Source organism: Streptomyces sparsogenes (assembly GCF_001704635.1).
Lineage (GTDB): Bacteria > Actinomycetota > Actinomycetes > Streptomycetales > Streptomycetaceae > Streptomyces > Streptomyces sparsogenes.
The window spans coordinates 1-44,107 of sequence record NZ_MAXF01000104.1 but is presented as its reverse complement, the minus strand read 5'-3'; the positions used below and the strand labels follow the sequence as shown (position 1 = coordinate 44,107).

The window sequence follows — 44,107 nt, the reverse complement described above, 5'->3', positions numbered from 1 at the left end:
TTCCCCCGCCCCGCCGATGCCGCGCCCGCCGATGCCACCCCCACCGGCGGCGCCCCGGTCACCGGCACCCCCACCGCGACGCCCGGCCCGCAGCCCGGGCACGGCGCGCCCGGCCAGGGCCCGGCGGGCCCGCAGGCCGGGTACGGCTATCCGCAGCAGAGCCCGGGCGGGCAGCCGGCCCAGCCGGGCGCGGACCACCGCGGTTATGGATATCCGCAGCCCGGGGCGCCCGGCCCGATCCCGGCCCAGCCCTCCCCCGGGGCCCCCGGCCAGGGACCGGCGGCGCCACAGGGCGGTTACGGCTTCCCGCAGCAGGCCGCGGGACCGGGCAACCCCCAGCCCCAGCCCGGCCAGGGACCGGCCACGCCCGGCGCCCCCGGCCACCAGGGCGGCTACGGCTTCCCCCGCCCCGCCGACGCCGCGCCCGCCGACGCCACACCCACCGGCGGCGCCCCGGTCACCGGCACCCCCGCCGCCACGCCCGGCCCGCAGCCCGGGCACGGCGCGCCCGGCCAGGGCCCGGCGGGCCCGCAGGCCGGTTACGGCTATCCGCAGCAGAGCCCGCAGGACGGCTACGGCTACCCGCGTCCCGGCGAGGGCGCGAGCAGCCCCGGCACCAACAACGACTCCCCCCTCGACCCGCGGACCGGCGGCTGGCCCGTCATCAGCCCGGAACAGCGGCAGCGTCCGGCGGGTCAGGGCGCGGGTGCCCCGCTCGGCTACACCGCCGCGGTCGAGCTGTCCTCGGACCGACTGATCCGCGGCAAGCAGAAGCCGAAGAAGAACAACAACAGCGGGCCTTCGCGGTTCAAGATCGGGGGCCGGAAGGAGGAGGCCGAGCGGCAGCGCAAGCTCGAGCTGATCCGTACGCCCGTCCTGTCCTGCTACCGCATCGCGGTGATCAGCCTCAAGGGCGGCGTCGGCAAGACCACCACGACCACCGCCCTCGGCTCCACCCTCGCCAGCGAGCGGCAGGACAAGGTCATCGCCATCGACGCCAACCCGGACGCGGGCACGCTCGGCCGCCGGGTGCGCCGCGAGACGGGCGCGACGATCCGCGACCTGGTGACCGCGATCCCGTACCTCAACAGCTACATGGACATCCGGCGGTTCACCTCGCAGGCGCCCTCCGGCCTGGAGATCCTCGCCAACGACGTGGACCCGGCGGTCTCGACGACCTTCAACGACGAGGACTACCGGCGCGTCATCGACGTGCTGGGCAGGCAGTACCCGATCATCCTCACCGACTCGGGCACCGGCCTGCTGTACAGCGCCATGCGCGGGGTCCTCGACCTCGCCGACCAGCTCATCATCATCTCCACCCCCTCCGTGGACGGCGCCAGCAGCGCCAGCACGACGCTCGACTGGCTCTCCGCCCACGGCTACGCCGATCTGGTCTCGCGCAGCATCACGGTCATCTCCGGGGTGCGGGAGACCGGCAAGATGATCAAGGTCGAGGACATCGTGTCGCACTTCGAGACCCGGTGCCGCGGCGTGATCGTCGTGCCGTTCGACGAGCATCTGGCGGCGGGTGCCGAGGTGGACCTGGACATGATGCGTCCGAAGACCCGGGAGGCGTACTTCAACCTCTCCGCCATGGTCGCCGAGGACTTCTCCCGCGCCCAGCAGGCGCAGGGGCTGTGGACGGCGGACGGCAACCAACAGCCGCCGCAGATGGCGCCGCCGCTGCCGGGGCAGCAGCACGGCGCGGCGTACGGGCAGCAGCCCCAGCAGCCGCAGCCGTCGCCGTACCCGCAGCAGCAACAGCCGCAGTACCCGGGCCAGCCGGGGCAGCCGGGCCAGCCGGGTTACCCGCAGCCGGCCCAGCCGGGCTATCCGCAACCCGGACAGCCCGCCCGGACAGCCCGGACAGCCCGGCTATCCGGGGGCGCAGCAGCAGGGGTGGCAGCAGCCCCCGCCGGGCCAGCAGGCCCAGGCAGGGCAGCCGCAGCCCGGTCAGCAGGGTTATCCGCAGCAGGGCCGGCCTGGGCAGCCGTGGCAGGCCGCGCAGCAGGGCCAGGCCTGGCAGCAGCCCGGGGGTTCCCGGGGCTGAGCGCGGCCCGGGCGCCCAGCGCCCGGGCCCCGAACCACAGACGCCGGACGGGTTGGTTCCAGCCCGTCCGGCGTCTTCGTCTCTCTGCTGCCCGCTACCCGCTGGGAGGGTTCAGCGGCCGTCGTCCGCCCGGAAGGCGGCCTCCGGGGAGCCCGCCGCCTCGACCAGCTCGCGGGCGCGCTTCACATCGTCCGCCATGCGCTCCAGCAGGGCCTCGATGGAGGAGAAGGTCTCCTGGCCGCGCAGGTAGGCGAGGAAGTCCACCTCGACGTGCAGTCCGTACAGGTCCAGGCCCACGCGGTCGATCGCGTACGCCTCGACCGTGCGCTCGGTGCCGTCGAACTGCGGGTTGGTGCCGACCGAGATCGCCGCCGGCATGGCCTCGCCCTCGGCGGTCAGCCAGCCGGCGTACACGCCGTCGGCCGGGATCGCGGTGTGCGGCAGGGTCTCCAGGTTGGCCGTCGGAAAGCCCAGTTCACGGCCGCGCTGGGCGCCGCGCACCACGACGCCCTCGACGCGGTGCGGCCGGCCGAGGACCTCCGTGGCGCCCGTGACGTCCCCCTCGGCGACCAGCCGGCGCACCAGGGTGGACGAGAACGGCTCGCCGCCCCCCGCCGCCCCGCGCTGGTACAGGTCGACGACCTCGACCTCGTAGTCGTAGGTGGTGCCGAGCTCCTTGAGGAAGTCGACGTTTCCGGCGGCCTTGTGGCCGAAGCGGAAGTTCGGGCCCTCCACGACGAGGCGCGCGTGCAACTTGTCGACCAGCACCTTCACCACGAAGTCCCCGGGCGACAGCCGGGAGAACTCCGCCGTGAACGGCAGGATCAGCACCGCGTCCACGCCCAGCCCGGCCATCAGCTCGGCCCGCCGGTGGTGCGGGGCGAGCAGCGGCGGGTGGCTGCCGGGCCGTACGACCTCGCTGGGGTGCGGGTCGAAGGTGACCACGACCGCCGGTACGCCCAGCTCACGCGCGCGCGCCACCGTACGGCTGATGATCACCTGGTGTCCCCGGTGCACCCCGTCATAGGAGCCGATGGTGACGACGCTGCGCCCCCAGTCCTCGGGGATGTCCTCCAAGCCACGCCAGCGCTGCACTGTGCCCGCTCCTCGCCCGAACTCATGTGTGTCGACTTCGCAGGTCTAAGACTGCCATGTCGTCGTCGTCCGCTTCGCATCGGTGGGCGTCCCGGCCGCCCGCGCCGGTGGCCTCAGGCGAACACGGCCAGGCTCTTCGCCTTGCCCTTGTGCTCCTCCACCAGGGCCAGGAAGCGCCCGTCCGGGCCGAAGACCGCGACCGGACCGGCCTCCTCACGGGCCGGCATGGCGATCCGTACGCCGTTGCCCAGCAGCCGGGCCCGCTCCGCGTCGATCTCCCAGCGCGGGAAGGCGGCGGCCGCGGCCTCGGCGATGGGCATGATCCGGAGGGACTCCTCGAGCTGGGGCAGCGTCCTGGCGGCGGCCAGCCCGTACGGGCCCACCCTGGTGCGCCGCAGCGCGGTCAGATGGCCGCCGACGCCGAGTCCGGCGCCCAGGTCGCGGGCGAGCGCCCGGATGTAGGTGCCCGAGGAGCACACCACGGTGACGTCCAGGTCGAGGACGGGCGTGCCGTCCTCCGCCTTGGTCTCGCGGTGGGCGTGCAGGGCGAAGGACGACACGGTCACCGGGCGCGCCGGGATCTCGAAGTCCTCGCCCTGCCGGGCCCGGGCGTAGGAGCGCTTGCCGTCGATCTTGATGGCGCTGACCTTGGAGGGCACCTGGAGGATGTCCCCGGTGAGCACGGCGATGCCGCTCTCGACGGCGCTCAGGGCCGTCCCGGTCGCGCCGGTGGCGGAGGTGATCTCCCCCTCCGCGTCGTCGGTGACGGTGGTCTGGCCGAGCCGGATCGTCGCCTCGTACTCCTTCTCGGTCAGCGCCAGGTGGCCGAGCAGCCGGGTGGCCTTCTCCACGCCGACCACGAGCACGCCCGTGGCCATGGGGTCCAGCGTCCCGGCGTGGCCGACCCGCCGGGTCCCGGCGAGTCGGCGCATTCTGGCCACGACGTCGTGCGAGGTGAAGCCGGCCGGCTTGTCGACGACGACGAGGCCGTCCTGGGCCGCGGAGCGGGCCCGTGCGGTGTCGCGCGTCATGCGTCCGGGGTGCCCTTGCCGTCGGTGCTGCCGGCCGCGCCGGGGCCCTCGGCGGCCTCCTCGGCCTCCTGGTCCTCCTCGGAGGCCTCGCCGGGCTTGCGGTACGGGTCGGCGTCGCCGGCGTACGTCGCGCCCGAGGACGCCTGCCGCACCTGGGCGTCCGCCGCCTTGGCCTTGGCCAGCAGGTCGTCGATCGTCCGGGCGTTGTCCGGCAGGGCGTCCGGGACGAACGTCAGGGACGGGGTGAAGCGCACCCCGGTCTGCCGGCCGACCTCGGACCGCAGCACGCCCTTGGCGCTCTCCAGGGCCGCCGCGGAGGCCGCCCGCTCCTCGTCGTCGCCGAAAACCGTGTAGAAGACGGTCGCCTCCCGCAGGTCACCGGTGACCCGGGTGTCGGTGATCGTGACGTAGCCGAGCCGCGGGTCCTTGATCCGCCGCTGCAGGGTCTCCGCGACCACGACCCGGATGCGGTCAGCCAGCTTGCGTGCCCGCGCGGTGTCGGTCATGCGTCTTCTTCTCTCTTCTTCGGTTCGTCAATCGGTCATCGGGGACGCTCGGCCCGTCATGCGCTCACGCACTCACACGCTCGCGCGCTCTGACGCTCACGCGCTTACTCATCGTGCGCGCCGTGGAACCGGCGCCGTACCGACAGCAGCTCCACCTCGGGCCGGGCGGCGACCCAGCGCTCACAGCGGTCGAGTACGTCCGTGAGGTGGCTCGCGTCCCCGGAGACCGCCGCGAGGCCGATCTCGGCCCTGCGGTACAGGTCCTGGTCGCCGACCTCCGCCACGCTCACCGCGTAGCGGCGGTGCAGCTCGGCGACGATCGGGCGGACGATGGAGCGTTTCTCCTTCAGCGACCGTACGTCGCCGAGGAGGAGGTCGAAGGACAGCGTCCCTACATACATGCGGTCCGGGTCAAGCCACCCGTGGGGCCTTCGGTGTACGTGCTCGGCCGTCGTGCATCGCTGTGCAGACTCCGAAACCGTACACGCAATGGCCGGGGCCGATCGACGGAAATTTCTCCGCCGACCGGCCCCGGATGAGCAGCAGCGCGTCAGCCGCGCGGCTTCTCGCGCATCTCGTAGGTGGCGATGACGTCGTCGACCTTGATGTCGTTGTAGCTGCCGAGGTTGATACCGCCCTCGAAGCCCTCGCGAATCTCGGTGACGTCGTCCTTGAAGCGGCGCAGGCCCTCGATGTTGAGGTTCTCCGCGATGACCTTGCCGTCGCGGATGAGGCGCGCCTTGGTGTTCCGCCGGACCTCGCCGGAGCGGATGAGGACACCCGCGATGTTGCCCAGCTTGGACGAGCGGAAGACCTCGCGGATCTCCGCCGTACCGAGCTCGACCTCTTCGTACTCCGGCTTCAGCATGCCCTTGAGGGCCGCCTCGATCTCCTCGATCACCTGGTAGATGACCGAGTAGTAGCGGACGTCCACGCCCTCGCGCTCGGCCATCTGCGTGGCACGCCCCTCGGCGCGCACGTTGAAGCCGATGACGATGGCGTCGGAGCCGGTCGCCAGGTCGATGTCGGTCTCGGTGACCGCACCGACACCGCGGTGCAGCACCCGCAGGTCCACCTCGTCGCCGACGTCGAGCTGGAGCAGCGAGGACTCCAGCGCCTCGACCGAACCGGACGCGTCGCCCTTGATGATGAGGTTGAGCTGCTGCACCTCGCCGGCCTTGAGCACCTTGTCCAGGTCCTCGAGCGAGACCCGGCGGGTCCGCTTGGCGAAGGCCGCGTTGCGCTCGCGCGCCGCGCGCTTCTCGGCGATCTGGCGGGCGGTGCGGTCCTCGTCGACGACGAGGAAGTTGTCGCCCGCGCCCGGGACGTTGGTGAGACCGAGCACCAGGACCGGGGTCGAGGGGCCCGCCTCGTCCAGGGCGTTGCCGTTGTCGTCGAGCATCGCGCGGACGCGGCCGTACGCGTCGCCGGCCACCATCGTGTCGCCGACCCGCAGGGTGCCGCGCTGGACCAGCACGGTCGCCACGGCGCCGCGGCCGCGGTCGAGGTGGGCCTCGATCGCGATGCCCTGCGCGTCCTGGACGGGGTTGGCCCGCAGGTCGAGCGAGGCGTCGGCGGTGAGGACGACGGCCTCCAGGAGCTCGTCGATGTGCAGCCCCTGCTTGGCGGAGATGTCGACGAACATGGTGTCGCCGCCGTACTCCTCGGCCACCAGGCCGTACTCGGTCAGCTGACCGCGCACCTTGGTCGGGTCCGCGCCCTCGACGTCGATCTTGTTGACCGCGACCACGATCGGCACGTCGGCCGCCTTGGCGTGGTTCAGCGCCTCGACCGTCTGGGGCATCACACCGTCGTTGGCCGCCACCACGAGGATCGCGATGTCGGTCGACTTGGCACCGCGGGCACGCATGGCGGTGAACGCCTCGTGACCCGGGGTGTCAATGAAGGTGATCTTCCGGTCCTCGCCGTTGACCTCGGTGGCGACCTGGTAGGCACCGATGTGCTGGGTGATGCCGCCGGCCTCGCCCGCGACCACGTTGGTCTTGCGGATCGCGTCCAGCAGTCGGGTCTTACCGTGGTCGACGTGACCCATGACGGTCACGACCGGCGGACGGGAGACGAGCGCTTCCTCGCCGCCCTCGTTCTCGCCGAACTCGATGTCGAAGGACTCGAGAAGCTCGCGGTCCTCCTCCTCCGGGCTGACGATCTCGATGTTGTAGTTCATCTCCTCGGCGAGGAGCTGCAGCGTGTCGTCGGAGACGGACTGCGTCGCGGTGACCATCTCGCCCAGGTTGAACATCACCTGGACCAGGGACGCCGGGTTGGCGTTGATCTTCTCCGCGAAGTCGGTGAGCGAGGCACCCCGCGACAGCCGGACCGTCTGGCCGTTGCCGCGCGGCAGCATCACGCCGCCGATGGACGGGGCCTGCATGGCCTCGTACTCCTGGCGCCGCTGCCGCTTCGACTTGCGGCCACGACGCGCCGGGCCGCCGGGACGGCCGAAGGCGCCCTGCGTGCCACCACGGCCACCGGGACCACCCGGACGGCCGCCGAAGCCGGGACGGCCACCGCCGCCACCGAAGCCGCCGCCACCGCCGCCGCCGGGACCACCCGGACGGCCGGCGAAGCCGGGACGGCCGCCACCGCCGCCGCCACCGGGACGGCCGGCGAAGCCGCCGCCCGGACGGCCCGCGCCGCCGGGACGACCGGCACCGCCGGGACCGCGGCCACCACCGCCGGGACCCGGACGCGGGCCCGCGGCGGGACGCTGCGGCATCATGCCCGGGTTCGGGCGCGGACCGCCGGGACCGCCGCCGGGACGGGGACCGCCCGCGGCGCCCTGCGGACGCGGCATCGCGCCCGGGGTCGGCCGGGGGCCGCCGGGACCGCCGCCGGGCCGCGGGCCACCGCCCTGGCCGCCCTGCGGGCGCGGACCGGCGCCGCCCTGGCCACCGGGGCGCGGGGCACCGCCCGGACGGGGCGCCTGCGGGCGCGCCATGCCGGTGGAGCCGCCGGAGGTGAAGGGGTTGTTGCCCGGACGCGGACCGGCCGGCCGGGGCGCGCCCGGACGCGGGGCCCGCTCGCCACCGGGGCGCGGAGCGCCGCCGGGACGGCCGCCCTGACCCTGGTCACGGCCCTGTCCGGGGCCGCCGGGGCGGGCGCCGGGACGCGGGCCGGGGGCGCCGCCGGGCTTGGCCGGGCCACCCGGCTTGGCGCCGGTGGGCCGCGGGGCCGCCGGCGACGGCGGGGCGGTGAACTCGGGCTGGGCCGGGGTCACGGGCTGGGCCGGACCCGGCTTGGGGCCGGGGGTCGGCCGGGCGCCCGGGGCACCGGGGGTGGGCCGCGGGCCCGGAGCGGGCGCCGACGGCGTGCTCTTGGGACCCTCCGCCACGGCCGGCTTGGGGCCGGGCGTCGGGGGCTTGGGGGCGGCGGGACGTGCCGCCGACGCCGGGGTGGGCGCGGACGGCTTGGCGGGCGCCGCCTTGCGCGGCGCCGAGGGCTTCCCCGCGGATCGGCCGGAGCCGCCCTGCTGGAAAGCGTCAGTCAACTTGCGAACAACCGGCGCTTCGATCGTCGAAGACGCCGAACGGACGAATTCGCCAAGTTCTTGGAGCTTGGCCATGACGACCTTGCTCTCGACTCCGAACTCCTTGGCGAGTTCGTATACCCGGACCTTAGCCACATCGCTCCTTCTGGTCCGGGGTGGTCGTCCGCCGGACCGTCGCTACTTCATGGGCGTACTCATCGCGTACTCATCGAGTGCTCATCGCAATCTCGACCTACTTCCGACTCGCGAGGTACCTGACCGCACGGTGACCCGTGCCGTTCTTCCAACTTCTTACGTCGCCGATGCCTGATCGGCGTGCTCGACGTAGCGGCGCAGTGCCGTCGTGTCGAGCGGCCCCGGCCCCCTGAAGGCCCGGGGAAGAGCCCGGCGGCGAACCGCCAGCTCGAGGCAGACCCGTGTGGGGTGCACATAAGCACCCCGGCCGGGCAGCGTACCGCGCCGGTCGGGGACGCAAACGCCCTCGGCCGCCACGATCCGCAGCAGATCGTCCTTGGCCGCCCGCTCCCGGCATCCCACACAGGTTCTCTCAGGGCAGGCGCGAGCACGCGTGCGGCCAGACACTGCTTAAGTCTACCTCCCTGAGCCGACCTCACCCCTCGGGGGATGTGATCGAACAGTCAGATGTTTTCGGCCGAAGTCTCGGGAGACCCCGGCTTGAATCAGCCTTGATCGGCGGGCTGTTCCGTGTCGGGGCGGATATCGATGCGCCAGCCGGTCAGCCGGGCCGCCAGCCGGGCGTTCTGCCCTTCCTTCCCGATCGCGAGGGAGAGCTGGTAGTCCGGCACGGTGACGCGCGCCGAGCGCGCCCCCAGGTCCACCACCTCCACCTTGCTCACCCGGGCCGGTGACAGCGCGTTGGCCACCAGCTCCGCCGGGTCGTCGGACCAGTCCACAATGTCGATCTTCTCGCCGTGCAGCTCGGCCATCACGCTGCGCACCCGTCCGCCCATCGGGCCGATGCACGCGCCCTTGGCGTTCAGGCCCGAACGGGTGGACCGGACGGCGATCTTGGTGCGGTGGCCGGCCTCGCGGGCGATCGCCGCGATCTCCACCGAGCCGTCCGCGATCTCCGGCACCTCGAGCGCGAAGAGCTTCTTCACCAGGTTCGGGTGGGTGCGCGACAGGGTGACGGACGGGCCGCGCACCCCCTTGACCACCCGGACGACATACGAGCGCAGGCGGGTGCCGTGCGCGTAGTTCTCGCCGGGGACCTGCTCCTGCACCGGCAGGATCGCCTCGAGCCGGCCGATGTCCACCAGCACGTTCTTCGGGTCCTTGCCCTGCTGGACGACGCCGGTGACGACATCGCCCTCCCGCCCCGCGTACTCGCCGAAGGTGATCTCCTCCTCGGCGTCCCGCAGCCGCTGCAGGATGACCTGCTTGGCGGTCATCGCGGCGATCCGGCCGAAGCCGGAGGGGGTGTCGTCGAACTCCCTGGGCTCCTCGCCCTCCGCCAGGTCCTCGGCGTCCTCCCGGGCCCACACCGTCACATGGCCGGTGGCCCGGTCCAGCTCCACACGGGCGCGGCGGCGGCTGCCCTCCGTGCGGTGGTACGCGATGAGGAGGGCCGACTCGATCGCCTCGACCAGCAGGTCGAACGAGATCTCCTTCTCCCGAACCAGACCCCGCAGGGCACTCATGTCGATGTCCACGGCTACGCCTCCTCCTTGCTCTCGTCGCTCTCGCCCGCGGCCTTCTCGGCGGGCTTGCGGTTGAACTCGATCTCCACTCGTGCCTTGGAGATCTCGTCGAAGGCCAGCCGCCGGGCAGTGGGTCTGCGCCCCTTCACGCCCGGCACCTCCACGTCGAGCCCCTCGTCGTCCACCGCGGTGATCCGCGCGACCAGCTCACCGCCCTCGGCCAGCCGGGCCTTGATCAGGCGGCCGGCGGCCCGGCGGTAGTGGCGCGGCTCGGTCAGGGGCCGGTCGGCGCCGGGAGAGGTGACTTCCAGGACGTACGGGTGCTGACCCATCACATCGGTGTCGTCGAGCGTCTGCGAGATCGCCCGGCTCAGCTCCGCACACGCGTCCAGCTGCACGCCGTCGTCGGAATCCACCACGATACGGAGCACGCGCCGCTTCCCGGCCGGTGTCACCTCGACCTCTTCCAGATCCAGGTCCCGCGCGCTGACGAGCGGTTCCAGCAGCCCGCGCAGCCGCTCGCTCTGGGTGGTGCTCATCCGGGTGACTCCTCGGCCGCGTGTGCTGTTGTGGGAAGGTCGCGTGTCAGGTCAAAGCCTATCCGTTCCGGCGGGCGGCTGACGATTCGGTGGCTGGTGCCCGGCGGTGGGCCCGTACGCGGGTACGCTCGCCTGCTGTGATCACCAACGGCGGCCGGGAGCGGCCGCAGCCCGGAAAGAGGAACGTGCCGATCACGACTCCCCCACCGCCCCCGCGCCCCTCCCGCGCCACGCTGTCCTCCTCCCTGCCCTCGGCCCTGCCCTCCTCCGCCGCGCCCCCGTCCTCTCCGGGGCCGGCCTCGCCGGGCCGGCGGGGTTTCCTGCTGGCCGGGGGCGCGGTGGGGGCCGTCGCGCTGCTGGGCGGCTGCTCCGACGGCTCGACGGCCCGGCACGACGCGGCCGGGCCCGGCCCGGGCGAGGAGCGGCTGCTCGCCCGGGGCGCGCGTGACTCCGCCGAGCTCCTGGCGCGCTACGACGCGACCGCCGACGCGCATCCGGGGCTGGCGGACCGGCTTCGGCCGCTGCGGGAGGAGACGGCCCGGCACCTGGAGGCGTTCCGCGCGCCCGACCGGGGCGCGACCTCGGCGGGCTCCTCGGCGTCCGCGTCGTCCCCGGCCTCCGCGCCCGCCGCGCCGTCCGCCTCCGCGTCCTCGGGCAAGCCGCCCGCGCCGAAGGTGCCGGGGGACGAGAAGGAGGCCCTGGCGGCGCTCGCCCGCGCCGAGCGCCGCACCGCCGACACCCGCACCGCCGCGCTCCGCGACGCCCCGCCCGAACTCGCCCGTCTGCTGGCCTCCGTCGCGGCCTGCGGGGCCGCGCACGCGTACCTGCTCACCGCGCAGGGCTCATGACGCCCTCATGACGCCGGACGCACCCGGGTGCCCTCGCTCGGGGCGCCACGACCACCGATGGGCGGCACGCGCCGCCGCGGAAGGGGACTGACATGACCGCCTCCACGGCCCCCGCGCCGGGCACGCTCAAGGCCACCCAGGCGGCGCTGGCCGCCGAACACGCCGCCGTCTACGGCTACGGCGTGGTCGGCGGGCGGATCGGCGACGACCGGCTCCAGGAGGCCCGCGACGGGTACGCCGCGCACCGGGCCCGGCGCGACGCGCTCGCCCGCACGGTGCGCGCCCTGGGCGGGACGCCCGAGGGCGCGGCCCCCGCGTACACGCTGCCCTTCGCGGTGCCGGACGCGGCGGCCGCGGTGCGGCTGGCGGCGGAGCTGGAGAGCAGGGTGGCCGCCGTCTACGCGGACCTGGTCCGGGCCTCCGAGGGCGCCCTGCGCCGCGAGGCGGCCGGCGCGCTGCGCGAGGCGGCGGTCCGGTCGGTGCGGTGGCGGGGCAGCGGCGTAGCCTTCCCTGGGCTCGCCGAACGCGCCGCCGCGCCCACTCCGTCGGCGTCGGCCAGCGCGTCCGCGGGCGAGCTGTGACGGCCGGCCGCGCGTGGTGGATCATGGCGTGCCGGCGCCGTCGGGGACCTCGGCGGAGCGGTGGGCGACGGACGGGGAGCGGCGGCGACGGACGCGCGTGACGCGGCCGCGACAACAGACGGAGCGGGCGAACGACCGCGGACGAAGGGGACAGCTCGGCGATGGCATCGGCACCGCAGCCCGGAGGCCCTGAGGCGGCCCCCATCACCCTGCCTCAGCGGCTGCTGGACGCGCTGAGCGCCGACCCCGAGAGCCCCGCCCGCGCCTGGCTGGCCGAGCTGCCGGAGCTGGTCCGCCGGCGGCTGCGGGACTGGGAGCTGACGCTGGAGCGGGTGCCGAGCCCGGGCGGCCGGAGCAGCCTGATCGTGCTCGTACGGCAGGCCGACGGCACCCCCGCGACGCTGAAGCTCCCCGCGCCGGGCGCGGACGCGCGGCGCGAGGGGGCGGCGCTCGCGCACTGGAACGGCTGGGGCGCGGCGCGGCTGCTGCGCGCCGACCCCGACGGCGGGGCGCTGCTGCTGGAGCGCCTGCACAGCGCGGTGTCGCTGCGCTCACTGCCGGAGGCCAAGGCGCTGCTGGAGGCGGCGGGCACGGTGCGCAGGCTGTGGGTGCCGCCCGCGGAGGAGCACCCGTTCACCACGGTCGGGGCCCGGACCGGCGAGGGGGTCGAACCCCTCCGGCTGATCGCCGCGGGCCCCTGGGCGGCGGACGCGCGGCCGCTGGTCGACGAGGCGCTGGAGCGGCGCGCGGAGCTGGCCGGGGAGTCGCCTGAGCAGCTTCTGCTGCACGGCGACTTCCGGCAGGGCAAGGTGCTCGCCGGGGACCGCGCCCCCTGGCTGGCCGTGGGACCCTCGCCCCTGGTCGGCGAGCGCGCCTACGACCTGGCCCAGCTGGTCCTCGACCGCTGCGAGGACCTGGCCGCCGGCTCGGGCCCGGCGGCGGCCGCGCGGCGCCGGATCGCCAAGCTGGCGGATTCCCTGGAGGTCGACCGCGACCGGCTGCGCGGATGGACCCTCTTCCGTGCCGTCGAGACCGCCCTGCGCCACGCCGCGACCGGCGACCGTCGGCGGGGCGAACTGCTGCTGGAGTTCGCGGGCTGGCTGTAGGCCGCCCCGGGGCCGCCCACGCGGGCCCGGACGGCCCACGCGGGCCGGGCGACCCACGGCGCGGCACCGCGGATGCCTCGCCACTCCGCCCGACCGCCCCTCGGCCTGCGCCTCCGGCGGGGCGCCGGGGCTGCTTCCCCAAGGAGTCGGTGGGCGGCCCCGCCCCGACGCCTGTCCGCGTCGGCGGCATGGACGTGTGGACGTGCGCCGACGCGAGGGACGGAAGCCGGTGGGCCGCACCGCCGGCCAGCGTCGAGCGAGCCGGGGTCGCACGCCGGGTGCGGGAGGCCGGTCGGGGGCCGCCGGCGCGCGATCGACCGTCACGACCCTCGCCCGCGCCGCCTCCGTGCCTGTCCCGGCCCACGTCCGGCGGCATCAGCCCGCCGCCCGCCCGCCGGGCGGGCAGGGCGGGCGGGCCGGGCCGTCGGCTGGTCAGGCGGTGAGGCGGGCGAGGGCCTCGTCGGTGGGGAGTTCTTCGCGCTCGCCGGTGCGGCGGTCCTTGAGTTCGACCAGGCCGTCCTTCGCGCCGCGGCCGACGACCAGGATCGTCGGGACGCCGATCAGCTCGGCGTCGGTGAACTTCACGCCCGGGGAGACGCCGGCGCGGTCGTCGACCATGACGCGTACGCCCGCCGCGCCGAGCTTGTCCGCGAGGTCGAGGGCCAGCTCGGTCTGGAGCGCCTTGCCCGCGGCGACGATGTGGACGTCGGCCGGGGCGACCTCGCGGGGCCAGCAGAGGCCGGACTCGTCGTGGGTCTGCTCGGCGAGCGCGGCCACGGCGCGGGAGACGCCGATGCCGTAGGAGCCCATGGTGACGCGGACGGGCTTGCCGTTCTGGCCGAGCACGTCGAGCTGGAAGGTGTCGGCGTACTTGCGGCCGAGCTGGAAGATGTGGCCGATCTCGATGGCCCGGTCGAGCTCGATGCCCGCGCCGCAGCGGGGGCAGGGGTCGCCGGGCTCGACGACCACGACGTCCAGGTACTGGTCGACCTCGAAGTCCCGCCCGCAGACGACGTTGCGCGCGTGCTTGCCGGGCTTGTTGGCGCCGGTCACCCAGGCGGTGCCGGGGGCGACGCGCGGGTCGGCGAGGTAGCGGAAGGACTCGCCGGCCAGGCCCTGGGGGCCGATGTAGCCGCGCACCAGGTCGGGGCGGTCGGCGAAGTCCTCGGCGGTGACGACCTCGACCTGGGCGGGGGCGAGGTGCTCGGCGAGCTTGCCGAGGTCCACCTCGCGGTCGCCGGGGACGCCGACCGCGGTGATCTCGCCGTCGACCTTGACGAGGAGGTTCTTCAGGGTGGCGGAGGCCGGGATGTCGAGGTGCCGGGCGAGGGTCTCGATGGTGGGGGTGTCGGGGGTGTCCAGCTCCTCGACGGGGCCGTGCGCCGACCCGTCGACGGGGGTGACGGCCACCGTGACGGCCTCGGTGTTGGCCGCGTACTCGCAGTTCGGGCAGTCCACGAAGGTGTCCTCGCCGGCCGCGGCCGGGGCCAGGAACTCCTCGGAGGCCGAGCCGCCCATCGCGCCGGAGATCGCGGAGACGATGCGGTAGTCGAGGCCGAGACGCTCGAAGATCCGCTGGTAGGCCTGGCGGTGCAGCCGGTAGGACTCGGCCAGGCCCTCGTCGGTGGTGTCGAAGGAGTACGAGTCCTTCATCTGGAACTCGCGGCCGCGCAGCACTCCGGAGCGCGGGCGGGCCTCGTCCCGGTACTTGGTCTGGATCTGGTAGAGGATCACGGGCAGGTCCTTGTAGGACGTGCACTGGTCCTTGACCGTCTGGGTGAAGATCTCCTCGTGGGTGGGGCCGAGGAGGTAGTCGGCGCCCTTGCGGTCCTTGATCCGGAACAGCAGGTCGCCGTACTCGTCCCAGCGGCCGCTGGCCTCGTAGGGCTCGCGGGGCAGCAGGGCGGGCAGGAGGACCTCCTGGCCGCCGATGGCGTCCATCTCCTCGCGGATGATCCGCGTCACGTTCTCCAGGACCTTCTTGCCGATGGGCAGCCAGGTCCAGACGCCCGCGGAGGTGCGGCGGACGTAGCCGGCGCGGACGAGCAGCTTGTGGCTGGCGGTCTCGGCATCGGCCGGGTCCTCGCGCAGCGTCTTCAACATCAACGTGGACATGCGCTGGACGTGGGCCATGGTTCTTCTCCTGCGTACGGGATGGGATGACCAGGAGATTAGCCGCTGCCGCCGCGCGCCGGGAAATGCACCGGGGGACGCCGGGGGGCGCAGGGGGACGCCGCGCTCCGGGGAGGTCAGCGGCGCAGCGGGAGCGGGGCGCCCATGACCGCGTAGGGGGTCGGCGCGCTGGGGAAGAGCACCGGGCGGGCGAGGTCGCGGTAGCCGAGGGCGTGGTAGAGGTGGCGGGCCGGGCTGTCGACGTCGATCGCGGAGAGGATGGAGCGCGGCTGGGCCGCCCCGTCGGTGATGGCGGTGATCAGCGTGCGGCCGATGCCGCGCTGCTGGTAGTCGGGGTGGACGTGGAGTTCGGTGATGACGAAGGAGTCGTCCAGCCAGTCCTCGTGGCCGCGGTCGCGCAGATACGGCTCGACGATGGTGGACCACCAGTGGGTGCGGTCGTTGGGCATGCCGTAGACGAAGCCGACGAGCCGTCCGGCGCGGGTGGTGGCGCCCAGCGCGCGGGCGCCGGGGTTGGTGAGGTGGCGCAGCACGATGTGGCGCCGTACGCCCGCTTCCTCGTCGGTGAGGCCGAAGGCGATCGCCTGGACGGCGAGGGCCTCGTCCACGCGCGCGGCCAGATCCAGCGGTCCGACGACGACGCCCCGCGGGTCGGGTGGTCCTTCGCCCGGTAGATGCACCATGGGCGGCACCCTACTGGGCCGTCGATCAGAACAGCACACTCATGAAGGCGCCGACCTCCTGGAAGCCGACGCGGCGGTAGGCGGCGCGGGCGGCGGTGTTGAAGTCGTTGACGTACAGGCTGGCGACGGGCGCGACCTCGCCGAGCGCGTAGCGCAGTACGGCGGCCATGCCGGTCTCCGAGAGTCCGCGGCCGCGGAATTCGGGGGCGACCCAGACGCCCTGGATCTGGCAGGCGTGGCGGGTGGCGGCGCCGATCTCGGCCTTGAAGACCACCCGGCCGTTCTCGACGCGGGCGAAGGACCGTCCGGCGCCGACCAGTTCGGCGACCCGGGCCTGGTAGAGCAGCCCGCCGTCGCCGGCGAGCGGCGAGACACCGACCTCCTCGGTGAACATCGCCACGCACGCGGGCATGATCACGTCCATTTCGTCCTTGTGGACGCGGCGGACGTGCGGGTCGGGCGCTATGTCGGCGGGCATGGAGGTGGTGGCCATGAGCGGCTGGTGGGCGCGGACCTCGCGGGCCGGTCCCCAGCTGGGTTCGAGCAGGGACCACAGTTCGGCGGTGGTGTCGGCGGGGCCGACGATGGAGGAGCAGCGGCGGCCGGCCCTCAGGGCGCGTTCGGCGAAGCCTCGTACGGCCTCGGGGGTGGCGCAGATGGGGACGAGGTTGGCTCCGGCGTAGCAGAGCGATTCGAGCCGGCCACCGGTGTACCAGCCCCACATCTCGCCGCCGAGCCGCCAGGGGTCCAGGCCGGCGACCTGGACGCGGGCGGCGACGAAGGCGTTGGAGATCGGGTCGCGGTCGAGGACCGCGAGGGCCGCGTCGAGCTCGTGGGGCTCGAGCACCCTGGTGGTGGACGTCGTCAGCACGTGTCGGTATGCCTCACCGGTTGCGGCCGAGGGCCAGAAGATTCGATTCTCCGCACTGTACCTCGGGGGCCGTCCCGGTCACCGCCCGCGCTCCCCGGCGGGGCCGTGGCCGGGGCGCGGGCGGTGGGGTGGGCGGTGTCAGCCGGTGACGGAGACCTCGGGTTCGCCGGAGGCGATGCCGTCCTTCTCCATCTGTTCGGCGATCTTCATGGCCTCGTCGATCAGGGTCTCCACGATCTTCGACTCGGGCACGGTCTTGATCACCTCACCCTTCACGAAGATCTGCCCCTTCCCATTGCCCGAGGCCACCCCCAGATCCGCCTCTCGCGCCTCACCAGGACCATTGACCACACACCCCATCACCGCGACCCGCAACGGCACCTCCATGCCCTGCAGACCCGCCGTCACCTCATCCGCCAGCTTGTACACATCCACCTGCGCCCGACCACACGACGGACACGACACGATCTCCAACCGCCGCTGCCGCAGATTCAACGACTCCAGAATCTGGATACCGACCTTCACCTCCTCCACCGGAGGCGCCGACAACGACACCCGGATCGTGTCCCCGATCCCCTCACTGAGCAGCGCACCGAACGCCACCGCCGACTTGATCGTCCCCTGGAACGCCGGCCCCGCCTCCGTCACCCCCAGATGCAACGGATAGTCACACCGGGCCGCCAACTGCCGGTACGCGTTGATCATCACCACCGGGTCGTTGTGCTTCACCGAGATCTTGATGTCCCGGAACCCGTGCTCCTCGAACAGCGAGCACTCCCACAACGCCGACTCCACCAGCGCCTCCGGAGTCGCCTTCCCGTACTTCGCCAGAAGCCGCTTGTCCAGCGACCCCGCGTTCACCCCGATCCGGATCGGCACCCCCGCCTCGGAAGCCGCCTTCGCGATCTCCTTGACCTTGTCGTCGAACTGCCGGATGTTCCCCGGATTCACCCGCACCGCCGCACACCCGGCGTCGATCGCCGCGAACACATACTTCGGCTGGAAATGAATATCCGCGATCACCGGAATCTGCGACTTCCGCGCGATCACCGGCAACGCGTCCGCGTCGTCCTGCGACGGACACGCCACCCGCACGATCTCGCACCCCGAAGCCGTCAGCTCCGCGATCTGCTGCAGCGTCGCACCCACATCCGCCGTCACCGTCGTCGTCATCGACTGCACCGACACCGGCGCGTCCCCACCCACCGCCACCGACCCGACCTGGATCTTGCGGCTGACCCTGCGGTCGGCGAGCTTGAGGGGAACGGACGGAATTCCAAGCGAAATCGCGGTCATCTGGCGAGCAACCCCAACGTCATGAATGAAGGTCCCGAGATCGGCGGGCTCCGGAGTCCGAGGTTACGGCACCGTACGGGACCTGGGCACACCGCGGTTCCGAAGTGCACCCAAAGGTGCACTTCGGAACATTTCGCAGCATCAGGAGATTTTCACCGGATTCACCACATCGGCCACCAGCACCAGCAGGGTGAAGCAGATGAACACCCCGGCGATCACATAGGCGACCGGCATCATCTTGGCCACGTCGAACGGCCCGGGGTCGGGCCGGCGGACCAGCCGGGCGGTGTGCCGCCGGATCGCCTCCCACACCGCGCCCGCGATGTGCCCGCCGTCCAGCGGCAGCAGCGGCAGCATGTTGAACAGGAAGAGGGAGAGGTTGAAGCCGGCCACCAGGAACAGCATGGTGGCGACCCGCTGCGAGGCCGGGATGTCGAGATTGGCCACCTCTCCGCCGACCCGGGCCGCGCCGACCACACCCATCGGGGAGTCCGCCTTGCGCTCACCGTCGCCGAACGCCGCGTTCCACAAGTCGGGGATCTTCGAGGGCAGGGCGATCAGCGAGTCGATGCCGTCCTCGACCATGTTGCCCATGCGGTCCACCGACTGCCCGAAGGACTGCTTGACCACGCCGCTGGCCGGGGTGAAGCCGAGGAAGCCCGCGGTGACGTACTTCCCCTCCACATAGCCGCCCCGCCCGTCCGACTTGGCGACCTGGTGCTTTATGAGGACCGCGTGCAGATCCTTGCGGACGCCGTTCCGCTCGACGGTGATCGTCGCGGGGCCGACCGTCCTGCGGATGCTCTGCTGGAGGGTGGACCAGTCCGAGGTCGGCTCGCCGTTGAAGGCGACGATCTTGTCGCGGGGCCGCAGCCCGGCGGTGTTGGCCGGAGTGTCCTTGGCGTCCTTGGGGCACGTGTCGGTGTTGGCCGAGGCCGGGACCACGCACTTCTGGACGGTGCCCACGGTGGTGGTCTGGGTGTTGACGCCGAAGCTCATCATCACCCCGAGGAAGATCACCACGGCGAGGACCAGGTTCATGAACGGCCCGGCGAACATCACGATCACGCGCTTCCACGGCTTGCGCGTGTAGAACATCCGGGTCTCGTCGCCGGGCTGGAGCTCCTCGTAGGCCGCCGACCGGGCGTCCTCGATCATGCTGCGCCACGGCGAGGTGGAACGAGCCGTTATCTTCCCGTCGTCTCCGGGCGGGAACATCCCGATCATGCGGATGTACCCGCCGAGCGGGACGGCCTTGACGCCGTACTCCGTCTCGCCCTTCTTGCGGGAGAAGATCGTCGGGCCGAAGCCGACCATGTACTGCGGCACCCGGATGCCGAAGAGCTTGGCCGTGGAGAGGTGGCCGAGCTCGTGCCAGGCGATCGAGAAGAGCAGTCCCACGACGAATACGACTATGCCGAGGACCGTCATCATCAGTGTCGTCATGCGCGAGCCTCCGGTGTCGCGTTCGCCGCGCGGGCGGCCAGTTCACGGGCGCGGGCGCGGGCCCAGGCCTCGGCCTGGAGGACGTCCTCGACCGTCAGCCGGGTTCCCGCGGCGGGGGTGCCGTGTTCCGACACCACCTGGGCGACCGTATCGACGATTCCGTTGAACGGCAGCTTCCGGGCCAGGAAGGCGTCCACGCACTCCTCGTTCGCCGCGTTGAAGACGGCGGGCACGGTGCCGCCGAGGGCGCCGACGTGGCGGGAGAGGCCGATCGAGGGGAACGCGTCATTGTCCAGCGGGAAGAACTCCCAGGTGTGCGCCTTGGTCCAGTCGCAGCCGGGCGCGGCGTCCGGCACCCGGTCCGGCCAGCCGAGGCCGAGCGCGATCGGCATCCGCATGTCGGGCGGGCTCGCCTGCGCCAGGGTGGAGCCGTCAATGAACTCGACCATCGAGTGGATGTACGACTGAGGGTGGACCACGACCTCGATCCGGTCGAAGGGGATGTCGTACAGCAGGTGCGCCTCGATGACCTCCAGCCCCTTGTTGACCAGGGTCGCGGAGTTGATCGTGATCACCGGGCCCATGTCCCAGGTGGGGTGGGCCAGCGCCTGCTCGGGCGTGACCTCGGTCAGCTCCTGCCGGGTACGCCCCCGGAACGGCCCGCCGGACGCGGTGACCACCAGCCTGCGGACCTCCTGCCGGGTGCCGCCGAGCAGCGCCTGGAAGAGGGCGGAGTGCTCGGAGTCCACGGGCACGATCTGACCCGGCTTGGCCAGGGCCTTGACCAGCGGCCCGCCGACGATCAGCGACTCCTTGTTGGCCAGCGCGAGCACCCGGCCGGCCTCCAGGGCGGCGAGGGTGGGCGCCAGGCCGATGGAGCCGGTGATGCCGTTGAGCACGGTGTCGCACTCGGAGCGGGCCAGCTCGGTGGCCGCATCGGGCCCCGCGATGATCTCCGGCAGCGGCTCCCCCGCCCCGTACCGCGCGGCCAGCGCCTCGCGCAGCTCGGACACGGCCTCGGGGCGCGCCACCGCGACCGTCGCCACGCCCAGCCGCCACGCCTGCTCGGCCAGCAGCCCGGCCCGCCCGCCGGCGGCGGACAGCCCGGTGACGCGGAAGCGGTCGGGGTTGCGCAGCACCACGTCGATGGCCTGGGTGCCGATCGATCCGGTGGAGCCCAGGATCACGATGTCGCGCGGCCCTCCGGTGGCGGCGGTGGCCGCCGGGAAGCGGAGGTGGGGGTCAGCCAGGGAATCGGTCATTGCCCCATTGTTGCCCTTCGCGCACGGCTCGGGTGACCGGGTCCGGCAGCGGCATGGTGAACTCGGGGCTCAACCTCGCCCCGGGTCCACCGCAACCATCAATTGAGCAACCCCTACGGCGACCGGCCAGGTCCGCGAGAGCGGCGCCGGTTTAGGCGCAAGGCCTGATGCGCCGGTGGACGTTGTCCTTCGTGGCCGGGCCCGGCGTGGCGTCGGCGATCCAGGGGCCGTCGCCGCTGGGGTCGAGCACGCCGTCCTCCAGCCAGCTGTACGAGCCCGCCAGGACGCCGGAGACGACCTTGCGGTCGAGGTCGTCGGTGTTGGTCCACAGCCTTTCGAACAGCTCCTCGGCGCGGATCCTCGCCTGCCGGCAGAACACGTCGGCGAGCTGGTAGGCCTCGACGCCGTGGTCGCCCGTGGTGCGCAGCATCTCCGCCCGTACGCAGGCGGCGCTCATGGCGAACAGCTCCGCGCCGATGTCCACGATCCGGCCGAGGAAGCCCTGCTTGGTCTCCATCCGGCCCTGCCAGCGGGACATGGCGTAGAAGGTGGAGCGGGCCAGCTTGCGCGCCGAGCGCTCGACGTAGCGCAGGTGCGGGGAGAGGTCACGGTGGCCGGGGGGCCGGAATTCGGCGTAGGCGCGCGGGAGCTGGCCGGGGCCGGTGACCAGGCCGGGCAGCCAGCGGGCGTAGAAGCCGCCGGCCTTGGCGGCCGCCCTGCCCTTGTCGGACAGGGACTTGTCCGGGTCGATGAGGTCGCCCGCCACGGACAGGTGGGCGTCCACGGCCTCGCGGGCGATCAGCAGGTGCATGATCTCCGTCGAGCCCTCGAAGATGCGGTTGATGCGCAGGTCGCGGAGCATCTGCTCGGCCGGGACCGCGCGCTCGCCCCGGGCGGCGAGCGAGGCGGCGGTCTCGAAGCCGCGGCCGCCGCGGATCTGCACCAGCTCGTCGGCCATCCGCCAGGCCATCTCGCTGCCGTAGAGCTTGGCCAGCGCCGCCTCGATCCGGATGTCGTTGCGGTCCTCGTCGGCCATCTGGGAGGCGAGGTCGATGACGGCCTCCAGGGCGAAGGTGGTGGCCGCGATGAAGGAGATCTTGGCGCCGACGGCCTCGTGGCGGGCGATCGGCTTGCCCCACTGCTCGCGGGCCGCGGACCACTCGCGGGCGATCTTCAGGCACCACTTCCCGGCGCCCGCGCACATCGCGGGCAGCGAGAGCCGGCCGGTGTTGAGGGTGGTCAGGGCGATCTTCAGGCCGGCGCCCTCGGGGCCGATGCGGTTGGCGGCGGGGACGCGGACCCGGTGGAAGCGGGTCACTCCGTTCTCCAGGCCGCGCAGGCCCATGAAGGCGTTGCGGTGCTCGACGGTGACGCCCTCGGAGGCCGTCTCGACGACGAAGGCCGTGATGCCGCCCTTGTGGCCCTCGGAGGCGGGGACGCGGGCCATGACCACGAGGAGGTCGGCGACCACGCCGTTGGTCGTCCACAGCTTCACCCCGTCGAGGATGTAGTCGTCCCCGTCGGGCACGGCGGTGGTGGCGAGCCGGGCCGGGTCGGAGCCCACGTCCGGCTCGGTGAGCAGGAAGGCCGAGATGTCGGTGCGGGCGCAGCGGGGCAGGAAGGTGCCCTTCTGCTCCTGAGTGCCGAAGAGCTTGAGCGGCTGCGGCACGCCGATGGACTGGTGGGCGGAGAGCAGCGCGCCGATGGCCGGGCTGACCGAGCCGGCGAGGGCCAGGGCCTTGTTGTAGTAGACCTGGGTGAGGCCGGCGCCGCCGTACTTGGGGTCGATCTTCATGCCGAGGGCGCCGATCTCCTTGAGGCCCTGGACGGTCTCGTCGGGGATCTTCGCCTCGCGCTCGATGCGGGCGGCGTCCACGCGGGTCTCGCAGAACTCGCGCAGCTTCTCCAGGAACTTCTCACCGCGCCGCACGTCGTCCGGGGCGGGAGCGGGGTGGGGGTGGATCAGATCGAGCCGGAAGCGGCCGAGGAACAGTTCCTTCGCGAAGCTCGGCTTGTGCCATACCTGTTCGCGGGCTGCCTCGGCGACCTGGCGCGCTTCGCGCTCGGACACCGGCCTGACGGATGATGCGGTCATGGGTGCTCCCTTGCCGCGAATCGACGGTCTCGTGACATTACCGGCACGTACGGTGCCAGTGTGCCTCCGGGTCGACGGGGCGGCAAAGCGGGTGGCCCGAGGCGGTGGAAAAAGCCAGTTGAAGCGCTTCGACTATCTGGACAGCGAACCCGTACAGGATTACTGTCGATACGGTGCAGCCAGCCAGGAGTCGCCCGGCAGCCCTGTCGAAGCGCTTCACTGACTGCCCCTCTCCGGTGGAGTCCTGCGTGGGTCCGCCGAAGAGTCCCCTGTCGCGGTCCACGTCGGATGGAGTCCCCGCATGGTCACCCTCGCCGAGGTCGCCCGGCACGCCGGGGTCTCCGCCAGCACGGTGAGTTACGTCCTCAGCGGCAAGCGCTCGATCTCGGCCCCCACCCGCGAGCGGGTCGAGCAGAGCATCAAGGAGCTCGGCTACCACCCGAACGCGGGAGCCCGCGCCCTCGCCAGCAGCCGCTCCAACATCATCGCCCTGATGGTGCCACTGCGGACCGACATGTACGTGCCGGTGATGATGGAGGTCGCCATCGCGGTGGCCACCACCGCCCGCGCCCACGGCTACGACGTGCTGCTGCTGACCGGCGAGGAGGGCCCGGCGGCCGTGCGCCGGGTGACCGGCAGCGGGCTGGCCGACGCCATGATCCTGATGGACGTGGAGCTGGAGGACGAGCGGCTGCCGCTGCTGCGGGACGCCCGGCAGCCCACCGTGCTGATCGGACTGCCCGCCGACACCGTCGGACTGACCTGCGTCGACCTCGACTTCACGGCGACCGGCGCGCTGTGCGCCGAGCACCTGGCCCAGCTCGGCCACCGCGAGATCGCCGTGGTCGGCGAGGCGCCGGCGGTCTACGAGCGCCACACCGGCTTCGCCGTGCGCACGCTGGAGGGGCTGCGCGGCCGGGCCCGGGAGCTGGGCCTGCGCCTGCTGCACCGGCCCTGCGAGGGCAGCTACGAGTCCATGGCCGGGGCGCTGGCCCGGATCTTCGACGAGCGCCCCGGCACCACCGGCTTCGTGGTGCAGAACGAGGCCGCCATCGACCCGCTGCTGAGCCTGCTCCGCCGGCAGGGCCGCGCGGTCCCGGAGGACATCTCGGTGGTGGCGGTCTGCCCCGACCAGGTGGCCGCCCAGGCCTCGGTACGGCTGACCTCCGTCGCCATCCCCGCGGAGGAGATGGGCCGGCGCGCGGTGGAGCTGGTGGTGGCCAAGCTGGAGGGGCGCGGCGCGGACGAGGTGACCCTGCTGGCGCCCGAGCTGACGGTGCGGGCGAGCTCGGGCCCGGCGCCGCACACCGCGCCCTGACCCGGCCCCCTGAAGCCCGCCCTCGCGGGGCAGTCCCGCCCTCGTAGTGCCCCTGAGCCGTACGTCCCCGAAGCGATACGCCCGTAGAGCTCTCAGCCCCGTACGTCCACCGCCGCATCCCGAGGAGCGCCCCGTGAAACCGTCACCGCCGGCCACCGCATCGGCGTCGCTCGCCCAGTCCTCCCCCACCGTCGGCAGCTTCGGCGAGCGCGACGGCGCGCTGGAGTGGACCGGGCGGCAGGAGACCGTGCGTCTGGAACCGTGGGGGCCCGACGCGATCCGGGTCCGGGCCCGGCTCGGCGGGCCGCTGCTGGAGGACCTGCCCGGCGCGCTCCTCGACGCCCCGCCACCGGCGGCCGCGAGTGTCCGGATCGAGGCCGGGCAGGCGTCGCTGACCTGCGGCGCGATCACCGCCCGGATCGGCGCGGACGGCATGATCCGGTTCGAGACCACCGAGGGCGGCCGGGAACTGCTCGCCGAGCAGCGCGCCCACTTCTGGTGGCCGGGGCCGCGGCTGCGCACCGCCACGGGCAACGGCTACCACCGCATCGAGCAGCGCTTCAAGGCGTACGAGGGCGAGCGCCTCTACGGCCTCGGCCAGCACCAGCACGGGCTGCTGGACCAGAAGGGCGCCGTGATCGACCTGGTGCAGCGCAACTCCGAGGTGGCGATCCCGGTCCTCACCTCCAGCCGCGGCTACACCCTGCTGTGGAACAACCCGGCCATCGGGCGGGTGGAGCTGGCCGCGACCGGCACCCGCTGGGTCGCCGACAGCGCGCGCCAGATCGACTACTGGATCACCGCCGGGGACCCGGCGGCCGCGCAGCGCCGCTACACGGCGGTGACCGGCCGTGCGCCGATGCTGCCCGAGTGGGCGGCCGGCTTCTGGCAGTGCAAGCTGCGCTACCGCACCCAGGAGGAGCTGCTGGCGGTGGCCCGCGAGCACAAGCGGCGCGGGCTGCCGATCGACGCGATCGTCTGCGACTTCTTCCACTGGACGCACCTGGGCGACTGGAAGTTCGACCCGGTCGCCTGGCCCGACCCGGCGGCGATGACGCGGGAGCTGGAGCGGCTCGGCATCAAGCTGGTGGTGTCGGTGTGGCCGTCGGTCTCCCCGCTGAGCGAGAACCACGACACCATGGAGCAGCGGGGCCTCCTGGTCGGCACCGAGTACGGGCCCACGGCGCACGCCGACTGGCCCGATGTGCGCGAGGGCGAGCGGATCCACGTCGCCTTCTACGACGCGACGAACCCCCGGGCGCGGGAGTTCGTGTGGTCGCGGGTACGGGAGAACTACCTGGAGCCGTACGGGATCCGCGCCTTCTGGCTGGACGCCTGCGAGCCGGAGCTCAAGCCCGGCTTCCCCGCGAACCTGCGCTACCACGCGGGGCCCGGCCTGGAGGTCGGCAATCTGTACCCGCGCGAGAACGCCCGCGCCATCCACGAGGGCATGCGGGCGGCGGGTGAGGAGGAGGTGGTGACCCTCAACCGCTCGGCGTGGGCGGGGAGCCAGCGCTACGGCGCGGCCCTGTGGTCCGGCGACATCGGCACGGACTTCGCGACGCTGCGCCGGCAGATCGCCGCCGGGCTCAACGTGGCGCTGTCCGGCATCCCGTGGTGGAACACCGACATCGGCGGCTTCCACGGCGGCGACCCGGACGATCCGGCCTACCGCGAGGTGCTGATCCGCTGGTTCCAGTTCGGCGCGCTGTCCCCGATCATGCGGCTGCACGGCTTCCGCGACCCGGGGCTGCCGCTCGGGCCCGGCATGACCGGCGGCCCCAACGAGGTGTGGTCGTACGGCGAGGAGGCCGAGCGCATCCTCGGCTCCTACCTGCGGCTGCGCGAGCGCCTCAAGCCGTACGTGCTGGCGCAGATGCGCGCCGCCCACGAGGAGGGGCTGCCGCCGCTGCGCCCCCTGTTCCTGGAGTTCCCCGGCGACGAGGCGGCCTGGGGCGTCGCGGACGCCTATCTGCTGGGGCCGGATCTGCTGGTCGCCCCGGTCCTGGAGGCGGGCGCGACGGAGCGGAGCGCGTATCTCCCGGCCGGGGCGCGCTGGACGGACGCCTGGACCGGGGACAGCTGGGAGGGCGGCAGGACGGTGACCGTGCCCGCGCCGCTGGACCGGATCCCGCTGTTCCTGCGCGACGACGCGCGGCTGCCGGTGCGCGAGCCCTGAGGGGCGGGGAACCGGGCCGGCGCGCGCCCTGACGGGCCGGGACCGCCGGAGCCGAGCCGCCACCCGCGGCGGTCGGCGCGCCCGCCTCAGCCGGAACCCGGCTCCGGCCCGCCTCGGCCGGCGTCCGGCCGCTCCAGCGCCACCTTCGGCAGCCGGCGCGCGAGGGGGGCGGGCAGCCACCAGGCGCGGGCGCCCAGCAGCCGCATGACGGCCGGGACGATCAGACAGCGGATCACCACCGCGTCCAGCAGGACGGCCACCGCCAGGCCCAGCCCGAACTGCTGGAGCATCCGGTCCGGACTGAGCACGAAGGCGGCGAACACCACGATCATGATGGCGGCGGCCGCGGTGATCACCTTGCCGGTGGCCGCGAGGCCCTCGCGGACCGCGTGGGAGGGGTCCCGGGTCCGCTCCCACTCCTCGTGGATGCGGGAGACGAGGAACACCTCGTAGTCCATGGAGAGGCCGAAGACGATCGCGAAGATCATGACCGGGATGAAGGCCTCGATCGGGCCGGGCTGCGCCCCGAACCAGCCCTCCTGGAAGACGAGCGTGATCACGCCCAGCGCGGCCGCGATGGACAGCAGGTTGAGCAGCGCGGCCTTCAGCGGGATCAGCAGGGAGCGGAACACGACCATCAGGAGCAGCGCGGACAGGCCGACGACCACGGCGACGAACAGCGGCATCCGGTCCGCGACGGAGTCGGCGAAGTCCTGGGCGGCGGCGGTGGGCCCGCCCACCAGGTACTCGGCGCCGGTGCGCCCGGCGAGCGGGGGCAGGACGCGGTCGCGCAGGGTGTGGACGAGGTCGGTGGTGCCCTCGTCCTGCGGGGAGGTGGCGGGGAAGGCGAGGACGGTGGAGACGGCGCCGTCCTCGGAGGGCAGCGGCGGCGTGGTGGCGACGATGCCGTCGGTGTGGGCGAGCGCGGTCCGCAGCTCCCGGGCGGCCGCCGCGTCGCCCCGGCTCACCACGACCAGCGGGCCGTTGAATCCGGGGCCGAAGCCCTCGGCGAGCAGGTCGTAGGCCCGGCGGCTGGTGGACGTGGTCGGCTCGTTGCCCGCGTCGGCGAAGCCCAGGCGCAGGCTCAGGGCCGGGGCGGACAGCGCGAGCAGCGCCACGACGGCGGCCAGCAGCGCGGGCAGCGGGCGCCGCTGCACGGCACCGGCCAGGGCCCGCCAGCGCCGGCCCTCCTCCCTCCCCTTGGCCCGGGCCCGCTCGGCGCGCCGCAGCACCTGGCGCCGGACGCGCCCGCCGAGGACGGCCAGCAGCGCGGGCAGCAGGACCAGGGAGGCCGCCATGGTGACGAGCACGGTCAGCGCGACGGCGAGCGCCACGCCCTGCAGCGCGCCCAGGCCCAGGGCGACCAGGCCGAGCAGCGCGATGATGACGGTGCAGCCGGCGAAGAAGACCGTGCGTCCGGCGGCGTCCAGGGCGGTGCGGGTGGCGGTGTGCCGGTCGGCGCCGCGGATGAGTTCGTGCCGGTAGCGGTAGAAGATCAGGAGCGCGTAGTCCACGCCCACGCCGAGCCCGACGAGCATCATGACGGGCGGGGTGAAGTCGGCGACCGTGAACACATGGGAGGCCAGGGCGATGAGCCCGATGGCCCCGCCCACCGCGAACACCGCGGTGACCAGCGGCAGCGCCGCCGCCACCAGCGAGCCGAACAGCATGACGAGGATGACCAGCGCCGCGAGCATCCCCGCGCCCTCCGCGACGCCGCCTCCGCCCTCCTCGGCGCCGCGCACGGCGTCGCCGCCGAGCGCGACCTCCAGGCCGTGGCCCTCGGCGGCCCGGGCGGTGTCGATGACGCGGGTGACGTCCTCCTTCGGCACCTGCTCCGCCTTGCCGTCGAGGGTGACGGTCGCGTAGCCGACGGTGCCGTCCCGGGAGATCGCGGAGGCGTCGGCGTAGGGGCCGCGCACCTCGACGACGGAGGGCAGGCCGCGGACCCGGTCGAGGGTCCTGCCGACGGTCCCGCGCTCGGCGCGCAGCCCGCCCTCGTCCCTGAAGACGATCTGCACGCTGTCGCCCGCCTGGCGGGAGCCGTGTTCGGCCAGCAGGTCGGTGGCGGTCTGGGAGTCGGTGCCGGGCAGGGTGAAGTCGTTGCGGTAGGCGCTGCCGGCCGCCTGTGATCCGGCGGTGACGGCGGCCACCGCGAGGACCCACAGGAGCAGTGCGCCCCAGCGGTGGGTCTGGGACCAGGCGGCGAGGCGCCCGAAGACGCCCGGGGCCGCGGACGTGGCGGAGTGGGGAGGTGCGCTCATGGCCCGGAAGCATCCGGGCCGGGCGGGCCCCGGGGCATCGTCCCGGGGCGGACACCCGCCGTACCCCACGGGTGGGCGGGTGCCGGGCCGGCGTACCCCTCCGGTCGTGGGGGGCTATCCCGCCAGCCAGCCGGGGCTGACCATGCCGGACTCGTAGGCCAGCACCACGAGTTGGGAGCGGTCCCGGACGTCCAGCTTGCTCATGATCCGGCTGACGTGGGTCTTGGCGGTGGCCGGGCTGAGCACCAGCCGGGCGGCGATCTCGTCGTTCGTCAGCCCGGCGGCGACCAGCTCCATCACCTCGCGTTCGCGGCCGGTGAGGGCACGCAGCCTGGGGCCCGGCTCGGGGGCCCTGACCCGTCCGGCGAACTCGGCGATCAACCGCCGGGTCACCGAGGGGCTGATCAGCGCGTCCCCGCGGTGGGCCACCCGTACGGCGTGGATCAGCTCCTCGGGTTCGGTGTCCTTGACCAGGAAGCCGGTGGCACCGGCGCGCAGCGCGCCGTACACGTAGTCGTCCAGGTCGAAGGTGGTCAGGATGACGACCCTGACGCCCTCGAGGCGGGGGTCGGCGGTGATCCGCCGAGCCGCCTCCAGGCCGTCGGTGCCGGGCATCCGGATGTCCAGCAGCGCCACATCGGGGCGCAGTTCGCGGCAGGCCGAGACGGCCGCGTCGCCGTCGCCCGCCTCCGCGACCACCGTGATGTCGTCCTCGTCCTCCAGGATGGAGCGGAATCCGGCGCGCACCAGCCGCTGGTCGTCCGCCAGCAAGACCTTGATCATGCCTGCCATGATGCTCCGTCACGGTGCGGCAGGCGGGCGCGGACGGCGAAGCCGCCGTCGGGCCCGGGGCCGGCGGTCAGCTCGCCGCCCAGCGCGCGGGCGCGCTCGCGCATGCCGCTGATGCCGCTGCCGGGGGCGGTCCGGTCCGGGCCGCGCCCGTTGTCCGCGACCTCGATCCGCACCTCGCGGGGCGCGTGGCCGACGTGGACGGTGACGGCGGTGGCCCGGGAGTGCCGGGCCACGTTGGTGAGCGCCTCCTGGACGATGCGGTAGGCGGCCAGCTCGACTTCGGTGGGCAGCGGCACCGGCTCGCCGGTGGTGTGCGCGCGCACCTCGAACCCGGCCGTCCGGGCCGACTCGACGAGTTCGCCGATCCTGGCCAGGCCGGGCGGCGGCGCGGTGGGCGCCTCCTCGTCGACCTGCCGCAGCAGGCCGAGGGTCGTCCGCAGCTCGCGCAGGGCCTCACGGCTGGACTTCTTGATCGCGGCGAGGGCCGTCTCGGCCTGCCCGGGGTCCTTCCTGATGCGGTGCAGCGCGGCCGAGGACTGGACGCTGATGAGGGAGATGTGGTGTCCGATGACGTCGTGCAGCTCCCGGGCGATGCGCAGCCGCTCCTCGCCGGCCGCGCGCTGCTCCACCTCGTGGACGTAGGCCAGGCGGGTGTGGCGCGCCCGGCCGAGCGCGATCACCGCGACAAGCCAGCCGGCGAGCATGAACAGGCCGACTCCGTTGACGTCGTCGTTGCCCTCCAGGGTGCCGGCGCCGACGGCGAGGACACTCAGCGCGGCGAGGGCGACGGCCGCCCATGTCCGTCCCCGGGCCGCGACCGTGTACAGGGCGACGACGAACGCGACCAGGAGCGGCCCGTCGTAGGCGCTGGTGAGGTAGTAGGCGGCGGTGGCGGCCAGCACGCCGAGGGCGACGGCCACCGGATGGCGGCGGCGGAACCAGAGCGCCCCGCAGGCGGCGGCGATCATCGCCCAGCCGAAGGCGGTGACCGGCCAGGGTTGCTGGCGCTCACCGATGAGCGACCTCAGGCCGCCCGCGGCCGCCAGGATGAAGACCCCGCCGGCCGGCATCGCGTCCGCCCACCGGCCGCGGGGCGGCCACAGACGGGCGAGGGAGCCGTGAGAGACCATGCGCCCACCCTAGATTCGGCTCGCGTGCGGGCCCCTCCCCCGTACGGCGGCAACCAGGCTTCTCCCGCCGCGACCCGGGGAGTACGCGGCGCGCCGGGGCCGCAACCGGTGGGGTACGGCGGGTGCCGTCCGCACGCCGATGCCCGGCCGCGGGCCGGCGGAGTTCCGCGGACCGGCAGTGTTCCGCAGGCCGCCGCCCCAGGGAGCGGCGGCACGCGGCCGGCGGGGCGGGAATCAGCTGAAGGACACGCCGAAGCTGTTGGTCCTGAAGTCCAGGCCGCCGGACGAGGAGGTGATCCCGTAGCCGAAGACGAGTCGCGGGGACCGGGCTCGCCCGAGTGCTGTTCGGCTACGTCACCCGTGCGACGGGGACGAGGTGGTGCGGATCTACGGCAGCGCCCCGGGCGCGCGTGCCGCGGCCGCGCCGCAAGCCGGCCGCCCACCGCCGGATCCATCTGCCCGTCTCGGCTTCTCCGGTCGAGGGTCCGGAGCGGCCGAGGACGGGCCCGGCCCGACATCGCGGGCCACGCGCCCACGCGGAGGACCTACGTCACCCTCCGCGTGGGCGCCCTACGTCCGAGCGTCGTCCGGCTCAGAGGTCGAGGCCGGTGAGCACCAGGACCCGCTCGTAGGTGTAGTCCTCCATCGCGTAGCGCACCCCCTCGCGGCCCACGCCGGACCGCTTGGTGCCGCCGTAGGGCATCTGGTCGGCGCGGTACGACGGGACGTCACCCACGATCACGCCGCCGACCTCCAGCGCGCGGTGGGCGCGGAAGGCGGTCTGCAGGTCGTGGGTGAAGACGCCGGCCTGCAGCCCGTACTTCGAGTCGTTGACCGCCTCGAACGCCTCCTCCTCACCCGCCACCTCGCGGACGATGAGCACCGGGCCGAAGATCTCCTCGCAGGAGACCAGGGCGTCGGCGGGCACATCGGCGAGGACCGTCGGGGCGTAGGACGCGCCCTCGCGCTTGCCGCCCGTCAGCACCTTCGCCCCGCCCTGGACGGCCTCCTCCACCCAGGCCTCGACGCGCTTGGCGGCGTCCTCGCTGACCAGCGGGCCGACGTCGGTCGCCTCGTCGGACGGGTCGCCGGTGACCTGGGCCTCGACGGCCGCGACGATCTTCGGTACGAGCCGCTCGTAGACGGACGTGTCCGCGATCACCCGCTGGACGGAGATGCAGGACTGCCCGGCCTGGTAGTTGGAGAAGGTCCCGATGCGGCCCGCCGCCCACTCCAGGCCGACCTCGGAGGTGTAGTCGCCCAGCACGACCGCGGCGCCGTTGCCGCCGAGCTCCAGCGTGCAGTGCTTGAGCGGCACGGACTCCTTGATGGCGTAGCCGACCTTGTCGGAGCCGGTGAAGGAGATGACCGGCAGCCGCTCGTCCTGGACGAGGGCGGGCATCCGGTCGTTGGGCACCGGCAGCACGCTCCAGGACCCCGCCGGAAGGTCGGTCTCGGCCAGCAGCGCGCCGAGGAGCAGCGCCGAGAGCGGGGTCGCGGGGGCCGGCTTGAGGATGATCGGCGCACCGACGGCGATCGCCGGGGCGACCTTGTGGGCGCACAGGTTCAGCGGGAAGTTGAACGGCGCGATGCCCAGCACGGCCCCGCGCGGGAAGCGGCGGGTCAGCGCCAGCCGCCCGGTGCCGCCCTGGTCGGTGTCCAGCCGCTGGGCGTCCCCACCGTTGAACCGGCGGGCCTCCTCGGCCGCGAACCGGAACACGGAGACGGCCCGGCCCACTTCGCCGCGCGCCCACTTGATGGGCTTGCCGTTCTCGGCGGAGATGAGCCGCGCGATCTCCTCGGCGCGCTCGCCCAGCCGCCGCGAGACATGGTCGAGGGCGGCGGCCCGTACGTACGCGGGGGTCGCGGCGAAGTCCTCCGCGACGGCGGCGGCGGCCGCGACGGCCTCCTCGACCTGGGCCTCGGTGGGAATGCTCACCGCGCCGACGAGGCGCCCGTCCCAGGGGGACGTGACCTCGAAGGTGCTCTCGCCCGTGGCCTCGCGGCCGGCGAGCCAGAACGCGTGGGTGACGGCTTCGTTCGTGTCTGGCACAGCGGATCCCGACCCTTCCGGAAAGTGGTGGGGTGATGGTGCGGATGTCTCTCAACCTCCACCGTAGGCGCGACCGGGCCGGAAACGGTTTGTCCGCTGCGTAGCAGTCGGAGGGTGGCGCGCTACGCATTGGCGTGGGGCGCCAGGCATCGGCGCGCCAGGCATTGGCGTGGGGCCCCACTCATCGGCGTGGGGCGGGCCAGCCCTGCTAGGTGCCCTGCGCGGTCGCCTTGAGGGCCAGCCACAACTCCATGCGCACATCGGGGTCGTCCAGCGACCGGCCCAGGATCTCCTCGACCCGGCGCATCCGGTAGCGGAGGGTGTGCCGGTGGACCCCGAGGTCGGCGGCCGCCGCGTCCCACTGGCCGTGCCGGGACAGCCAGGCCCGCAGCGAGGCCACCAGGTCCCCGCGCCCTGTCGCGTCGTGCTCCCGCAGCGCCCGCAGCATGCCGTCGGCGAAGGCCCGTACGGCGTCGTCGGCCAGCAGGGGCAGCACGGAGCCCGCGGCCACCTCCTCGTGCTCCACCAGCACCCGGCCGCGCCGCCGGGCCACGGAGAGCGCCTGCTCCGCCTGGCGGTAGGCGGCCGCGGCGGCCGTCGGACCCGCCGGGGCGGAGAGCCCGATGACAAGATCGTCGCCCAGGGGCGCGGCGCTGCGGTCACGCGGCCGGGTCGCCGTGCCGCGGCGGCTCTCCACCGCCTTGGCGTGCTCGGCGCAGACGGAGACCGCCACGCCGCCGTCGGGGGCCAGCACGACGAGACGCTCACCGTCGGGCACCACCAGCACGGCCTCGCCGGAACGGGCGGCGGCCGCCTCCATCGCGTCGGCGAGCGACCCCAGGGGGTCGCCGGCCGCGGCCGTCTCGGCTGCGGCGGCAGCCGCGACGGCGGTCCTGGCCTTCGCGGTGCCCTTGACGCCCTTGCGGGCCGCCGCGCCGCCCGGCTTGGCGGCGGCCTGGGCGTCGGCGCGGGTGGCGCCGGGCGGGGCCGTGCTCGCCGGGCCGTCCGCCGGCGCGCCGTCCGCGCCGTCCGTGCCTGCGGAACCGGCGGAACCGGGGGAACCGGCGACCGAAGCGGCGGCTGAGCCGGCTGCGGAACCGGCGGCGGAACCGGCTGCTGGACTGACCGCTGCGCTGACCGCTGAAGCCGCCGCTGAACCGGTCACGGCGCCGACCGCGGAGGCTGCCACGGCGCCGGCCCCGGAACCGACCGCGCCCGGCTGCTGCTGTGTTCCCCCGCCCGGCGCCGCCTCGGCGACGAGCATCCGGAACGGCGCGTCGAGCAGACCGCCGTACAGCTGTCCGGCGACCGCCCGCGCGTGGTCGGGCTCCCCCGCGAGCAGCATCCGCAGCACGGCGGCGCCGAGCCGCTGCTCGGCCTCCTGTAGGGCGCGGGAACGCTCGGTGGTCAGGGTCAGCAGCGCCACCGCCGAATGCACGGCGTAGCGCTCGGCGGTGCCCAGAGGCGCGGCCGTGCCGACCGCGAGCACGCCCCGGGTACGGCGCCCGGTGCCGAGCGACTGCAGCTCCACCCGGTCCGCCGCCGCGTCATCGGCCGCATCCGCGCCCCCGGCGCCCTCGCTCCCCTCCCCCTCGGCGCTCCCGCCCCCGGTTCCCGTTCCGCCTCCGCCTCCGCCGCCTCCGCCTACGACGGCGCTGGCGGGGGCCGGGCGGGTGCGCAGCCGCTCGACGTCGGCCGTGAGCCGGGCGGCCCGGCGGGCCGCCCAGTCGGGAGCGACGGCCACCACCGCGCCGGAGGCGTCGTACAGCGCCGCCCAGCCGTGCACGTGCGCGGCGAGCCTGGCCAGCAGCGCGGCGGGCCCCTCCGCGCCGATCGCGGCCCGGGTCAGCTCCCGCTGCGCCTCGAACCCGGCGGTCACCGCGCGGTACTGGTCCGCGGCGATGGCCGCGGACACGGCCTTGCTGATCGCGATGAACGGAGTGCGGCGCGGCACCTCCAGCAGCGGCAGCCCCTCCTCCTTCGCCGCGGCGACGAGCGCGGCGGGCACCCCCTCGTAGTTCACCCCGACCGCGAAGCCGACCCCCACGACCCCCGCGCCGACCAGCCGGCGCACATAGCGGCGCATCGCCTCCGGGTCCTCGGCGTCGAGCTTCATCGCGGTCGTCAGCAGCAGCTCACCGCCTTCCATATACGGCACGGGGTCGGCGAGCTCACTGACGTGTGCCCAGCGCACGGGCGTCTCCAGCCGGTCCTCACCGGCGAGCACGGACAGCTTCAGCGCGGTGTGGTGGACCAGTGAGGCGAGGGTGGGAAGCATGGCACCTTCGGTGGACTTCGACGCGGCTCCGCCGCCATCGACGCGACTTCGCCGTCCCGTATGAACGGCTGTAACCGATTCTGCCTCAGTGGCCGAATCCCGGGAATCGAAGAAAGGCCGAGTTTCGGCTGCTTCCGGCCGCGCGCGCCCGGAGGGCGGCCGGCCCGGGGGCGGACGGACCCGGGGGCGGGCGGACCGGGGGCGGACGGACCCGGGGGCGGACGGACCCGGGGGCGGACGGACCGGGGGCGGGCGGACCGGGCCGAGCGCCGAGCCTCCCCGGTGGGGCGGGCCGACCCGGGCCGAGCACCGAGCCTCCCCGGTGGGGCGGGCCGACCCGGGCCGAGCACCGAGCGTCCCCGGGCCCCCGGAAACCCCGGCAAGCCCTCAGGCGCGCAGGTCCACCAGCACCGGCGGCCCGCTCTCGCCCCGCACGGAGGTCACCGACAGCACGGCGTGCCCCGCGGGCACCGAGTGCGCCAGTTCCGAGGCCGACCAGCGCTCGCGCTCGACCCTCCGCACGGTCACCGACTGGGTGGTCACGGCCTTGCCCGTGACCACCTTCCGGATGAAGTGGAGCACCTTGGTGAACGGCTCCTCCGCGATGATCTGGCGGTCGGTGACATCCCGCGCCTCGACCCACTCCGTGCCCCACACCTCGGCGAACCGCGCGCCGTCCCAGGTCGTCACACCCGCGTAGGCCATCCGGCAGCCGACCGCGCCGAGCAGCGCGCTGCGCAGCGCGTCGGGCACGTCGTCCAGGGTGCGCAGGGTCAGGACGGCACCCGCGTTGGCAGCACGCAGCCGCTGGATACCCCGCAGCGCCTCGGCGGTGATGGTGTGCGAGGCGTCGTCGAGCACCAGGCAGGCGAACAGCGAACGGTCCGCGCGGCCCACGGCGCACTCGGTGAACTGCGCCAGGACCAGGCGCGCGAGCATCCGGGACGCCTCGGCGTGGCCGCGCTCGGGCAGGTCGATCCGCACCCGCAGCGGGTGCTCCAGGGCGCGCAGCGAGAAGGGGCGCCGGTCGCCGCCCGTGTGGAAGAACTCGGCGAACGCCGGCCGGTCCAGCAGCGCGATCCGGTCGGCCAGCAGCGAGCCCACATCCCCCGGCGTCCCGGCCTGCCGCACCCGCGCGTCCAGCTCACGCGCCTGGGCCGACTGCCCGGCCGCGTCCAGCGCCTCGCGAAGCGCGCCGATCGCCGCCTTCGAGCCGTCCAGCAGCTCACGCAGCTCGGGCACGGACGGGAAACGGCCGTGCGCGGCGCGATACGGGCCGAGCAGCTGGGCGAGCGCGGTGGCTGCCCGGCGGCTGTCCCCGCCCGGCAGCGACGCCGCCATGTCGCCGATCAGGGCCTCGGCGAGGACGCCGGCGGCCTCGTCGGGGTCGGTGGTGCCGCCGTAGAGGTCGAGGTCGTAGGCGGAGTCCGGACGGCCGATCTTCACCACGACGTCGAACGCCTCATCGGCCCCGAGCCCCGACCCCGCCGCCCCCACCGCGACCACCGCCACCTGCCCCGCGAGCGCCTGTAGACACAGCGCCTCCACCACGGGCCGCACCAGCCGCCCCGTCTTCCCCGCCCCGGGCGGCCCCACGGCCAGCAGCGAGGTGCCCAGCACCTCGGGGTCGAGGGCGAGGCCGACACCGCGGTGCTGGTAGGGGTTGCGCGGGGCGTCGACGGCCGTGCCGATCCGGACCTGGCGGGCGACCAGGTCGTGCACGGCCGTCCGGGCGGGCAGGTCACGCGCGCCCGACGGATGCCCGTGCGCGGCGGCGCCGTGGCGCAGCACGGTGTCGGTGAAGGCGGCGAGCGAGTTCCGTCCGGCCCGCACGGCCTGCCAGGCCCCCCGGATCCGGACAAGATCCACATCATTCATCCGCCCCACCCGCGCCTCCTCAGCCAGCCGCTCAGCGGCACTGTGCGCACCGGCGGCACGCAGCTCGGGCCACTGGGCTGGGTCGGCTTGGGGGTCGGCGGGGGTGGGCGAGGAGCCGGGATCGTCCCATGCGCGGCGGAAGAGGGGGAGCGCGTAGCGGCGCCAGACTTCTGCCCAGTGGCCTACACGGCCGAAGATCACAATGATGGCGCCGGCAAAGATCGCGTAATAGGCGTACGTCGCCACGACATACGCCATCTCCCCGTTCTCCGCCCAGGAGTTCGGGGTGAGCAGATCCAGCGGCCACAACCAGTAGGTGCCGAGATAGTCGTTCCAGAGGAGAGCCCACACCAGCCAGCCGCAGAGAGCCGCGATCAGCGCCCCGGCGATCAGCTGCCGGTCGGGAATCCGGTCCTCCTCCGGTGGCTTGGGCTTGTACCCATACGTCCACACTCCCGGCGCCCCTTGGGGCCGCGGAGTGCGCAGCCAGGCGATCAGGGAAGGCTGTGCGCCGGGGCCCGGGGCGGCCGCGGGGAATGTACCCGGCGCGCTCTGAGGGCGAGGCGGCTGCGGCGGGGCGGCCTGGTAGGGAGGGTGGGGCAGCGCTGCGGTGGGTGGAGCGGCAGGCGGGGGACCCGCGGGCGGAGCAGGGAAGGGGGGCGGGGTGGCCGGGTACGGGGGTGGGTTGTGGTGGGTGCCGCGTGCGTCGAAGGTGCCCTCGGTGTCCATCTGCTGCCCCTTGCCCCCTGACCGGCTGTGCTCCGTGCTTCGCGCTCCGCGTCACCGCGCTGACGCGCCGGCGTCCAATCTAGTGTTCCCGGCCGGGGAGTTCACCGACCCGGCCGTTTCCGCGTCCCGCGGGCGGCGGCGGAGCGGTCGTGACGAAGCGGCGCGCTATGTCCGTCGCGGACAACGCGGGCCGCGCACTGCTCCCGAACGGAACATGCCGTACCCGCCTCCACCCGCCTAGCCTGCGAATAAAGCCACCGTTCTTTCAAAGCCACCGTTCTTTTGGAGCACCCCATGACCGAACTGTCCGGAGGCCCCTCCCTCCCGCAGGAGCGCCGCATCGTCACCGCGATCCCCGGCCCGAAGTCCCAGGAGCTGCTCGCGCGCAAGACCGCGGCGGTGGCGGCCGGGGTCGGGACGGTCATGCCCGTGTTCGCCGCGCGGGCGGGCGGCGGGGTGATCGAGGACGTCGACGGCAACTCCCTCATCGACTTCGGCTCCGGCATCGCCGTGACCTCCGTCGGCGCCAGCGCCGAGGCCGTCGTCCGGCGCGCCACCGCCCAGCTCGCCGACTTCACCCACACCTGCTTCATGGTCACCCCCTACGAGGGCTACGTCGCGGTCTGCGAGGAACTGGCCGCCCTCACCCCGGGCGACCACCCCAAGAAGTCCGCCCTGTTCAACTCCGGCGCCGAGGCCGTCGAGAACGCCGTCAAGATCGCCCGCGCCTACACCAAGCGCCAGGCCGTCGTCGTCTTCGACCACGGCTACCACGGCCGCACCAACCTCACCATGGCGCTGACCGCGAAGAACATGCCGTACAAGCACGGCTTCGGCCCCTTCGCACCCGAGGTCTACCGGGTCCCGGTCGCCTACGCCTACCGCTGGCCCACCGGACCCGACCACTGCGCCGAAGAGGCCGCCGCCCAGGCCATCGACATGATCACCAAGCAGGTCGGGCCCGACAACGTCGCCGCCATCATCATCGAACCCGTCCTCGGCGAGGGCGGCTTCATCGAGCCCGCCCCCGGCTTCCTCCCCCGGATCGCCGCCTTCGCCAAGGACAACGGCATCGTCTTCGTCGCCGACGAGATCCAGTCCGGCTTCTGCCGCACCGGGCAGTGGTTCGCCAGCGAACACGAAAACCTGGTCCCCGACCTCATCACCACCGCCAAGGGCATCGCCGGCGGCCTCCCCCTCGCCGCCGTCACCGGCCGCGCCGAGATCATGGACGCCGCCCACGCCGGCGGGCTCGGCGGCACCTACGGCGGCAACCCCGTCGCCTGCGCCGCCGCCCTCGGCGCCATCCAGACCATGCGCGACCTCGACCTCAACGCCAAGGCCCAGCGCATCGAGCAGATCATGAAGACCCGCCTGACCGCTCTCCAGGACAAATACGACATCATCGGCGACCTCCGCGGCCGCGGCGCCATGATCGCCATCGAGCTGGTGAAGTCGGGCACCAAGGACCCCAACCCGGAGGCGACGGCCGCGGTGGCCAAGGCCTGTCACGCCGCGGGGCTGCTGGTGCTGACCTGCGGTACGTACGGGAACGTGCTGCGCTTCCTGCCGCCGCTGGTCATCGGCGAGGAGCTGCTGAACGAGGGTCTGGACGTCCTCGAAGAGGCGTTCGGACAGCTGTGACTGTGAGTGATCAATGTGCGGCGTGAAGAAGATGTGCGAGGGCGATGACAGCTGGGTGATCGGCCTGTCCGGCGCGGCTTCGCTGCCGTACGGTCGTGACAGATGAGAGAAACACCCCGCTCGCAGGGGACTGCGAGCGACGCCGAGCCGGTGCTTCCCCAGCCCCGACCCGGCTGTGCCCTCGCGCACACCACTGGAGCCTCCGGCTCCGGATCTCCTCACCGATCGGATGGCCGCCCGCCCCAAACCCCCCGGGGCGCGCGGTACACCGGTCACCACGGCGGCCCCGGAACCACCCCCCCTGTTCCGGGGCCGTCGGCTGTTCCCCCCTCGCCCGGACCGGGCCCCGTCCCGGCGGTATCCGTCCCGGCGGCATCCGTCTCCTCGGTATTCGTCTCCGCGGTACTCGTCCCGGCGGTCCTGTTCGCGCTGTGCACCTGGCAGGTGGCCGCCCACGGCCCGCTCCGCCCGCTCGACGAGCGGCTCGACCGGGCGCTCACCGCCCCCTCCGGGCCCGGGGCCACGCTGCTCCCCTCCTCCGCCGCCGAGTTCTTCGCCGACCTCGGCAACATGACCGTGGCGCTGCCCGTGCTCGCGGCCGTCGTGGGCTGGGTGGCCTGGCGGGAGCGGGGCGCGGGGGCGACGGCGGCGCGCCGGTGGCTGCCGCCGCTGGCCGCCGCCGTGGCGATGGCGGCGGTCCCGGCGCTCGTCGCCCCGGCCAAGGCCCTGGTCGACCGCCCCGGCCCGCCCGGCCCCCTCGCGGACGGCTCCGGCTTCTACCCGTCCGGCCACGCCGCCACCGCCGCGGTCGCCTACGGCGCGGCCCTCCTGCTGCTGCGCCCGTATCCCCGGCGCCCTCAGCACTCCCGGCACCGGGCGCTGCGCCGTGCGCTGGTCGCCTTGGTCGCGCTGCTGAACCTCGCCGTGGGCGCGGGGCTGGTGCGGCGGGGCTATCACTGGCCGCTGGACGTGGTGGGGAGCTGGTGTCTTTCCGGTTGTCTGCTGGGGGCGCTGTGGCTGGTCCTGCGCCGCACCCGGCGTTGAAGGGCCGGCCGACAAAAGCCCTCAGCGGTCAACCCCTCAGCTACCGGAAAGCCCCCGGCTACCGGACGGCCCCCGGCTACCGGACGGCCCCCGGCTGCCGGACAGCCCTCAGCTGTCGAAGCCCAGCCCCAGCCGGTCCATGACCCGCAGCCACAGATTGCGCCTGCCCCCGTTGGCGTCCGCCCTCCTCATCGACCACTGCGTGATGCCGATGCCCGCCCACCGCACCGGCTCCGGGGGGAACGGCAGCGGCTTCCGGCGCACCATCTCCAGCCGGGTCCGCTCGCTGTCCTCGCCGCCGAGCAGGTCGAGGATCACCTCCGCGCCGAAGCGGGTCGCGCCCACCCCGAGGCCCGTGTATCCGAGGGCGTAGGCGGCCCGCCCGCCGTGCGCGGTGCCGAAGAAGGCGGAGAAGCGGGAGCAGGTGTCGATCGCGCCGCCCCAGGCGTGGCTGAAGCGCACGTCCTCCAGCTGCGGGAAGCAGCGGAAGAAGTGCTGGGCGAGGGTCCGGTAGGTGGCGGGGCGGTGGTCGTACTCGGCGCGCACCCCGCCGCCGTAGCGGTAGACGATGTCGTAGCCGCCCCACAGGATGCGCCGGTCGGTGGTCATCCGGAAGTAGTGGAAGTGGTTGGCGCTGTCGCTGAGGCCCTGGCGCCGCTTCCAGCCGATGGCGGCGAGCTGGTCGTCGGTCAGCGGCTCGGTCATCAGGGCGTGGTCGTAGACGGGGACGACGTACGGGCGCACGCGCCGCACCAGCGCCGGGAAGGCGTTGGTGGCGAGGGCCAGCTGCCGGGTGCGGACCCGTCCGTAGGGGGCGCGGACCTCGAGGGCGGCGCCGGCGCGGGTGGGGCGTTCGGCCGGGGTGTGTTCGTAGATCCGCACTCCCGCCTCGGCGCAGGCCCGCTTGAGCCCCCAGGCGAGCTTGGCGGGGTGCAGCATCGCCACGCCGGTGCGGTCCCAGAGCCCGGCGAGGAAGGTGGGCGAGTCGACCTCGGCGCGCACCTCGTCGCGGTCGAGCAGCACGTGCTCTCCCAGGCCGAGCTCGGCGGCCTGGGCGGCGGTCCGGCGCAGCTCCTGGACCTGGTGGGGGGCGGTGGCCACGTCGATCTCGCCGGTGCGTTCGAAGTCGCAGTCGATGGCGTAGCGGGCGACGGCGGCCTCGATGGCGTCGAGGTTGCGGCGGCCGAGCCGTTCGAGTTCGGGCAGTTCGCCGGGCCAGCGGGCCAGGCCGTTGCCGAGGCCGTGGGTGAGGGATGCGGCGCAGAAGCCGCCGTTGCGGCCGGAGGCGGCCCAGCCGGCCTCGTGGGCCTCGACCAGGACGACCTCGCGGTCCGGGTCACGTTCCTTGGCGAGCAGGGCGGTCCACAGCCCGCCGTAGCCGCCGCCGACGACCAGCAGGTCGCAGTGGACGTCGCCGACGAGGGCGGGGTGGGGGCGGGGGCGTGCGGGGTCGTCAAGCCAGTAGGGCCTGGGGGCGGCGTCGGCCAGGGCGCGTAGGGCTCTTTCAGGGCTCATGGCGGCTGTGGCCATGGCTATCGGCTCCTCTTGCGGCGGCTGCCGGCCAGTCGGCCGGCGAGGACACACAGCACCGCGATGGCGAACATCGCCGTGCCGATCACATTGATCTGTACGGGCGTACCGCGCTGTGCGGATCCCCAGACGAACATGGGGAAGGTGACGGTCGATCCGGCGTTGAAGTTGGTGATGACGAAGTCGTCGAAGGAGAGCGCGAAGGAGAGCAGGGCGCCGGAGGCGATGCCGGGGGCGGCGATCGGGAGGGTGACGCGCCAGAAGGTCTGCGCCGGGGTGGCGTAGAGGTCCTGGGCGGCCTGTTCGAGCCGGGGGTCCATGCTCATCACGCGGGCCTTGACGGCGGTGACGACGAAGCTCAGGCAGAACATGATGTGGGCGATGAGGATCGTCCAGAAGCCGAAGTCGACGCCCATGTTGAGGAAGAGGGTGGCCAGTGAGGCGGCCATGACGACCTCGGGCATGGCCATCGGCAGGAAGACCAGGCTGCTGACCGCGCCGCGCGCCCGGAAGCGGTAGCGGGCGAGCGCGAAGGCGATCATCGTGCCCAGGACGGTGGCGCCGATGGTCGCCCACACCGCGAGCTTGAGGCTGAGCGTGAGGGAGCCGCACATATCGGCGACGCCGCACGGGTCGCTCCAGGCGTCCGTGGAGAACCGCTGCCACTCGTAGTTGAAGCGGCCGTTGGGCTTGTTGAAGGAGAAGACCAGGACGACGACGTTGGGCAGGATCAGGTACGCGAGGGTGCCGAGGCCCGCGATCACCACGAGGTTCCGCCGTATCCAGTGCCCTGTGGGGCGCAGCAGGGGCATCAGAGCAGGTCCTCCGTCCCGGACTTGCGGATGTAGACGGTGACCATGGCGAGGATGGCCGTCATGAGGAGGAAGGACAGCGCGGCGGCCGTCGGGTAGTCGAGGACGCGCAGGAACTGGGACTGGATGACGTTGCCGACCATCTTCTCGTCCGTGGAGCCCAGCAGTTCGGCGTTGATGTAGTCGCCGGCGGCGGGGATGAAGGTGAGCAGGGTGCCGGCGACGACACCCGGCATGGACAGCGGGAAGGTGACCTTGCGGAAGGTGGTGAAGGGCCGGGCGTAGAGGTCCTGGGCCGCCTCGTGGAGCCTGCCGTCGATGCGCTCCAGGGAGGTGTAGAGCGGCAGGATCATGAAGGGCAGGAAGTTGTAGGTGAGTCCGCAGACCACGGCGAGCGGGGTGGCCAGCACCCGCTGCCCCTGGGTGAGCCCGATCCAGTCGGTCAGGTCCAGCAGGTGGAGGGTGTTGAGCGCGCCCACCACCGGGCCGCCGTCGGACAGGATCGTCTTCCAGGCGAGCGTGCGGATCAGGAAGCTGGTGAAGAACGGGGCGATGACCAGGACCATCAGCAGGTTGCGCCAGCGGCCCGCCTTGAAGGCGATGACGTACGCGAGCGGGTAGCCGAGCAGCAGGCACAGGGCGGTGGCGGTGGCTGCGTACAGCACCGAGCGCAGGAACTGCGGGTAGTACTCGGCGAGCGCGTCCCAGTAGGTGCTGATGTGCCAGGTGACCTTGAAGCCCGCTTCGAGGGAGCCGGTCTGGATCGAGGTGGACGCCTGGTAGACCATCGGCGCGACGAAGAAGACCAGCAGCCAGAGCATGCCGGGGAGCAGCAGCCAGTAGGGCACCAGCCGCTTGCGGACGGCGGCCCGGCGGACGGCGGGCGCGGCCGGCGGACGTGTGGGGCCGGCGGTGGCCGTGGGGCCGGCGGGCGTCGTCTTGGGAGGGGCGGTCATGGGGTGGCCTCCTCCAGGTCCGTTCCGGCGTCGATGTCCTGGGCCGCGTCGAGGCCGAAGGTGTGCGCGGGGTTCCAGTGCAGGACGACCTCGGCGCCGGGCACGAGCCGGGCGTCGCGTTCGATGTTCTGCTCGTAGACGGCGAACCCGGGGCAGCAGGGGGTGTCCACGACGTACTGGGTGGAGACGCCGATGAAGCTGGAGTCCGCGATCCGGCCGGTGATCCGGTTGCGCCCGTCGGGGATGGTATCCGTGTCGTCGGCGTGGCTGAGGGTGATCTTCTCGGGGCGCACCCCGACCAGCACCTTCTCGCCGGTGCGTGTCGTGGGGGCGCACCGCTCCAGGGGCAGGGCGAGGGTGCGGTCGGCGGCGGTCACCACGAGGTTGCCGCCGCTCTTGTCGGTGACGCGCGCCTCGATCAGGTTGGAGGTGCCGAGGAAGTTGGCGACGAAGGTGGTGCGGGGGTTCTCGTACAGCTCGGCGGGGGCGCCGCTCTGCTCGACGCGGCCGCCGTTCATCACCGCGACCGTGTCGGCCATGGTCATGGCCTCCTCCTGGTCGTGGGTGACGTGGACGAAGGTGATGCCGACCTCGGTCTGGATGCGCTTGAGCTCCAGTTGCATCTGGCGGCGCAGCTTGAGGTCGAGGGCGCCCAGCGGCTCGTCGAGCAGCAGCACCTTGGGGTGGTTGATCAGCGCGCGGGCGACGGCGACGCGCTGCTGCTGGCCGCCGGAGAGCTGGGCCGGCCGGCGCCGGGCGAAGTCGCCGAGCTGGATCCAGCATCTC

33 protein-coding genes and 2 pseudogenes are annotated in these 44,107 nt (G+C 73.6%); 8 read left to right on the top strand and 27 right to left on the bottom strand.

Features of this window, described 5'->3' with window-relative positions; translation table 11 throughout:
• Window positions 1-501: pseudogene (locus tag BBH68_RS44540) on the bottom strand (hypothetical protein); the annotation flags it as partial.
• Between the two features lie 396 nt (window positions 502-897).
• Between BBH68_RS44540 and BBH68_RS44535 the strand changes: the two are divergent.
• Window positions 898-1,266, top strand: a pseudogene (locus BBH68_RS44535) (MinD/ParA family ATP-binding protein); the annotation flags it as partial.
• Window positions 1,267-1,382: 116 nt separating this feature from the next.
• On the opposite strand, the gene BBH68_RS44530 reads toward BBH68_RS44535, so the two are convergent.
• The 9 genes from BBH68_RS44530 to rimP all read right to left on the bottom strand — a co-directional run bounded on the left by BBH68_RS44530 (window position 1,383) and on the right by rimP (window position 10,393).
• Window positions 1,383-1,598 (bottom strand): hypothetical protein, encoded by a 216-nt coding sequence (locus BBH68_RS44530; RefSeq protein WP_065965266.1) that lies wholly within the window; start codon window positions 1,596-1,598, stop codon window positions 1,383-1,385.
• A gap of 566 nt (window positions 1,599-2,164) precedes the next feature.
• Window positions 2,165-3,148 carry a bifunctional riboflavin kinase/FAD synthetase gene (locus BBH68_RS22425; RefSeq protein ID WP_065965265.1) on the bottom strand — a complete coding sequence of 328 codons (984 nt, stop codon included), beginning with the start codon at window positions 3,146-3,148 and terminating at the stop codon, window positions 2,165-2,167.
• 113 nt (window positions 3,149-3,261) lie between these two features.
• Window positions 3,262-4,179 carry a tRNA pseudouridine(55) synthase TruB gene (gene truB, locus BBH68_RS22420; RefSeq protein WP_065965264.1) on the bottom strand — a complete coding sequence of 306 codons (918 nt, stop codon included), beginning with the start codon at window positions 4,177-4,179 and terminating at the stop codon, window positions 3,262-3,264.
• Window positions 4,176-4,685, bottom strand: coding sequence for a 30S ribosome-binding factor RbfA (gene rbfA, locus BBH68_RS22415; RefSeq protein WP_065965263.1), 510 nt, complete (start codon window positions 4,683-4,685; stop codon window positions 4,176-4,178). The genes truB and rbfA overlap by 4 nt, the downstream gene beginning before the upstream one ends.
• Window positions 4,686-4,789: 104 nt before the next feature.
• Window positions 4,790-5,086 carry a DUF503 domain-containing protein gene (locus BBH68_RS22410; RefSeq protein ID WP_065965262.1) on the bottom strand — a complete coding sequence of 99 codons (297 nt, stop codon included), beginning with the start codon at window positions 5,084-5,086 and terminating at the stop codon, window positions 4,790-4,792.
• A 149-nt stretch (window positions 5,087-5,235) separates the two neighbouring features.
• Entirely contained in the window at window positions 5,236-8,328 is a 3,093-nt protein-coding gene (infB, locus tag BBH68_RS39670) for a translation initiation factor IF-2 (protein ID WP_079151139.1), read from the bottom strand.
• Window positions 8,329-8,484: 156 nt separating this feature from the next.
• A complete protein-coding gene (locus tag BBH68_RS22400; RefSeq protein ID WP_076970709.1) occupies window positions 8,485-8,775 on the bottom strand; it encodes a YlxR family protein in 291 nt (96 codons plus the stop codon).
• Window positions 8,776-8,873: 98 nt separating this feature from the next.
• Window positions 8,874-9,866 carry a transcription termination factor NusA gene (gene nusA, locus BBH68_RS22395; RefSeq protein WP_065965259.1) on the bottom strand — a complete coding sequence of 331 codons (993 nt, stop codon included), beginning with the start codon at window positions 9,864-9,866 and terminating at the stop codon, window positions 8,874-8,876.
• 2 nt (window positions 9,867-9,868) lie between these two features.
• Window positions 9,869-10,393 carry a ribosome maturation factor RimP gene (gene rimP / locus BBH68_RS22390; protein WP_065965258.1) on the bottom strand — a complete coding sequence of 175 codons (525 nt, stop codon included), beginning with the start codon at window positions 10,391-10,393 and terminating at the stop codon, window positions 9,869-9,871.
• Window positions 10,394-10,530: 137 nt separating this feature from the next.
• Here rimP and BBH68_RS22385 point away from each other — a divergent pair, with 137 nt between their 5' ends.
• The 3 genes from BBH68_RS22385 to BBH68_RS22375 all read left to right on the top strand — a co-directional run bounded on the left by BBH68_RS22385 (window position 10,531) and on the right by BBH68_RS22375 (window position 12,928).
• Entirely contained in the window at window positions 10,531-11,241 is a 711-nt protein-coding gene (locus BBH68_RS22385; RefSeq protein ID WP_079151138.1) for a twin-arginine translocation signal domain-containing protein, read from the top strand.
• A gap of 92 nt (window positions 11,242-11,333) precedes the next feature.
• Window positions 11,334-11,822 (top strand): ferritin-like domain-containing protein, encoded by a 489-nt coding sequence (locus BBH68_RS22380; protein WP_065965257.1) that lies wholly within the window; start codon window positions 11,334-11,336, stop codon window positions 11,820-11,822.
• 161 nt (window positions 11,823-11,983) lie between these two features.
• On the top strand, window positions 11,984-12,928 hold the full coding sequence (locus tag BBH68_RS22375; RefSeq protein WP_065965256.1) for an aminoglycoside phosphotransferase family protein: 945 nt from the start codon (window positions 11,984-11,986) through the stop codon (window positions 12,926-12,928).
• A gap of 432 nt (window positions 12,929-13,360) precedes the next feature.
• On the opposite strand, the gene BBH68_RS22370 is transcribed toward BBH68_RS22375, so the two are convergent.
• From BBH68_RS22370 to BBH68_RS22340, 7 genes are all read right to left on the bottom strand, one after another.
• Window positions 13,361-15,061: a proline--tRNA ligase gene (locus tag BBH68_RS22370; protein WP_065965255.1), complete on the bottom strand. Its 1,701-nt coding sequence runs from the start codon at window positions 15,059-15,061 to the stop codon at window positions 13,361-13,363.
• 116 nt (window positions 15,062-15,177) lie between these two features.
• Window positions 15,178-15,744, bottom strand: coding sequence for a GNAT family N-acetyltransferase (locus tag BBH68_RS22365; RefSeq protein ID WP_065965254.1), 567 nt, complete (start codon window positions 15,742-15,744; stop codon window positions 15,178-15,180).
• A gap of 25 nt (window positions 15,745-15,769) precedes the next feature.
• A complete protein-coding gene (locus tag BBH68_RS22360) occupies window positions 15,770-16,615 on the bottom strand; it encodes a GNAT family N-acetyltransferase (RefSeq protein WP_065965253.1) in 846 nt (281 codons plus the stop codon).
• Window positions 16,616-16,753: 138 nt separating this feature from the next.
• Window positions 16,754-17,911, bottom strand: coding sequence for a flavodoxin-dependent (E)-4-hydroxy-3-methylbut-2-enyl-diphosphate synthase (ispG, locus tag BBH68_RS22355; RefSeq protein WP_065965252.1), 1,158 nt, complete (start codon window positions 17,909-17,911; stop codon window positions 16,754-16,756).
• 141 nt (window positions 17,912-18,052) lie between these two features.
• Window positions 18,053-19,357, bottom strand: a complete 1,305-nt coding sequence (locus BBH68_RS22350; RefSeq protein ID WP_065965251.1) for a M50 family metallopeptidase — start codon at window positions 19,355-19,357, stop codon at window positions 18,053-18,055.
• Window positions 19,354-20,619, bottom strand: a complete 1,266-nt coding sequence (gene dxr, locus BBH68_RS22345) for a 1-deoxy-D-xylulose-5-phosphate reductoisomerase (protein ID WP_065965250.1) — start codon at window positions 20,617-20,619, stop codon at window positions 19,354-19,356. The genes BBH68_RS22350 and dxr overlap by 4 nt, the downstream gene beginning before the upstream one ends.
• Window positions 20,620-20,770: 151 nt before the next feature.
• On the bottom strand, window positions 20,771-22,714 hold the full coding sequence (locus BBH68_RS22340) for an acyl-CoA dehydrogenase family protein (protein WP_065965249.1): 1,944 nt from the start codon (window positions 22,712-22,714) through the stop codon (window positions 20,771-20,773).
• A gap of 301 nt (window positions 22,715-23,015) precedes the next feature.
• Between BBH68_RS22340 and BBH68_RS22330 the strand changes: the two genes are divergently transcribed.
• The gene (locus tag BBH68_RS22330; RefSeq protein WP_065965247.1) at window positions 23,016-24,032 is read left to right on the top strand and encodes a LacI family DNA-binding transcriptional regulator; all 1,017 of its coding nucleotides are present in this window, start codon (window positions 23,016-23,018) and stop codon (window positions 24,030-24,032) included.
• Window positions 24,033-24,165: 133 nt separating this feature from the next.
• Window positions 24,166-26,211 carry a glycoside hydrolase family 31 protein gene (locus BBH68_RS22325; protein WP_065965246.1) on the top strand — a complete coding sequence of 682 codons (2,046 nt, stop codon included), beginning with the start codon at window positions 24,166-24,168 and terminating at the stop codon, window positions 26,209-26,211.
• An 86-nt stretch (window positions 26,212-26,297) separates the two neighbouring features.
• Here BBH68_RS22325 and BBH68_RS22320 read toward each other — a convergent pair whose 3' ends face one another.
• The 6 genes from BBH68_RS22320 to BBH68_RS22295 all read right to left on the bottom strand — a co-directional run bounded on the left by BBH68_RS22320 (window position 26,298) and on the right by BBH68_RS22295 (window position 37,335).
• Window positions 26,298-28,475, bottom strand: coding sequence for an MMPL family transporter (locus BBH68_RS22320; RefSeq protein ID WP_065965245.1), 2,178 nt, complete (start codon window positions 28,473-28,475; stop codon window positions 26,298-26,300).
• A gap of 114 nt (window positions 28,476-28,589) precedes the next feature.
• Window positions 28,590-29,258, bottom strand: coding sequence for a response regulator (locus BBH68_RS22315; RefSeq protein ID WP_065965244.1), 669 nt, complete (start codon window positions 29,256-29,258; stop codon window positions 28,590-28,592).
• The gene (locus BBH68_RS22310) at window positions 29,255-30,397 is read right to left on the bottom strand and encodes a sensor histidine kinase (protein ID WP_065965243.1); all 1,143 of its coding nucleotides are present in this window, start codon (window positions 30,395-30,397) and stop codon (window positions 29,255-29,257) included. Before BBH68_RS22310 ends, BBH68_RS22315 begins: the two co-directional genes overlap by 4 nt.
• A gap of 592 nt (window positions 30,398-30,989) precedes the next feature.
• The gene (locus tag BBH68_RS22305; RefSeq protein ID WP_065965242.1) at window positions 30,990-32,450 is read right to left on the bottom strand and encodes an aldehyde dehydrogenase family protein; all 1,461 of its coding nucleotides are present in this window, start codon (window positions 32,448-32,450) and stop codon (window positions 30,990-30,992) included.
• Between the two features lie 208 nt (window positions 32,451-32,658).
• Window positions 32,659-34,728 carry a PucR family transcriptional regulator gene (locus BBH68_RS22300; protein WP_065965241.1) on the bottom strand — a complete coding sequence of 690 codons (2,070 nt, stop codon included), beginning with the start codon at window positions 34,726-34,728 and terminating at the stop codon, window positions 32,659-32,661.
• 387 nt (window positions 34,729-35,115) lie between these two features.
• Window positions 35,116-37,335 (bottom strand): ATP-binding protein, encoded by a 2,220-nt coding sequence (locus tag BBH68_RS22295; RefSeq protein WP_065965240.1) that lies wholly within the window; start codon window positions 37,333-37,335, stop codon window positions 35,116-35,118.
• A gap of 294 nt (window positions 37,336-37,629) precedes the next feature.
• Between BBH68_RS22295 and gabT the strand changes: the two genes are divergently transcribed.
• Together gabT and BBH68_RS44305 are read left to right on the top strand one after the other, a co-directional pair.
• Complete coding sequence (gene gabT / locus BBH68_RS22290; protein ID WP_065965239.1) at window positions 37,630-38,979, top strand: 4-aminobutyrate--2-oxoglutarate transaminase; 1,350 nt, start codon at window positions 37,630-37,632, stop codon at window positions 38,977-38,979.
• Between the two features lie 444 nt (window positions 38,980-39,423).
• Complete coding sequence (locus tag BBH68_RS44305) at window positions 39,424-40,023, top strand: phosphatase PAP2 family protein (RefSeq protein WP_342673147.1); 600 nt, start codon at window positions 39,424-39,426, stop codon at window positions 40,021-40,023.
• Window positions 40,024-40,131: 108 nt separating this feature from the next.
• On the opposite strand, the gene BBH68_RS22280 is transcribed toward BBH68_RS44305, so the two are convergent.
• From BBH68_RS22280 to BBH68_RS22265, 4 genes are all read right to left on the bottom strand, one after another.
• Complete coding sequence (locus BBH68_RS22280) at window positions 40,132-41,553, bottom strand: NAD(P)/FAD-dependent oxidoreductase (RefSeq protein ID WP_065965238.1); 1,422 nt, start codon at window positions 41,551-41,553, stop codon at window positions 40,132-40,134.
• A 2-nt stretch (window positions 41,554-41,555) separates the two neighbouring features.
• Entirely contained in the window at window positions 41,556-42,365 is an 810-nt protein-coding gene (locus BBH68_RS22275; protein WP_104531372.1) for an ABC transporter permease, read from the bottom strand.
• Window positions 42,365-43,321 carry an ABC transporter permease gene (locus BBH68_RS22270; protein WP_065965237.1) on the bottom strand — a complete coding sequence of 319 codons (957 nt, stop codon included), beginning with the start codon at window positions 43,319-43,321 and terminating at the stop codon, window positions 42,365-42,367. Before BBH68_RS22270 ends, BBH68_RS22275 begins: the two co-directional genes overlap by 1 nt.
• The coding region (locus BBH68_RS22265) for an ABC transporter ATP-binding protein (protein ID WP_065965236.1) at window positions 43,318-44,107 on the bottom strand (790 nt) is incomplete at its 5' end. The genes BBH68_RS22265 and BBH68_RS22270, both read right to left, overlap by 4 nt.

What these genes read in the sequence shown, in the direction of transcription:
- BBH68_RS22270 (WP_065965237.1), bottom strand. Translation starts at nt 43,321, where the DNA reads ATGACCGCCCCTCCCAAGACGACGCCCGCCGGCCCCACGGCCACCGCC.
- BBH68_RS22365 (WP_065965254.1), bottom strand. Translation starts at nt 15,744, where the DNA reads ATGGTGCATCTACCGGGCGAAGGACCACCCGACCCGCGGGGCGTCGTC.
- BBH68_RS22275 (WP_104531372.1), bottom strand. Translation starts at nt 42,365, where the DNA reads ATGCCCCTGCTGCGCCCCACAGGGCACTGGATACGGCGGAACCTCGTG.
- gabT (WP_065965239.1), top strand. Translation starts at nt 37,630, where the DNA reads ATGACCGAACTGTCCGGAGGCCCCTCCCTCCCGCAGGAGCGCCGCATC.
- BBH68_RS22310 (WP_065965243.1), bottom strand. Translation starts at nt 30,397, where the DNA reads ATGGTCTCTCACGGCTCCCTCGCCCGTCTGTGGCCGCCCCGCGGCCGG.
- rimP (WP_065965258.1), bottom strand. Translation starts at nt 10,393, where the DNA reads ATGAGCACCACCCAGAGCGAGCGGCTGCGCGGGCTGCTGGAACCGCTC.
- BBH68_RS22300 (WP_065965241.1), bottom strand. Translation starts at nt 34,728, where the DNA reads ATGCTTCCCACCCTCGCCTCACTGGTCCACCACACCGCGCTGAAGCTG.
- BBH68_RS22370 (WP_065965255.1), bottom strand. Translation starts at nt 15,061, where the DNA reads ATGGCCCACGTCCAGCGCATGTCCACGTTGATGTTGAAGACGCTGCGC.
- BBH68_RS22315 (WP_065965244.1), bottom strand. Translation starts at nt 29,258, where the DNA reads ATGATCAAGGTCTTGCTGGCGGACGACCAGCGGCTGGTGCGCGCCGGA.
- rbfA (WP_065965263.1), bottom strand. Translation starts at nt 4,685, where the DNA reads ATGACCGACACCGCGCGGGCACGCAAGCTGGCTGACCGCATCCGGGTC.
- BBH68_RS22380 (WP_065965257.1), top strand. Translation starts at nt 11,334, where the DNA reads ATGACCGCCTCCACGGCCCCCGCGCCGGGCACGCTCAAGGCCACCCAG.
- BBH68_RS22350 (WP_065965251.1), bottom strand. Translation starts at nt 19,357, where the DNA reads ATGACGACACTGATGATGACGGTCCTCGGCATAGTCGTATTCGTCGTG.
- BBH68_RS22280 (WP_065965238.1), bottom strand. Translation starts at nt 41,553, where the DNA reads ATGGCCACAGCCGCCATGAGCCCTGAAAGAGCCCTACGCGCCCTGGCC.
- BBH68_RS22295 (WP_065965240.1), bottom strand. Translation starts at nt 37,335, where the DNA reads ATGGACACCGAGGGCACCTTCGACGCACGCGGCACCCACCACAACCCA.
- BBH68_RS22410 (WP_065965262.1), bottom strand. Translation starts at nt 5,086, where the DNA reads ATGTATGTAGGGACGCTGTCCTTCGACCTCCTCCTCGGCGACGTACGG.
- BBH68_RS22320 (WP_065965245.1), bottom strand. Translation starts at nt 28,475, where the DNA reads ATGAGCGCACCTCCCCACTCCGCCACGTCCGCGGCCCCGGGCGTCTTC.
- BBH68_RS22375 (WP_065965256.1), top strand. Translation starts at nt 11,984, where the DNA reads ATGGCATCGGCACCGCAGCCCGGAGGCCCTGAGGCGGCCCCCATCACC.
- BBH68_RS22340 (WP_065965249.1), bottom strand. Translation starts at nt 22,714, where the DNA reads ATGACCGCATCATCCGTCAGGCCGGTGTCCGAGCGCGAAGCGCGCCAG.
- ispG (WP_065965252.1), bottom strand. Translation starts at nt 17,911, where the DNA reads ATGACCGCGATTTCGCTTGGAATTCCGTCCGTTCCCCTCAAGCTCGCC.
- dxr (WP_065965250.1), bottom strand. Translation starts at nt 20,619, where the DNA reads ATGACCGATTCCCTGGCTGACCCCCACCTCCGCTTCCCGGCGGCCACC.
- truB (WP_065965264.1), bottom strand. Translation starts at nt 4,179, where the DNA reads ATGACGCGCGACACCGCACGGGCCCGCTCCGCGGCCCAGGACGGCCTC.
- BBH68_RS44530 (WP_065965266.1), bottom strand. Translation starts at nt 1,598, where the DNA reads ATGGCGGAGAGGTTGAAGTACGCCTCCCGGGTCTTCGGACGCATCATG.
- BBH68_RS22330 (WP_065965247.1), top strand. Translation starts at nt 23,016, where the DNA reads ATGGTCACCCTCGCCGAGGTCGCCCGGCACGCCGGGGTCTCCGCCAGC.